51 protein-coding genes (2 of these 51 cut by a window edge) are annotated in these 57,038 nt (G+C 73.7%); 21 read left to right on the plus strand and 30 right to left on the minus strand.

Annotation, left to right across the window (positions count from 1 at the left end):
- Positions 1-357: the 5' portion of an SRPBCC family protein gene (locus CP968_RS06880; RefSeq protein WP_150517147.1), read on the minus strand. 87 nt of this gene lie to the left of the window's left edge; only the first 357 of its 444 coding nucleotides appear in the window; it begins with the start codon at positions 355-357; the stop codon falls past the left edge of the window.
- 188 nt (positions 358-545) lie between these two features.
- Between CP968_RS06880 and CP968_RS06885 the strand changes: the two genes are divergently transcribed.
- Positions 546-1,607, plus strand: a complete 1,062-nt coding sequence (locus CP968_RS06885; protein WP_150517148.1) for an Rv2578c family radical SAM protein — start codon at positions 546-548, stop codon at positions 1,605-1,607.
- Positions 1,608-1,731: 124 nt separating this feature from the next.
- Complete coding sequence (locus tag CP968_RS06890; protein WP_150517149.1) at positions 1,732-3,309, plus strand: alpha/beta hydrolase; 1,578 nt, start codon at positions 1,732-1,734, stop codon at positions 3,307-3,309.
- Positions 3,310-3,368: 59 nt separating this feature from the next.
- Here CP968_RS06890 and CP968_RS06895 read toward each other — a convergent pair whose 3' ends face one another.
- Entirely contained in the window at positions 3,369-3,782 is a 414-nt protein-coding gene (locus CP968_RS06895) for a RidA family protein (protein ID WP_150517150.1), read from the minus strand.
- Positions 3,783-3,795: 13 nt separating this feature from the next.
- Positions 3,796-4,374, minus strand: coding sequence for a HEAT repeat domain-containing protein (locus CP968_RS06900; protein WP_373304018.1), 579 nt, complete (start codon positions 4,372-4,374; stop codon positions 3,796-3,798).
- Between the two features lie 453 nt (positions 4,375-4,827).
- Between CP968_RS06900 and CP968_RS06905 the strand changes: the two genes are divergently transcribed.
- The 11 genes from CP968_RS06905 to CP968_RS06955 all read left to right on the plus strand — a co-directional run bounded on the left by CP968_RS06905 (position 4,828) and on the right by CP968_RS06955 (position 18,185).
- Positions 4,828-6,624 (plus strand): 3-hydroxyacyl-CoA dehydrogenase family protein, encoded by a 1,797-nt coding sequence (locus CP968_RS06905; RefSeq protein WP_150517151.1) that lies wholly within the window; start codon positions 4,828-4,830, stop codon positions 6,622-6,624.
- Between the two features lie 148 nt (positions 6,625-6,772).
- Positions 6,773-7,603, plus strand: a complete 831-nt coding sequence (locus CP968_RS06910) for a TetR family transcriptional regulator (RefSeq protein ID WP_150517152.1) — start codon at positions 6,773-6,775, stop codon at positions 7,601-7,603.
- A gap of 403 nt (positions 7,604-8,006) precedes the next feature.
- Positions 8,007-9,344 carry a crotonyl-CoA carboxylase/reductase gene (ccrA, locus tag CP968_RS06915; RefSeq protein WP_150517153.1) on the plus strand — a complete coding sequence of 446 codons (1,338 nt, stop codon included), beginning with the start codon at positions 8,007-8,009 and terminating at the stop codon, positions 9,342-9,344.
- A gap of 32 nt (positions 9,345-9,376) precedes the next feature.
- The gene (locus CP968_RS06920; RefSeq protein WP_150517154.1) at positions 9,377-11,428 is read left to right on the plus strand and encodes a protein meaA; all 2,052 of its coding nucleotides are present in this window, start codon (positions 9,377-9,379) and stop codon (positions 11,426-11,428) included.
- A 74-nt stretch (positions 11,429-11,502) separates the two neighbouring features.
- Positions 11,503-12,456 carry an HpcH/HpaI aldolase/citrate lyase family protein gene (locus CP968_RS06925; RefSeq protein WP_150521776.1) on the plus strand — a complete coding sequence of 318 codons (954 nt, stop codon included), beginning with the start codon at positions 11,503-11,505 and terminating at the stop codon, positions 12,454-12,456.
- A 4-nt stretch (positions 12,457-12,460) separates the two neighbouring features.
- Complete coding sequence (locus CP968_RS06930) at positions 12,461-12,973, plus strand: MaoC family dehydratase (protein WP_150517155.1); 513 nt, start codon at positions 12,461-12,463, stop codon at positions 12,971-12,973.
- A gap of 2 nt (positions 12,974-12,975) precedes the next feature.
- The gene (locus CP968_RS06935; RefSeq protein WP_150517156.1) at positions 12,976-14,181 is read left to right on the plus strand and encodes an acyl-CoA dehydrogenase family protein; all 1,206 of its coding nucleotides are present in this window, start codon (positions 12,976-12,978) and stop codon (positions 14,179-14,181) included.
- A 186-nt stretch (positions 14,182-14,367) separates the two neighbouring features.
- The gene (locus CP968_RS06940; protein ID WP_150517157.1) at positions 14,368-15,024 is read left to right on the plus strand and encodes a phosphatidylserine decarboxylase; all 657 of its coding nucleotides are present in this window, start codon (positions 14,368-14,370) and stop codon (positions 15,022-15,024) included.
- Positions 15,011-15,868, plus strand: a complete 858-nt coding sequence (pssA, locus tag CP968_RS06945) for a CDP-diacylglycerol--serine O-phosphatidyltransferase (protein WP_373304017.1) — start codon at positions 15,011-15,013, stop codon at positions 15,866-15,868. Before CP968_RS06940 ends, pssA begins: the two co-directional genes overlap by 14 nt.
- Positions 15,869-16,178: 310 nt before the next feature.
- Positions 16,179-17,663, plus strand: a complete 1,485-nt coding sequence (locus CP968_RS06950; RefSeq protein WP_150517159.1) for an AlkA N-terminal domain-containing protein — start codon at positions 16,179-16,181, stop codon at positions 17,661-17,663.
- 15 nt (positions 17,664-17,678) lie between these two features.
- Positions 17,679-18,185, plus strand: coding sequence for a methylated-DNA--[protein]-cysteine S-methyltransferase (locus CP968_RS06955; RefSeq protein WP_150517160.1), 507 nt, complete (start codon positions 17,679-17,681; stop codon positions 18,183-18,185).
- A gap of 6 nt (positions 18,186-18,191) precedes the next feature.
- On the opposite strand, the gene CP968_RS34035 is transcribed toward CP968_RS06955, so the two are convergent.
- Genes CP968_RS34035 through CP968_RS06970 form a run of 3 tightly spaced genes read right to left on the minus strand, consistent with a single transcriptional unit; the run spans position 18,192 to position 20,946 of the window.
- Positions 18,192-18,620 (minus strand): hypothetical protein, encoded by a 429-nt coding sequence (locus CP968_RS34035; RefSeq protein WP_167536771.1) that lies wholly within the window; start codon positions 18,618-18,620, stop codon positions 18,192-18,194.
- 36 nt (positions 18,621-18,656) lie between these two features.
- On the minus strand, positions 18,657-19,169 hold the full coding sequence (locus CP968_RS06965; protein ID WP_150517161.1) for an NUDIX domain-containing protein: 513 nt from the start codon (positions 19,167-19,169) through the stop codon (positions 18,657-18,659).
- Positions 19,170-19,200: 31 nt separating this feature from the next.
- The gene (locus CP968_RS06970) at positions 19,201-20,946 is read right to left on the minus strand and encodes a BCCT family transporter (RefSeq protein WP_150517162.1); all 1,746 of its coding nucleotides are present in this window, start codon (positions 20,944-20,946) and stop codon (positions 19,201-19,203) included.
- 143 nt (positions 20,947-21,089) lie between these two features.
- Here CP968_RS06970 and CP968_RS06975 point away from each other — a divergent pair, with 143 nt between their 5' ends.
- On the plus strand, positions 21,090-22,238 hold the full coding sequence (locus CP968_RS06975; RefSeq protein WP_150517163.1) for a glycerate kinase: 1,149 nt from the start codon (positions 21,090-21,092) through the stop codon (positions 22,236-22,238).
- Positions 22,239-22,362: 124 nt separating this feature from the next.
- Complete coding sequence (locus CP968_RS06980) at positions 22,363-25,236, plus strand: SpoIIE family protein phosphatase (protein WP_150517164.1); 2,874 nt, start codon at positions 22,363-22,365, stop codon at positions 25,234-25,236.
- 43 nt (positions 25,237-25,279) lie between these two features.
- Here CP968_RS06980 and CP968_RS06985 read toward each other — a convergent pair whose 3' ends face one another.
- Genes CP968_RS06985 through CP968_RS06995 form a run of 3 tightly spaced genes read right to left on the minus strand, consistent with a single transcriptional unit; the run spans position 25,280 to position 29,693 of the window.
- Positions 25,280-27,337 carry a SpoIIE family protein phosphatase gene (locus CP968_RS06985; protein ID WP_150517165.1) on the minus strand — a complete coding sequence of 686 codons (2,058 nt, stop codon included), beginning with the start codon at positions 27,335-27,337 and terminating at the stop codon, positions 25,280-25,282.
- Between the two features lie 39 nt (positions 27,338-27,376).
- Positions 27,377-28,684 carry an aromatic amino acid transaminase gene (locus CP968_RS06990; RefSeq protein WP_150517166.1) on the minus strand — a complete coding sequence of 436 codons (1,308 nt, stop codon included), beginning with the start codon at positions 28,682-28,684 and terminating at the stop codon, positions 27,377-27,379.
- Entirely contained in the window at positions 28,677-29,693 is a 1,017-nt protein-coding gene (locus CP968_RS06995) for a DMT family transporter (protein ID WP_229886072.1), read from the minus strand. The genes CP968_RS06990 and CP968_RS06995 overlap by 8 nt, the downstream gene beginning before the upstream one ends.
- Positions 29,694-29,825: 132 nt before the next feature.
- On the opposite strand from CP968_RS06995, the gene CP968_RS07000 reads away from it, so the two are divergent.
- A complete protein-coding gene (locus CP968_RS07000) occupies positions 29,826-30,323 on the plus strand; it encodes an Lrp/AsnC family transcriptional regulator (protein ID WP_150517167.1) in 498 nt (165 codons plus the stop codon).
- On the opposite strand, the gene CP968_RS07005 is transcribed toward CP968_RS07000, so the two are convergent.
- The 10 genes from CP968_RS07005 to CP968_RS07050 form a co-directional block, all read right to left on the minus strand.
- Positions 30,320-30,850, minus strand: coding sequence for an O-acetyl-ADP-ribose deacetylase (locus CP968_RS07005; protein ID WP_150517168.1), 531 nt, complete (start codon positions 30,848-30,850; stop codon positions 30,320-30,322). The two genes, CP968_RS07000 and CP968_RS07005, sit on opposite strands and share 4 nt — an antisense overlap.
- The gene (locus tag CP968_RS07010; protein WP_150517169.1) at positions 30,847-32,268 is read right to left on the minus strand and encodes a phytoene desaturase family protein; all 1,422 of its coding nucleotides are present in this window, start codon (positions 32,266-32,268) and stop codon (positions 30,847-30,849) included. The genes CP968_RS07005 and CP968_RS07010 overlap by 4 nt, the downstream gene beginning before the upstream one ends.
- Positions 32,269-32,370: 102 nt before the next feature.
- Positions 32,371-33,228, minus strand: coding sequence for an inositol monophosphatase family protein (locus CP968_RS07015; RefSeq protein ID WP_150517170.1), 858 nt, complete (start codon positions 33,226-33,228; stop codon positions 32,371-32,373).
- A 121-nt stretch (positions 33,229-33,349) separates the two neighbouring features.
- The gene (locus tag CP968_RS07020) at positions 33,350-34,351 is read right to left on the minus strand and encodes a TIGR03842 family LLM class F420-dependent oxidoreductase (RefSeq protein WP_150517171.1); all 1,002 of its coding nucleotides are present in this window, start codon (positions 34,349-34,351) and stop codon (positions 33,350-33,352) included.
- 21 nt (positions 34,352-34,372) lie between these two features.
- Positions 34,373-35,773: a dihydropyrimidinase gene (gene hydA, locus CP968_RS07025; RefSeq protein ID WP_150517172.1), complete on the minus strand. Its 1,401-nt coding sequence runs from the start codon at positions 35,771-35,773 to the stop codon at positions 34,373-34,375.
- Between the two features lie 9 nt (positions 35,774-35,782).
- Positions 35,783-37,036 (minus strand): aspartate aminotransferase family protein, encoded by a 1,254-nt coding sequence (locus CP968_RS07030; RefSeq protein ID WP_150521778.1) that lies wholly within the window; start codon positions 37,034-37,036, stop codon positions 35,783-35,785.
- A gap of 38 nt (positions 37,037-37,074) precedes the next feature.
- On the minus strand, positions 37,075-37,917 hold the full coding sequence (locus tag CP968_RS07035) for a nitrilase-related carbon-nitrogen hydrolase (protein ID WP_150517173.1): 843 nt from the start codon (positions 37,915-37,917) through the stop codon (positions 37,075-37,077).
- A 178-nt stretch (positions 37,918-38,095) separates the two neighbouring features.
- The gene (locus tag CP968_RS07040; protein ID WP_150517174.1) at positions 38,096-39,448 is read right to left on the minus strand and encodes a hypothetical protein; all 1,353 of its coding nucleotides are present in this window, start codon (positions 39,446-39,448) and stop codon (positions 38,096-38,098) included.
- A gap of 45 nt (positions 39,449-39,493) precedes the next feature.
- On the minus strand, positions 39,494-39,874 hold the full coding sequence (locus CP968_RS07045; protein WP_150517175.1) for a PPOX class F420-dependent oxidoreductase: 381 nt from the start codon (positions 39,872-39,874) through the stop codon (positions 39,494-39,496).
- A 9-nt stretch (positions 39,875-39,883) separates the two neighbouring features.
- Positions 39,884-40,141, minus strand: coding sequence for a hypothetical protein (locus CP968_RS07050; RefSeq protein ID WP_150517176.1), 258 nt, complete (start codon positions 40,139-40,141; stop codon positions 39,884-39,886).
- Between the two features lie 205 nt (positions 40,142-40,346).
- On the opposite strand from CP968_RS07050, the gene proP reads away from it, so the two are divergent.
- On the plus strand, positions 40,347-41,843 hold the full coding sequence (proP, locus tag CP968_RS07055; protein ID WP_150517177.1) for a glycine betaine/L-proline transporter ProP: 1,497 nt from the start codon (positions 40,347-40,349) through the stop codon (positions 41,841-41,843).
- A 43-nt stretch (positions 41,844-41,886) separates the two neighbouring features.
- Here proP and CP968_RS07060 read toward each other — a convergent pair whose 3' ends face one another.
- Positions 41,887-42,138 carry a helix-turn-helix domain-containing protein gene (locus CP968_RS07060; RefSeq protein ID WP_150517178.1) on the minus strand — a complete coding sequence of 84 codons (252 nt, stop codon included), beginning with the start codon at positions 42,136-42,138 and terminating at the stop codon, positions 41,887-41,889.
- Positions 42,139-42,202: 64 nt separating this feature from the next.
- Here CP968_RS07060 and map point away from each other — a divergent pair, with 64 nt between their 5' ends.
- Complete coding sequence (map, locus tag CP968_RS07065) at positions 42,203-42,970, plus strand: type I methionyl aminopeptidase (RefSeq protein WP_150517179.1); 768 nt, start codon at positions 42,203-42,205, stop codon at positions 42,968-42,970.
- Between the two features lie 43 nt (positions 42,971-43,013).
- On the opposite strand, the gene ggt is transcribed toward map, so the two are convergent.
- Positions 43,014-44,819: a gamma-glutamyltransferase gene (ggt, locus tag CP968_RS07070; protein WP_150517180.1), complete on the minus strand. Its 1,806-nt coding sequence runs from the start codon at positions 44,817-44,819 to the stop codon at positions 43,014-43,016.
- Positions 44,820-44,920: 101 nt separating this feature from the next.
- Between ggt and CP968_RS07075 the strand changes: the two genes are divergently transcribed.
- Positions 44,921-45,646, plus strand: coding sequence for a triosephosphate isomerase (locus CP968_RS07075; RefSeq protein ID WP_150517181.1), 726 nt, complete (start codon positions 44,921-44,923; stop codon positions 45,644-45,646).
- On the opposite strand, the gene CP968_RS07080 is transcribed toward CP968_RS07075, so the two are convergent.
- Genes CP968_RS07080 through CP968_RS07105 form a run of 6 tightly spaced genes read right to left on the minus strand, consistent with a single transcriptional unit; the run spans position 45,606 to position 52,456 of the window.
- Entirely contained in the window at positions 45,606-46,868 is a 1,263-nt protein-coding gene (locus tag CP968_RS07080) for a cytochrome P450 (RefSeq protein WP_150517182.1), read from the minus strand. The two genes, CP968_RS07075 and CP968_RS07080, sit on opposite strands and share 41 nt — an antisense overlap.
- 57 nt (positions 46,869-46,925) lie before the next feature.
- Positions 46,926-47,447, minus strand: a complete 522-nt coding sequence (locus tag CP968_RS07085) for a hypothetical protein (RefSeq protein WP_150517183.1) — start codon at positions 47,445-47,447, stop codon at positions 46,926-46,928.
- A complete protein-coding gene (locus CP968_RS07090) occupies positions 47,444-48,886 on the minus strand; it encodes an ATP-binding protein (protein WP_150517184.1) in 1,443 nt (480 codons plus the stop codon). Before CP968_RS07090 ends, CP968_RS07085 begins: the two co-directional genes overlap by 4 nt.
- Positions 48,887-48,895: 9 nt before the next feature.
- Entirely contained in the window at positions 48,896-49,579 is a 684-nt protein-coding gene (locus tag CP968_RS07095) for a response regulator transcription factor (RefSeq protein WP_150517185.1), read from the minus strand.
- A 4-nt stretch (positions 49,580-49,583) separates the two neighbouring features.
- Complete coding sequence (gene murJ / locus CP968_RS07100; protein WP_373304015.1) at positions 49,584-51,347, minus strand: murein biosynthesis integral membrane protein MurJ; 1,764 nt, start codon at positions 51,345-51,347, stop codon at positions 49,584-49,586.
- Complete coding sequence (locus CP968_RS07105; protein WP_150521779.1) at positions 51,344-52,456, minus strand: lipid II:glycine glycyltransferase FemX; 1,113 nt, start codon at positions 52,454-52,456, stop codon at positions 51,344-51,346. The genes murJ and CP968_RS07105 overlap by 4 nt, the downstream gene beginning before the upstream one ends.
- Positions 52,457-52,768: 312 nt before the next feature.
- Here CP968_RS07105 and CP968_RS07110 point away from each other — a divergent pair, with 312 nt between their 5' ends.
- Complete coding sequence (locus CP968_RS07110; RefSeq protein WP_189828856.1) at positions 52,769-53,989, plus strand: L,D-transpeptidase; 1,221 nt, start codon at positions 52,769-52,771, stop codon at positions 53,987-53,989.
- A 107-nt stretch (positions 53,990-54,096) separates the two neighbouring features.
- On the opposite strand, the gene CP968_RS07115 is transcribed toward CP968_RS07110, so the two are convergent.
- Both CP968_RS07115 and CP968_RS07120 read right to left on the minus strand, forming a co-directional pair.
- Positions 54,097-54,444 (minus strand): nuclear transport factor 2 family protein, encoded by a 348-nt coding sequence (locus CP968_RS07115; protein ID WP_150517187.1) that lies wholly within the window; start codon positions 54,442-54,444, stop codon positions 54,097-54,099.
- Complete coding sequence (locus CP968_RS07120; protein WP_150517188.1) at positions 54,441-55,079, minus strand: TetR/AcrR family transcriptional regulator; 639 nt, start codon at positions 55,077-55,079, stop codon at positions 54,441-54,443. Before CP968_RS07120 ends, CP968_RS07115 begins: the two co-directional genes overlap by 4 nt.
- A 241-nt stretch (positions 55,080-55,320) precedes the next feature.
- Here CP968_RS07120 and CP968_RS07125 point away from each other — a divergent pair, with 241 nt between their 5' ends.
- On the plus strand, positions 55,321-56,925 hold the full coding sequence (locus CP968_RS07125) for a CocE/NonD family hydrolase (protein ID WP_150517189.1): 1,605 nt from the start codon (positions 55,321-55,323) through the stop codon (positions 56,923-56,925).
- Positions 56,926-56,966: 41 nt separating this feature from the next.
- Here the strand turns inward: CP968_RS07125 and CP968_RS07130 are convergent, their stop codons facing one another.
- Positions 56,967-57,038: the 3' portion of an amino acid ABC transporter permease gene (locus CP968_RS07130; RefSeq protein WP_150517190.1), read on the minus strand. The gene runs 810 nt beyond the window's last position; 72 of the gene's 882 nt are visible here — the last part of the coding sequence; its start codon lies beyond the right edge, outside the window; the stop codon is at positions 56,967-56,969.

The raw sequence follows: 57,038 nt of genomic DNA on the forward strand, positions 1-57,038 counted from the left end.
GCCGCCGATCCCGCCGGCGCCGTTCCACACGGTGGCGGCGACGACCCGGGACCGGCCCTCGCCGGCCGGGGTCACGGTCCAGGTGGTGACCATGGAGGAGTTGCGGTCCTTCTCGACCAGCTGCCCGTCGGTGGGCTCGGAGACCTCCAGCAGGCAGTCGCGCACGCGCTTGCTGGTGGCCTGGAGCTTCCAGTGCACGAGGGTGCCCTCGCCGTCGCCGCCCTCGCGCACCTCGTACTCGCTGAAGTGCTCGGGAAGCAGCTTGCCCCGGGTCCCGGCGTAGTCCGCCAGCGCGTCGAACACCGTCTCCGCGTCGGCCGCGATGATCCGCTCCGTGGTGGCCTCGACCTGCGCCATGGCTGTTCCTCCAGCAGTTGTGATCGCTCGTCACGGCGAAGCCAACCACCTCCGGCCCGACGGCCCAAATCCGGGGTCGCCGGGAAGGCCCGGCGGCGGCCGGGCGCCCTCGGCCGCCCGGCCGGGCCGCACGATCATGGGAACGTTTGTTCTATTGTCGGGAGGAAGAACCACCAAGGGAGGCACCCATGCGCTGGGACCATCTGACCGACGGGTCCGCGGACGGGCAGCGGGCGACCGGACCGGCCGCGCTCTTCGGGGTGGACGGCGTCGTCACCCGCACCGTCGACACCCCCGAATTCCGCGGGATCACCTTCCACGAGGTGCGGGCCCGCTCGATCGTGAACCGGGTGCCCGGGGCCTCGCGGATGCCGTTCGAGTGGACGGTCAACCCCTACCGGGGCTGCAGCCACGCCTGCGTGTACTGCTTCGCCCGCAAGACCCACGGCTACCTCGACCTCGACACCGGCATCGGCTTCGACTCGCAGATCGTCGTCAAGACGAACGCCCCCGACCTGCTGCGCCGCGAGCTCGCCGCACCCCGCTGGACGGGCGCGCACATCGCCATGGGGACCAACGTGGACTGCTACCAGCGCGCCGAGGGCCGCTACCGGCTGATGCCCGGGATCATCGGCGCGCTGCGCGACCGCGCCAACCCCTTCTCCGTCCTCACCAAGGGCACGCTGATCCTGCGCGACCTCCCCCTGCTGCGCGAGGCCGCCGAGGTCGCCGACGTCGGCGTCAGCGTCTCGGTGGGCTTCACCGACACCGCCCTGTGGCGCACCGTCGAGCCCGGCACCCCCTCGCCCGCCGCCCGGCTGAACGCCGTACGGACCCTCACCGACGCCGGCATCGAGTGCGGGGTGCTGATGGCCCCCGTCATCCCCTTCCTCGGGGACGCCCCCGGGCAGCTGCGCGAGACCGTCCGGGCCGTCGCCGCGTCCGGCGCCACCTCCGTGACACCCCTGGTACTCCATCTGCGGCCGGGCGCGCGCGAGTGGTTCACCGCCTGGCTGCGCGCGCACCACCCGCACCTGGTCGAGCGGTACGCACGGATGTACGCGGGCGGGGCGTACGCGCCGACCTGGTACCAGCGGCAGATCACCCGCCAAGTCCACGAACTGGCGGCCGAATTCGGCATCGGCCCCGCCGGGCCGGGCGCGGCCCGGCGCGTGGTGACCCCCGAGCGGCCCGCCGACGGGCCGGCCGGGGCGGCGCCCGCCGGGGCCACCCAGCTGACCCTGCTGTGAACCCTCCCTGACACCGGCCGCCCCGCCGAGGGGTCATCACATCGGGCCAATCGGGGTCCCAATCCCGGCTTCCCGCCGCGGTTTCCGGGACGATTCCGCCCAGAACCCTCGGCTGGGAGGCCCCATGCTCCACCCCGTGACCGCGCGCACCCCCGTGAAGAAGCGCGCCGCCGTCCTGCTGTCGATCTCCACCGTCGTCGCCGCCCTCGCGAGCCCGGTCACCGCCGCCCCGGTCCCCGCCCCGGCGCCGGCGGCCCTGCGCTGGGCCGACTGCGCGACCCCCCGCTACCCCACCCTGCAGTGCGCCTCCCTCACGGTCCCCCTCGACCACGACGACCCCGCCGGGCGGCGGATCGCCCTCGCGCTGACCCGCGTCCCGCACACCGCGGCCGCCTCCCAGGGCCCGCTGCTGGTGAACCCCGGCGGTCCGGGCGGCAGCGGCCGGACCCTGGCCGGGTACGTCGCGTCGGCCCTGCCCAAGGACGTGGCCGCGCAGTACGACGTGATCGGCTTCGACCCCCGCGGGGTGGGCCGCAGCGAGCCGGTCCTGGACTGCGGGCCGGGCCACTTCAACCCCGTCCGCCCCGACTCCGTACCGCGCGACGCCCGCACCGAGCGCGCCAACCTGGAACGGGTCCGCTCCTTCGCCGAGTCCTGCCAGGCCCGGCACGCCGACGTCCTGCCGTACATCGGGACGGTCGCGGCCGCCCGCGACATCGAGGCCGTGCGGACCGCCCTCGGGGCAGCGCGGATCAGCTACTTCGGCTACTCGTACGGGACGTACCTCGGCGCGGTGTACGCCAAGCTGCACCCGGACCGCGTCCACCGGCTGGTCCTCGACTCCGTGGTGGACCCGAACGGGGTCTGGTACGAGGACAACCTGGCCCAGGACCGGGCCTTCGACGCCCGCCACAAGGCGTTCCTGGCCTGGGTGGCGAAGCACGACGCCACCTACCGCCTCGGCACCGGCGCGGCGGAGGTCGAGGAGCGCTGGTACGCGATGCGCGAGGCGGTGCGGGCGACCCCGGCGGGCGGCAAGGTGGGCCCGGCCGAGCTGGAGGACACCTACATGCCGGGCGGCTACTACGACGGCTACTGGCCCGCCCTGGCCGAGGCCTTCGCGGCGTACGCGGTGGCCGGGGACCCCAAGCCGCTGGTGTCGGCGTACGAGCGGTTCGGGGCGGTGGAGCCCTCGGCGGGCAACAGCTACAGCGTGTACACGGCGGTGCAGTGCCGGGACTCGGCGTGGCCCCGGGACTGGAACCGGTGGCGCGCGGACACCTGGCGCACGCACGCCGTCGCACCGTTCATGACGTGGAACAACGCCTGGTACAACGCCCCGTGCGCCTTCTGGCCGACGGAGTCGCTGCGGGCCCCCGACGTGACCAACACCGGGCTGCCGCCCGCCCTGCTCCTCGCGGCCACGGAGGACGCCGCGACCCCGTTCTCGGGCGCGCTGAGCATGCGGGACAAGCTGAAGGGCTCCGCCCTGGTGGTGGAGGAGGGCGGCGGCAACCACGGCGTCGCCCTGAGCGGCAACACCTGCCTGGACGAGAAGGTGGCGGCGTACCTGCGGACGGGGAAGGCCGCGGACGCCGCCTGCCCCGCGCAGCCCGCCCCGAAGCCGGCCGCCGCGACCCGGGCCGCCGCACCCTCCGCGGGCGGCGCGGCCCTGCACGGCATGCTCGGCTTCCGCGGCTGACCGGCGGGCGGGCACCCACCGGCCGGCCCGCCGGGGCCGGCCGGCAGCGGCCCGTCGGCTCAGGACGGCAGGACCGCGAACGCCTCGACCTCCAGCAGCAGTTCGGGGCGGAACAGGGCCGCGACCTGGACGGCCGTGGACGCCGGCAGCCGGTCGGCGGGGATGACGGCGTCGCGTGCCTCCCGTACCGCGGGGAGGTGGGCGACGTCGGTGACGAAGTAGGTCAGCTTGACCACGTCGTCGAAGGTCGCCCCGGCCGCGGCCAGGCAGCGGCGCAGGTTCTCGAAGACCTGGCGGGCCTGCGCCGCCGGGTCGCCCTCGCCGACGACGGCGCCCTTCTCGTCGAAGGCGCACTGCCCGGACACGGCGACGAAGCGGCCGGTGCCCCAGACGACGTGGTGGTAGCCGGTGCCGGGGCTGACGCCCTCCGGTGCTGAAATGCGGGTGAGGTGGCCCTCGTTGTGATCGCTCATGGCCCCGATCCTGTCAGCCGAGCCCGCGCAGCGCAGCCGTTGCCGCCACCGCGAGACGGGGGTGGGACTGCGCCCGCGTCAGCACGTCCCGGGCGCGCGGGTCGCCGAGGGTGCCGAGGCCCTCGACGCAGGCCAGCGCCACCCGCCAGTACGGGTCGTGCGGCGCGAGCAGCCGGGACAGCGTGGCCGTCAGCGCCGGTACGGACTCCGGGGCGCGCAGGGCGGTGAGCAGCCGGACCGGGTGCAGGGCGTAGGCGGTGCGCAGCCCGTTCGTGGCGAGGGCGGCCGCGGCGCGGGCGGTGCGCGGGTCGGCGAGCACGGCCAGGGCGGTGGCGGCCGCCGCGCAGCGGGGCGGGTCGCGGTGGTTCAGCAGCAGGACCAGCGGTTCGAAGGCGCGCCGGTCGCCCGCCAGTCCCAGCCGGTACGCGGCGAGTTCGCGGGCCCACAGGGGCAGTCCCGCCGAGGTGAGGGAGGCGGCCAGCTCCTCCGGTCCGGCGGCGAGCAGCGCCTCGTAGCGGGCGGGTCCGGCGGAGCCGGTGGATGGCGCTTCCGCTTCCGCTTCCGCGCGCAGGCGGTCCAGCACGTCGTTCACCCGGCCACCCTAGGGGTGCGGGGCGGCCGGCACGCGGGGTTCGGCCCATCCCGGTGATCGATGATCGATGATCGGTACATTTCGGCGGTACAGGTCACATCTGCGCACTCTGGCGGAGCAGTTGGCGACGGGCTACTGTCCTGGGAACACGTACGGGGACGGCCTGGTGACGCAGCCGCCCCGTGCCAGTCGGTTCTGCACGACCTCACGGCGCGGCCCCGGGACAGGGCGTCGCCGGTCCTCCCCCCGGGGCTCCACGCCTCCGGACCCATCGGCTCCGGGGCCGGCCCCGCGGGCCCCTCGCGCACGGCACCCCGGACGCCCTTACGGCTCGCAGCAGTACGGCCGTCTCCGCGACCGCGCACCGCACCGCGTGCCGCCGTCCGCACACGGCAGCCGCGGGCCCCGCGCGCGTCCCCCTCAGTCGTCACCCTCTTCCACTGGAGTCCCTCGATGGACCGTCCGTCCAGTCAGTCCTCCCTCCAGACCATCGCCGTCGTCGGCCTCGGCACGATGGGCTCGGGCATCGCCGAGCTCCTCGCGCGGGCCGGCCACGAGGTCGTCGGCATCGACGTCAGCGAGTCCGCCGCCCGGCGGGCGTCGGACTCCCTCGGCGCGGCCACCGCCCGCTCCGTGACCCGCGGCCTGCTCACCGAGCAGGAGCGGGCGGGCGTCCTGGCCCGCCTGCGCACCTTCGGCGACCTGGCCGCCGCGGCCGACGCCGACCTCGTCATCGAGGTGGTGCCGGAGTCCTACGAGCTCAAGCAGCGGGTCCTGCGCGAACTCGACGCGGTCGTGCGGCCCGACGCCATCCTGGCCACCGGCACCAACGCCCTGTCCGTGACCCGGCTCGCCGCCGAGTCCCGGCACCCCGAGCGCGTGCTGGGCCTGCACTTCTTCAACCCGGCCCCGGCGATGAGGCTGGTCGAGGTCGTCTCCTCGGTGCTGACCGCCCCGCCGGCCGTCGAGGCGGTCACCGCGCTGGCCCGCGCGCTGGGCAAGGAGCCGGTCGCGGTCGGCGACCGCCCCGGTTTCGTCGCCGACGGGCTGCTCTTCGGCTACCTCAACCAGGCCGCCGCCATGTACGAGTCGAAGTACGCCTCCCGCGAGGACATCGACGCGGCGATGCGGCTCGGCTGCGGGCTGCCCATGGGCCCGCTGGCACTGCTGGACCTGATCGGCGTGGACACGGCCCGCACGGTCCTGGAGGCCATGTACGCCTCCTCCGGCGACCGGCTGCACGCCCCCGCCCCGGTCCTGGGCCACCTCGCCGAGGCCGGCCTGACCGGCCAGAAGGCAGGGCGCGGCTTCTACACGTACGAGGCGCCGGGGAGCTCCGCGGTCGTCCGCGACGCGCAGACCCCGGCGGACGGGGACGCGGCGGGTGCGGGCCGTCCCGTGGCCTCGGTCGGCGTGGCCGGCTCGGGCACGATGGCGAGCGGGATCGCGCAGGTCTTCGCCCAGTCCGGCTTCGACGTGGTGCTGGCCGCCCGCAGCCGGGAGAAGGCCGACGCCGCCAAGGCCGCGATCGCCACGTCCCTGGGGCGGGCCGTGGCCAAGGGCCGGCTGACGCAGGAGGCGGCCGGGCAGACCCTGGAGCGGATCACCCCGGCCGGCTCGCTGGACGCCTTCGCCGGCGTGGACCTGGCCGTGGAGGCGGTCGCCGAGGACCTGGCGGTCAAGCAGGAGCTGTTCGCGGCCCTGGACAAGGCCTGCAAGCCGGGGGCGGTGCTGGCCACGACCACCTCCTCGCTGCCGGTGATCGCGGTGGCCCGGGCGACCTCGCGCCCCCAGGACGTGGTCGGGATGCACTTCTTCAACCCGGCCCCGGCGATGAAGCTGGTCGAGGTGGTGCGCACGGTGCTGACCGCCGACGACGTGCACGCGACGGTGCGCGGGATCTGCGGCCGGGTGCGCAAGCACCCGGTGGACTGCGGGGACCGGGCCGGGTTCATCGTGAACGCGCTGCTGTTCCCGTACCTGAACAACGCCGTCAAGATGGTCGAGCAGCACTACGCCACCCTCGATCAGATCGACGCCGCGATGAAGCTGGGCGGCGGCTACCCGATGGGGCCCTTCGAGCTCCTCGACGTGGTCGGCTTGGACGTCTCGCTGGCCATCGAGAAGGTCCTCCACCAGGAGTTCCGCGATCCGGGGCTGGCCCCGTCCCCGCTGCTGGAGCACCTGGTGGCGGCGGGCTGCCTGGGCCGGAAGACCGGCCGCGGTTTCCGTGAGCACGCCCGCCGGTAACCCCCGGCCGGGCCCTGAGCCGGATGCGTGGGGAGGGCTGCTCGGGTCCGCCGGACCCTCACGGCGGACACACCCTCCCGAGCCCGCTGCGGGCTCTCCCCCGCATCCCTCCCCGTCCCGCCCCCCGCAGGCGCGCTCTCCTGCGCGGATGAAGTACGTTCGCTCTATGTCCCAGCCCGCCAAGACCTCTCCCCGCGCCTCCTCGGCCTCCGACGCCCCCGAAGGCGCGGCCGGCGGCAAGGCGGCCGCCCAGCGCCTGAAGATGCGCCGCGAGCTCGCCGCGGCGGCGATGGAGCTGTTCGCGACCAAGGGGTACGAGGCGACGACGGTCGACGAGATCGCCGCGACCGCGGGGGTGGCGCGGCGGACCTTCTTCCGCCACTTCCGGTCCAAGGAGGAGGCGATCTTCCCGGACCACGACGACACCCTGACCCGCGCCGAGGCCGTCCTCGACGTGGCCCCGGCGCACGAGCACCCGCTCGACACGGTGTGCCGGGGGATCAAGGAGGTCATGAAGATGTACGCCGCCTCCCCCGCGGTGTCGGTGGAGCGCTACCGGCTGACCCGGGAGGTGCCGGCGCTGCGGGAGCGGGAGATCGCCTCGGTCGCGCGGTACGAGCGGCTGTTCACCCGCTACCTGCTGGCCCACTTCGACGAGCACGAGCAGCACGACGGGAACGACGACCCGCTGCTGGCCGAGGTGGCGGCCTCGGCGGTGGTGACCGCCCACAACCACGTGCTGCGGCGCTGGCTGCGGGCCGGCGGCCAGGGGGACGTGGAGGGCCAGCTCGACCACGCCTTCTCGATCGTCCGCAAGACCTTCGGGTCGGGCATCGGCGCGGGCCGCACCCAGGCCCCGGCCGCCGCTCCGGCGGCGGTCCGCACGCGGGGCGAGGTGCTCGTGGCGGTGGCCCGGACGGACGCGCCGCTGGACGAGGTCATGCGGACCATCGAAGAGGCCCTCAGAAGCAGGTCCTGACCCGGCGCGCGTCCGCGCGCCCGTCGCTCGCGCCACCGTGGCCGCTCCCGTTCCGGGGGCGGCCACGCGCGTTTGTCCGGCTTGCCCCTACTCGCGGGTAACTCTGATCGATCATCGCTCATCTACGCAGGTCAAATGACAAATGAGGGAAACTTTTGGCACGCGGTGCCTTGTCGAGTGACACCGCGTGCCATACGTTGAATCTCGTCCGGACGTCCCCGCGGTCCTCGCCCACTCGGCACGTACCGCGCCCCGGATGCCTGCGTCACCAGGCCCCGGCACGCCTCACCACGGGCACCGCCGCACCACCGCACCGCCGGACCGACGGCACACACCACACCCGTTCCACGCACCCGCGTATCCCTCAGCGCACCCTCATTCAGCGCTCGCCGGAGGCAATACCGTGAAGGACATCCTGGACGCGATCCAGTCGCAGGCCGCAACGGCCGCCGACTTCGCGGCCCTGCCGCTCCCCGACTCGTACCGCGCGGTCACCGTGCACAAGGACGAGGCGGAGATGTTCGCCGGGCTCACCACACGCGAGAAGGACCCCCGCAAGTCCCTGCACCTGGACCGGGTCCCGGTGCCGGAACTCGGCCCGGGCGAGGCCCTGGTGGCCGTCATGGCCTCCTCCGTGAACTACAACTCCGTGTGGACCTCGATCTTCGAGCCGGTGTCCACCTTCAGCTTCCTGGAGCGCTACGGGCGCCTGTCGGAGCTCACCCGGCGCCACGACCTCCCGTACCACGTCATCGGCTCCGACCTGGCCGGCGTCGTCCTGCGCACCGGCCCCGGCGTGAACGCCTGGCGGCCCGGCGACGAGGTCGTCGCGCACTGCCTGTCGGTCGAGCTGGAGTCCTCCGACGGCCACAACGACACGATGCTCGACCCCGAGCAGCGCATCTGGGGCTTCGAGACCAACTTCGGCGGGCTCGCCGAGATCGCCCTCGTCAAGTCCAACCAGCTGATGCCCAAGCCCGACCACCTCAGCTGGGAGGAGGCCGCCTCGCCCGGCCTGGTCAACTCCACCGCCTACCGCCAGCTCGTCTCCCGCAACGGCGCCGGCATGAAGCAGGGCGACAACGTCCTGATCTGGGGCGCGAGCGGCGGCCTGGGCTCGTACGCGACCCAGTTCGCGCTGGCCGGCGGCGCCAACCCGATCTGCGTCGTCTCCAGCGCCCAGAAGGCGGACATCTGCCGTGCGATGGGCGCGACCGCGATCATCGACCGCAGTGCCGAGGGCTACCGCTTCTGGAAGGACGAGCACACCCAGGACCCGAAGGAGTGGAAGCGCTTCGGCAAGCGCATCCGCGAGCTGACCGGCGGCGAGGACATCGACATCGTCTTCGAGCACCCGGGCCGCGAGACCTTCGGCGCCTCCGTGTACGTCACCCGCAAGGGCGGCACCATCACCACCTGCGCCTCGACCTCGGGCTACATGCACGAGTACGACAACCGGTACCTGTGGATGTCGCTCAAGCGGATCATCGGCTCGCACTTCGCCAACTACCGCGAGGCGTGGGAGGCCAACCGGCTGGTCTCGAAGGGCAGGATCCACCCCACCCTGTCGAAGGTCTACTCCCTGGAGGAGACCGGCCAGGCCGCCTACGACGTCCACCGCAACCTCCACCAGGGCAAGGTCGGCGTCCTCGCGCTGGCCCCCGAGGAGGGCCTGGGCGTGCGCGACCACGAACTGCGCGCGACGCACCTCGAAGCCATCAACCGCTTCCGAAACGTCTGAGACAGCCTCAAAGGCCAAAGGGACAGCCTGAGATGACAGAGCGCCAGAAGGACCGTCCATGGCTCATGCGGACGTACGCCGGCCACTCCACGGCCGAGGCGTCCAACGAGCTGTACCGCCGCAACCTCGCCAAGGGCCAGACCGGCCTGTCGGTCGCGTTCGACCTGCCGACGCAGACCGGCTACGACCCCGACCACGTCCTCGCCCGCGGCGAGGTGGGCCGGGTCGGCGTCCCGGTCTCCCACCTGGGCGACATGCGGCGGCTGTTCCAGGACATCCCCCTGGAGCAGATGAACACCTCGATGACGATCAACGCCACCGCCATGTGGCTGCTGGCGCTCTACCAGGTGGCCGCCGAGGAGCAGGGGGCGGACGTCTCCCTGCTCCAGGGCACCACCCAGAACGACATCGTCAAGGAGTACCTCTCGCGCGGGACGCACGTCTTCCCGCCCGGGCCGTCCCTCCGCCTGACGACCGACATGATCGCGTACACGGTCAACCACATGCCGAAGTGGAACCCGATCAACATCTGCAGCTACCACCTGCAGGAGGCGGGCGCCACCCCGGTCCAGGAGATCTCGTACGCCATGTCCACGGCCATCGCCGTACTGGACTCGGTCCGCGACTCGGGCCAGGTCCCCGAGGAGCGGTTCGGCGAGGTCGTCGCCCGGATCTCGTTCTTCGTGAACGCGGGCGTGCGCTTCATCGAGGAGATGTGCAAGATGCGCGCCTTCGGCCGCATCTGGGACCGGGTCACCCGCGAGCGCTACGGCATCGAGAACGAGAAGCAGCGCCGCTTCCGGTACGGCGTCCAGGTCAACTCCCTCGGCCTGACCGAGGCCCAGCCGGAGAACAACGTCCAGCGCATCGTCCTGGAGATGCTGGCCGTCACCCTCTCCAAGGACGCCCGCGCCCGCGCCGTGCAGCTGCCCGCCTGGAACGAGGCGCTGGGCCTGCCCCGGCCCTGGGACCAGCAGTGGTCGCTGCGCATCCAGCAGGTCCTGGCGCACGAGAGCGACCTGCTGGAGTACGAGGACATCTTCGCGGGCTCGCACGTCGTCGAGGCCAAGGTGGACTCGCTGGTCGCGGAGTGCCTGGCCGAGATCGACCGGATCGAGGAGATGGGCGGCGCGATGGCGGCCGTCGAGTCCGGCTACCTCAAGTCCCGGCTGGTCTCCTCGCACGCCGAGCGGCGCGCCCGGATCGAGGCCGGCGAGGACAAGATCGTCGGGGTCAACTGCTTCGAGCAGACGGAGGACAACCCGCTCACCGCCGACCTCGACGGGGCGATCATGACGGTGGACGGGGCGGTGGAGGCGCGGATCGTCGAGCGCATCACCGCCTGGCGGGCCGAACGGCAGGAGTCCTCGGACCGGCAGGGCGGCGGCGACCCCTTCGTCTTCCCCACCGTCGGGCAGGCGCTGGACCGCCTCAAGGAGGCCGCCGCCGGCACCGAGAACCTGATGGAGGCCACCCTGGAGTGCGCCCGGGCCGGCGTCACCACCGGCGAGTGGTCGACGGCGCTGCGCGAGGTGTTCGGCGAGTTCCGCGCCCCGACCGGGGTCTCCTCGGCCCCGGTCGCGGTGACCGCCGAGGCGGGCACCCCGATGGCCCTGGTCCGCGCCAAGGTCTCCCGTACGGCCGAGGACCTCGGCGCGGGCCGGCTGCGGCTGCTGGTCGGCAAGCCCGGCCTGGACGGGCACTCCAACGGCGCCGAACAGATCGCCGTCCGGGCCCGTGACGCGGGCTTCGAGGTGGTCTACCAGGGCATCCGGCTGACCCCCGAGGAGATCTCGTCGGCGGCGCTGGCCGAGGACGTGCACTGCGTGGGACTGTCCATCCTGTCCGGCTCGCACAGCGCGCTCGTGCCCGACGTGCTGGAGCGCCTGCGCGCGGCGGGGGCGGGCGACGTCCCCGTCATCGTCGGCGGCATCATTCCGAACGCGGACGCCGTGACGCTCAAGGCGGCCGGAGTCGCCGCCGTCTTCACCCCGAAGGACTTCGGCATCACGGAGATCATCGGCCGTATCGTCGACGAGATCCGGAAAGCGAACAAGCTCGACCCTCTGGAGGTCCCCGCATGACCACGCCCGCCCACCCGTCGCCCGCCGCCGCCCTGCCGGACCTCCGTTCCGCGTCGGGCGCCCCCGCTCCCGCCGTGAACCGGCTGCGCCCGCGCCGCTCCTGCCTCGCCGTCCCGGGCTCGAACCCGCGCTTCCTGGAGAAGGCCCAGGGCCTGCCGGCCGACCAGGTCTTCCTGGACCTGGAGGACGCCTGCGCGCCGCTCGCCAAGGAGGGCGCCCGCCACACGATCGTGGACGCGCTGAACAAGGGCGACTGGACGGGCAAGACCCGGGTCGTGCGCGTCAACGACTGGACCACCCACTGGACCTACCGCGACGTGATCACGGTCGTGGAGGGCGCCGGCCAGAACCTCGACTGCATCATGCTGCCGAAGGTCCAGGACGCCCGGCAGGTCGTGGCGCTCGACCTGCTGCTGACCCAGATCGAGAAGACCATGGGCTTCGAGGTCGGCAGGATCGGCATCGAGGCGCAGATCGAGAACGCCAAGGGCCTGGTGAACGTCGACGAGATCGCCGGCGCGTCGCCCCGGCTGGAGACGATCATCTTCGGGCCGGCCGACTTCATGGCCTCGATCAACATGAAGACGCTGGTCGTGGGCATGCAGCCGCCCGGCTACGGCGCGGACGCCTACCACTACATCCTGATGCGCATCCTGATGGCGGCCCGCACCCACGACCTCCAGGCCATCGACGGCCCCTTCCTGCAGATCCGCGACGTGGACGCCTACCGCGAGGTCGCGGGCCGCGCGGCGGCGCTGGGCTTCGACGGCAAGTGGGTGCTGCACCCCGGCCAGGTCGACGCGGCGAACGAGGTCTTCTCCCCGTCCCAGGAGGACTACGACCACGCCGAGCTGATCCTCGACGCGTACGACTGGTGCACGTCCGAGGCCGGCGGCAAGAAGGGCTCGGCGATGCTCGGCGACGAGATGATCGACGAGGCCAGCCGCAAGATGGCCCTGGTCATCGCCGGCAAGGGACGCGCCGCGGGCATGCGGCGCACCACCACGTTCGAGATCCCGGAGGCGTAGGACCATGCAGTTCGGACGTACGTACGAGGAATTCGAGGTCGGTGCGGTCTACAAGCACTGGCCCGGGAAGACGGTCACGGAGTACGACGACCACCTCTTCTGCCTGCTGACCATGAACCACCACCCGCTGCACCTGGACGGCAACTACGCCGAGAACACCACCGACTTCGGCAGGAACGTCGTCGTGGGCAACTACGTCTACTCGCTGCTGCTGGGCATGTCCGTCCCGGACGTCTCCGGCAAGGCGATCGCCAACCTGGAGATCGAGTCGCTGCGGCACGTGGCACCGACCTTCCACGGCGACACGCTGTACGGCGAGACCACCGTCCTCGACAAGACCCCGTCGAAGTCGAAGAACGACCGCGGGATCGTGTACGTGGAGACCAGGGGCCACAAGCAGGACGGCACCCTCGTCTGCGTCTTCCGGCGCAAGGTGATGGTCCCGACCGAGACGTACGTCAAGGAGCGCGGCGGCGAGCAGCCCGGCCGGCCCACGCCGAAGGAACAGGGGAAGTAGCCATGGCCCGACTCGCCCAGACCGCCGGGCTCGACGACGTCCAGCGGGAGATCCTCAAGACCGTCCGGGAGTTCGTCGACAAGGAGATCATCCCGGTCGCCACCCGGCTGGAGCACCTCGACGAGTACCCGCAGGACATCGTCGACGGGCTCAAGGAGCTCGGCCTCTTCGGCCTGATGATCCCGGAGGAGTACGGCGGCCTGGGCCAGTCGCTCCTCACGTACGCGCTGTGCGTCGAGGAGATAGCGCGCGGCTGGATGTCCGTCTCCGGCATCATCAACACCCACTTCATCGTGGCGTACATGCTCAAGCAGCACGGCACGCAGGAGCAGAAGGACCACTTCCTGCCGCGCATGGCGCTCGGCGAGGTGCGCGGCGCGTTCTCGATGTCGGAGCCGGGGCTGGGCTCGGACGTGTCGGCCATCACGTCGAAGGCGGTGCGGGACGGCGACGAGTACGTCCTGAACGGCCAGAAGATGTGGCTGACGAACGGCGGCACGTCGACCCTGGTGGCCGTCCTGGTCCGCAGTGACGAAGGCCACCCGGAGGGCACCGCCCCGCACAAGTCGATGACGACCTTCCTGGTCGAGAAGGAGCCCGGCTTCGGCGAGGTCCGGCCGGGCCTCACCATCCCGGGCAAGATCGACAAAATGGGCTACAAGGGCGTCGACACGACCGAGCTCATCATGGACGGACTGCGCATTCCGGCCAATCGCGTGCTGGGCGGACGGACGGGCCGAGGGTTTTACCAAATGATGGACGGGGTCGAGGTCGGCCGGGTCAACGTGGCGGCCCGTGGCTGCGGCGTCGCTCAGCGTGCCTTCGAGCTGGGCGTCTCGTATGCCCAGCAACGTCACACTTTCGGCAAGGCCATCGCGGAACACCAGGCCATCCAGTTCAAGCTCGCCGAGATGGCTACCAAGGTCGAAGCCGCCCATGCGATGATGGTCAATGCGGCACGCAAAAAGGACTCCGGGGAACGAAACGACCTCGAAGCGGGGATGGCGAAGTACCTCGCCTCCGAGTACTGCAAGGAGGTGGTGGAGGACGCCTTCCGCATCCACGGTGGATACGGGTTCTCGAAGGAGTACGAGATCGAGCGCCTCTACCGGGAGGCGCCGATGCTGCTGATCGGTGAAGGTACCGCCGAGATCCAGAAAATGATCATCGGGCGACGCCTGCTTGAGGAGTACCGACTCCAGGGCTGAAAGTACCTTTTGCGACGAATCGTCCATGGGTTCTTCGCGGAAGAGTCACTACCAGTGACTGGCCGACGGCCATCGACTCGGCTTCTGGCTTGCCCAGTTGTTGCGTGCAACCGATAGCATTCCAGTAAAGCCGCCGTCCCGTCCCCCTGTTTGCGGCGCGGCAATCACCCGCTACGAAGGTCATCCATGCCCCACAGCCAAACCTCTGCACCTCGCGTCGGCATCCTCGGTGGACGTCTCGCACGCGGAGCATCGCCGTGGCTCCTGCCGACCGTCGCCACCGCGGCGCTCAGCCTCACCCGGGCGCGCAAGTCCGGGCGCTGGGCCGCGGCGGCCGTGCCCGCCACCGCGCTCGCCGCGGGCATGCTGTGGTTCTTCCGGGACCCCGAGCGCGAGATCGCCCAGGGCCGGGTCATCTCCCCCGCCGACGGCGTGGTGCAGAGCATCATGCCGTGGAAGGACGGACGGACCCGGGTCGCGATCTTCATGAGCCCGCTGAACGTCCACGTCAACCGCGCTCCCCTCGCGGGAACGGTCACGTCGGTGGAGCACGTGCCCGGCGGGTTCGTGCCGGCGTTCAACAAGGAGAGCGAGAACAACGAGCGCGTCGTCTGGCACTTCGACACCGAGCTCGGCGACATCGAGATGGTGCAGATCGCCGGCGCCGTCGCCCGTCGCATCGTCCCGTACCTGCCGGCCGGCACCAAGGTGGAGCAGGGCGAACGCATCGGTCTGATCCGTTTCGGCTCCCGTGTCGACATCTACCTCCCCGAGGGCGTCGAGGTCGCGGTCGAGGTCGGTCAGGCCACTACCGCGGGGGTGACACGAATTGACCGTGACTGACCCTGAGACTCCTGCCACGGGCTGGGTGCCCGAGCAGGCCGACGAGGATTCCGCCGAAGACGACATGCCGCTCTCGCTGCGGCTGTCGATAGCGGACACCCTCACCCTCGGCAACGCCACGTGCGGGTTCATGGCGGTGTACTTCACCACCACCGGGATCCTCATCCCGCACCTCACCGGCAGCGGCGAGACGGGCATGGCCCGCAACAGCGCGGCGACGGCGGTGATACTGATGCTGCTCGCGGCGGTCTTCGACCTCTTCGACGGGATCGTGGCCCGCAAGCTGCGCAGCTCGCCCATGGGCGCGGAGCTGGACAACCTGTCGGACCTGATCAGCTTCGGGCTGGCTCCGGCCTACTTCGTGCTCGTCTACGGCATGGTCGCCGTGGACGCGGACCAGAAGATGTCGGCGCTGGCGGCGATCGTGGTGCTGCTCGCGGTGGTGCTCCGCCTCGCGAGATTCAGCTGCGTGACGATGAAGGACGGCGTGTTCCAGGGCATGCCGAGCCCCTTCGGCGCGCTGACGGTCGTCTCGATCGTGCTGCTGGAGCTGCCGTTCATCCCGACGCTGCTGGCGATCATCGGTGTCGCCTGGCTGATGGTGAGCCGGGTCGAGTACCCCAAGCCGCGGGGTGTCCTCGCGGTGGCGATGCTGAGCTGGATCGTCGGGGCGATGGGCCTGCTGGCGGCCTGGGCCTTCGACGCGCCCGGCGGTCAGCTGCTGCTCCAGACGGGCTGCGCGCTGCAGATCGCCCTGGCGGCGACCATCCCGCTGTTCGCCACGACCCGCAAGGCCAACACCTTCCGGCACAACCGCCGCGAGGCGCGGGCCTCGCTCCGCTAGACCCGGCACGTCGTACGAGAGGGCCCCGGCCGCCGCAAGGCGGCCGGGGCCCTCCGTGCGTTGCCCGAGGCCCTGCCGGCCGTGCCCGGGTGGCCGCGTGCGGGAGCGGGGGCACGCACGCGGCCACCCGGACCCGCCGGGGCCGGCGGGGGCCCGTACGGCCCGCGCGGACGGCGCGAGGGCGCTTCGTCGTGGTCCGACGCGCCCGGGGGCGCGACGGGCCACCCGATCGGGTGCGGAGCGGGCGGGGCGTAGCCTTGATGTCGGAAAACCGCCAGCCGTCGACCGGCCCGGACCGGATCCTGGAGCCATGCACACCGACACCGAGCGTTGCGTCAGAGCCGTGCGGTCGAAGGACGCCCGCTTCGACGGCTGGTTCTTCACCGCCGTCCTGACCACCCGGATCTACTGTCGTCCGAGCTGCCCCGCCGTGCCGCCGAAGGTCGAGAACATGACCTTCCTGCCCAGCGCGGCCGCCTGTCAGCAGGCCGGCTTCCGCGCCTGCAAGCGCTGCCGGCCCGACTCCAGCCCCGGCTCTCCCGAGTGGAACGCCCGTGCCGACGCCGTGGCCCGCGCGATGCGGCTCATCCAGGACGGCGTGGTCGACCGCGAGGGCGTGCCCGGACTCGCCACCCGGCTGGGCTACTCCGCCCGCCAGGTGGAGCGGCAGCTGAACGCCGAGCTCGGCGCCGGGCCGCTGGCCCTGGCCCGGGCGCAGCGGGCCCAGACCGCCCGGCTGCTCATCGAGACCTCCGAACTCCCCATGGGCGACGTGGCCTTCGCGGCCGGCTTCTCCTCGATCCGCACCTTCAACGACACCGTCCGCGAGGTCTTCGCCCTCTCCCCCAGCGAGCTGCGGGAGCGTTCGGCCAAGGCCGGCCGGCGCCCGCACACCCCGCCCCGGGTGCCCGGGACGATCAGCCTGCGGCTGCCCTTCCGGACCCCCCTCAACCCGACCAACCTCTTCGGCCACCTCGCCGCCACCGCCGTCCCGGGGGTCGAGGAGTGGCGCGACGGCGCCTACCGCCGCACCCTGCGGCTGCCCTACGGCACCGGTGTGGTGGCCCTGACCCCGCAGCCCGACCACATCGGCTGCCGGCTGGCCCTGACGGACCTGCGCGACCTCACCCTCGCGATCAGCCGCTGCCGCTGGATGCTCGACCTCGACGCCGACCCGGAGGCCGTCGACGGCCAGCTGCGCGCCGACCCCCTGCTGGCCCCGCTCGTCGACAAGGCCCCCGGCCGCCGGGTTCCCCGTACGGTCGACGCGGCCGAGTTCGCCGTGCGGGCGGTCCTCGGCCAGCAGGTGTCCACCGCCGCGGCGCGGACCCACGCGGCCCGGCTGGTGGCGGCGCACGGCGAGCCGGTCGAGGACCCGCACGGCGGGCTGACCCACCTGTTCCCGTCCCCGCGGGCCCTGGCCGGGCTGGACCCGCAGACGCTGGCCCTGCCGCGCAGCCGCCGCGCCACGCTCACCACGCTGGTCGCGGCGCTGGCCGACGGTTCGCTGCCGCTCGGCATCGACAGCGACTGGGAGGCGGCCCGCGCACAGCTCTGCGCCCTGCCCGGTTTCGGCCCGTGGACCACCGAGGTGATCGCGATGCGGGCGCTGGGCGACCCGGACGCCTTCCTCCCCTCGGACCTCGGCATCCGGCGCGCGGCCCGGAGCCTGGGACTGCCGTCCACCCCGTCGGCGCTGACCGCCAGGGCGGCCGGCTGGCGGCCCTGGCGCGCCTACGCGGTGCAGTACCTGTGGGCCACCGACGACCACGCCATCAACCACCTGCCCGTCTGAAAGGCACGTACGACCATGAATGCCAGCAGCAAGCAGCACACCGTCGTCGACAGCCCCTGCGGGCCGCTGACCCTGGTGGCCACCGACGGCACCCTGAGCGGCCTGTACATGGTCGGGCAGCGCCACCGCCCCGCCGAGGAGGCCTTCGGGGAGCGCGTGGACGCCGCCGAGGAGCCGTTCCCCGAGGTGGTGCGCCAGCTCGCCGCGTACTTCGACGGGGAGCTCACCGCCTTCGACCTGCCGCTGCGGCTGGAGGGCACCGAATTCCAGCGCAGCGTGTGGGACCAGCTCGTCCGCATCCCCTACGGCGAGACCTGGTCGTACGGGAAGCTCGCCGACCGGCTCGGCAAGCCGAACGCCTCGCGGGCCGTGGGCCTGGCGAACGGGAAGAACCCGATCGGGATCATCGTGCCGTGCCACCGGGTGATCGGCGCCTCGGGCGGCATGACCGGCTACGGCGGCGGCCTGGACCGCAAGGTGCGGCTGCTGGCGCTGGAGTCGGGGGTGGAACAGCTCGTCTAGGGCGGTTCAGACGACCATGAGCGGGACGAGCAGGGCGAAGGCCGCGCCCGCCTCCACGGCGTACGCGTAGAGCGAGGGGTGCTGGACGGGCGCGGCGAGCAGGACCACGCCCTGCTGGGCGGCGGCGGCCTCCACCCAGGCGGGGTCGGCGCCGAGGTTCCCCTGGTACCAGCCCTCGCAGGAGCCGGGGCCGGTGACGGCGAGGAGGTCGTCCTCGCGGCGGTAGAGGGCCTGCCAGCCGGAGGCGGGGACGGACCAGCCCTCGAAGTCGGTGAACTGGGCCCAGCCGCCGTCGCGTATCGCGGTGTCGAACATCCAGACCGCGGTGCCGTCCGGGGCCACCTCGTCACCGGCCTGCTCGTCGGTGGTGAAGTGGACCATGGGGAGCGCGTCGGGCCCGTCGGCCGTGCTGGGCCAGGCGTACATGGTGATCATCTGCTGAATCGTGTCCTGGTCGGGGTAGGGGCGGTGTTACGGCGTCGGAACCGGGCCGGCCGCCGGGCGGCCGTTCTCCAGCTCCGCGGTGCCCTCGCCCGACTGGAGCACCCGGTAGGCCTCCTGGGTGCGCAGGCCGAGCGATCCGGGGAGGTACGCGGTCAGTTCGGCGGGCTCCACCAGCCGCCAGGAGAGCAGTTCCTCCTCCTGGAGCGTGAGGGAGGCGAGTTGGGCGGCGTCCAGCACGCCGCCGTCGTAGAGGTAGGCGACGAGCGGCGGACGGCCGGCGCCCAGGGTCCAGTCGACGGCGAGCAGCCGGCCGAGCGGGACGTCGACGCCGATCTCCTCGGCGCTCTCCCGTCGGGCGGCGGTGCGCGGCGACTCGCCCCGGTCGGACTCGATGGTGCCGCCCGGGAGGGCCCATCCCTCACGGTAGTTGGGCTCGACGAGCAGCACCCGGCCCTCGACGTCACGGTAGAGGGCGGCGGCGCCGGCCAGCACCCGGGGCAGGCTCGCGATGTACGTGGCGTAGTCATCCGTGGTGGTCACCGGGCCACCCTACCCACGCCCCGGGCGGGAGCTAAGCCGGTCCGCGGCCCCCGGCGTCCGGGTTCCCGTCCCCGCCGCCGTCCTCGCGGTCGCGGCCCCGGGACTCCGCGACGCGGCGCAGCCGGGGGTGGCGGGCGGCGCCCTGTTCGGTGAGGGCGTCGCCGACCACCGCCCGGACCGCGTCGCGCATGCCGTGCAGCGCGTGGTGCCGGGCGGGGCCGGCGCCGGGGTCCTCGCGGAGCTCCTTCACCAGGGCCCAGCACAGCACCAGCATGACGACGACGAACGGCAGCGCGACCAGGATGGTCGCGGTCTGCAGGGACTTCAGTCCGCCGGCGACGAGCAGCACGGCGGCGACGGCGGCCATCAGGATGCCCCAGGTGACGACGAGCCAGGTGGGCGGGTTGAGCGCTCCCCGGCTGGTGAGCGAGCCCATGACCAGCGAGGCGGAGTCGGCGCTGGTCACGAAGTAGGTCATGACCAGGATCATCGCGACCCAGGAGGTGACCGTGCCCAGCGGCAGCGCGTCCAGCATGGCGAACAGCGAGGCTTCCGTGCCGTCCTTGAGCGCGGCGGCGAAGTCGACGGCGCCGGTGGAGTCGAGGCGGATGGCGGTGCCGCCCATGACGCAGAACCAGATGACGGTGGCGCCGCTGGGGACGAGCAGGACGCCGACGAGGAACTCGCGGATGGTGCGGCCGCGCGAGATGCGGGCGATGAAGGTGCCGACGAACGGCGCCCAGGAGAGCCACCAGGCCCAGTAGAAGATCGTCCACGCGCCGAGCCACTTGGCGTCGGTGAAGGCGCCGGTGCGGCTGGCCATGGGGAGCAGTTCGTGGAGGTAGCCGCCGAGGCTGGACGGGATCACGTCCAGGATGTAGACGGTGGGGCCCAGGACGAAGACGAAGAGCATCAGGGTGGCGGCGAGCACGATGTTGGCGGTGCTCAGCCACTTCACGCCCTTGTGCAGGCCGGAGAAGGCGGAGAGCACGAAGGCGGCCGACAGGGAGCCGATGATGATCAGCTCGACGGTGGTGGAGTCCTCGACGCCGGCGGTGAGGTTGAGCCCCTTGGACACCTGGAGGGCGCCCAGTCCCAGGCTGGTCGCGGTGCCGAAGACGGTGGCGAAGACGGCCAGCAGGTCGATGGCGCGGCCGGGCCAGCCGTCGGCCCGTTCGCGGCCCATCAGCGGGACGAAGGCTGAGCTGAGGCGGTTGCCGCGGCCCTTGCGGAAGGTGGCGTAGGCGAGGGCGAGGCCGGCGATGCCGTAGATCGCCCACGGGGTGAGGGTCCAGTGGAAGAAGGAGTACTCCATGGCGGCGAGGGCCGCGCCGCCGGTGCCGGGCGCGGTTCCGGAGGCCGGGGGCGGGTCGAGGTAGTGGGTGAGCGGCTCCCCGACCCCGTAGAACATCAGGCCGATGCCCATGCCCGCGCTGAACATCATGGCGATCCACGCCAGGTTGGTGAACTCCGGCTCGGAGTCGTCGGCGCCGAGCCGGATGCGGCCGAAGCGGCTGACGGCCAGCACGACGCACATGACCAGGAAGACGTCGGCGGCGATCACGAAGAGCCAGGCGAAGTTCTCCAGCACCCAGGCGAGGGCGGTGGTGGAGGCCCGGTCGAAGGAGTCCTTGCCCAGGGCGGCCCAGGCGACGGCGGCCAGGACGGCGAGGACGCCGATGGTGACGAGGGCGCGGTCGGGTGCTCCGCCCCCGGGGGCGCCCGGGCTCCCGTCGGGTGCGTCCGGACGGGGCCGTTCCTGCGATTCCGCGCTCATGCGGCCACCCTATGCAGCCGTATATCCGTATTTAGTGACACGGCGCGCCGGGTGTGTCCCAGGCCACCCATGGGCATAGGAGGATCCTCCGGATAGGCTCATGGGGGCGCGACTGCACTGTTCGATAGCAAGGGATTAGCAAGGTGACGGACGGAGCAGTAACTGAGACCGCGCGCGTGCTCATCGCCGCGGACAAATTCAAGGGCTCGCTCACGGCCGTTCAGGTCGCGGAGCGGGTGACGGCCGGCCTCCGCCGGGCCGTGCCGGACGTGGAGGTCGAGACCCTCCCCGTCGCGGACGGCGGCGACGGTACGGTCGCGGCCGCCGTGGCGGCCGGTTTCGAGCGCCGGGAGGTACGGGTCACCGGACCCCTCGGCGACCAGGTCACGGCCGCCTTCGCGCTGCGCGACGGCACCGCAGTGGTCGAGATGGCGGAGGCCTCCGGGCTCCAGCTGCTGCCGGCGGGCACCTTCGCCCCGCTGACGGCCACCACGTACGGCTCGGGCGAGCTGCTGAAGGCCGCGCTGGACGCGGGCGCGCGCACCCTGGTGTTCGGCGTCGGCGGCAGCGCCACCACCGACGGCGGCGCCGGCATGCTGGCGGCGCTGGGCGCGGTGTTCCTGGACGCGGACGGCGCACCGGTCGGTCCGGGCGGCGGCGCGCTGGCCGAGCTGGCCTCCGCGGACCTGTCGGGGATCGACCCGCGCTTCGCGGACGTGGAGTTCGTCCTCGCCAGCGACGTGGACAACCCGCTGACGGGGCCGAAGGGCGCGCCGGCGGTCTACGGCCCGCAGAAGGGCGCCTCCCCCGAGGACGTGGCGGCCCTGGACGCCGCCCTCGCGCACTTCGCGGTGGTGCTGGAGAAGGCGATCGGCGCCAAGGCCGCCACGTGTGCGGCGCTGCCGGGTGCGGGCGGCGCGGGCGGCATCGGCTACGGCGCGCTGCTGCTCGGCGCGACGTTCCGGCCGGGCATCGAGCTGATGCTGGAGGTGCTGGGCTTCGCCCCGGCGCTGGAGCGCGCCACCGTGGTCATCACGGGCGAGGGTTCGCTGGACGAGCAGACCCTGCACGGCAAGGCCCCGGCGGGCGTGGCGGCCGCCGCGCGCGCGGCGGGCAAGCCGGTGGTGGCGGTCTGCGGCCGGCTGCTGCTGTCCCAGGAGGCCCTGGAGGCGGCCGGCATCCGCCGGGCGTACCCCCTGACGGACCTGGAGCCCGACCCGGCGAAGTCCATCCCGAACGCCGGCCCCCTGCTGGAGCGGGTCGCGGCGAACATCGCCGCCGACATCCTCTGACCGGCGCCGTCACGGTCCGCGAGGCCCGGCTCCCCCGAGGGGGCCGGGCCTCCGTGCGTCCCCCGCCGCATCCGGTGTCCCCTCGGCCACTCCCAAACCACCGGGACAGTGTTAGAAAGGGCTCATGACCGGACGTAAGGGTCGCCAGCCGACCGGGTGGGCCGCGCGGCTGTCCGCGCGCCCGTCCCTGGGGTCGCGCAGCGTCGCCGGTCAGGTCTTCGCCCTCCAGGCGGTGATCGTGCTGCTGCTGATCACGGCCGCGGCGGCGGCCCTGGTGGCGCAGGCCCGGTACGACAGCCAGCGCGACGCACGCCACCGCTCGCTGGCCGCCGCCGAGGCCTTCGCGCACGCGCCGGGACTGCCGGCCGCGCTCGCCCGGCCCGATCCGACCACCGAGCTCCAGCCGCTGGCCGACGCCGCCCGGCGCGGCTCCGGCGTGGACTTCGTGTCCGTACTGAGCCCCGGCGGGGTGCGGTACACCGACTCGCGGCCCGACCTGATCGGCAAGCGGGCCCCGGGCGACCTGTCGCGCGCGCTGGCCGGGCAGGCGTTCACCGAGTCCTTCGAGGGCGCGCCCAGCGACGCCGTCCGGGCCGTGGTCCCGGTCCGGGACGCGCGCGGGGCGGTCGTGGGCCTGGTCGCCACCGGCATCGAGGTGGAGAACGTCTCGGGGGCCGTCAGCGACCAGCTCCCGCTGCTGCTCGGCGCGGCCGCCGGCGCCCTGCTGCTCGGCACGGGCGGGGCCGCGCTCGTCAGCCGCCGGCTGCGCCGCCAGACCCACGGCCTGGGCGCGGCGGACATGGACCGGATGAACGAGCACCACGAGGCCGTCCTGCACGCCGTCCGCGAAGGCGTCCTGATCATCGGCGCCGACGGCCGGCTGGCCCTCGCCAACGACGAGGCCCGCCGCCTCCTCGGCCTGCCCCTCGACGCCGAGCACCGGCACGTCACCGACCTCGGCCTCGACCCGGGCACGACGGAGCTGCTGCTCTCCGGCCGGGTCGTCACGGACGAGGTCCACCTGGCGGGCGACCGGCTGCTGGCCGTCAACGTACGGCCGACCAAGCCGTACGCGGGCCAGCCCGCAGGCAGCGTCATGACGCTGCGCGACTCCACCGAGCTCGCCGCGCTCTCCGGCCGCGCCGAGGTGGCCCGCGGCCGCCTCCAGCTGCTCTACGACGCAGGAGTGCGCATCGGCACCACCCTGGACGTGGTGCGCACCGCCGAGGAGCTGTCGGAGGTGGCCGTACCGCGCTTCGCCGACTTCGTGACCGTGGAGCTGCTGGAGCCGGTGCTGCGCGGGGAGGAGCCGCCGCGGTCCACCGGCGGGTACACGGAGATGCGCCGGGCGGCCATGACCGGGGTGCGCACCGACCAGCCGCTCCAGCCGGTCGGCGACGTCATCCGGTTCATCGTGTCGACGGCGCCGATGGCCTCGGCCCTGAAGGCCGGGCGCGCGGTGCTGGCGCCCGACCTGAACAGGGCGATGGGCTGGCGGGCGCAGGACCCGGCCGGGACCCGGGTGGCGCTGGACTACGGCCTGCACTCGCTGATCTCCGTACCGCTCCAGGCCCGGGGCGTGGTCCTGGGCATGGCCAACTTCTGGCGGGCCGCCGACACCCCCGACCCCTTCGACGAGGAGGACCTGTCCTTCGCGGAGGAGCTGGCCGCGCGGGCCGCGGTCTCCATCGACAACGCCCGGCGCTACACCCGCGAGCACGCCACGGCCGTGACCCTCCAGCGCAGCCTGCTGCCCCGGGTGCTGCCGGACCTGAGCGCGGTGGACGTGGCGTTCCGGTACCTGCCGGCGGAGGCGGGGGTGGGCGGGGACTGGTTCGACGTGATCCCGCTGCCCGGGGCCCGGGTGGCGCTGGTCGTCGGGGACGTGGTGGGGCACGGGGTGCACGCCGCGGCCACGATGGGCCGGCTGCGGACCGCCGTGCACAACTTCTCCACCCTGGACCTGCCGCCGGACGAGCTGCTCGGGCACCTGGACGAGCTGATCAACCGGATCGACCAGAGCGAGGCCGGCGCGGGCCCGGACGAGGGCGTCCCGGTCGGCCCGGACGGCGGCGCGGGCGGGGGTGCGGGCGGCGGTGCGGGCGGTCCCGGGCGGGACCCGGCGAGCGCACCCGGGATGGGCGGGGAGGCCGACGAGTCCGCGCCGGTCACCGGCGCCACCTGCCTGTACGCCGTCTACGACCCGGTCTCGGGTCGGTGCGTCATGGCCAGCGCCGGGCACCCGGGGCCGGTCCTCGTTCATCCGGACGGACGCGTGGAGTACGTGGAACTGCCGACCGGGCTGCCGCTGGGCGTGGGCGGCATGCCCTTCGAGGCGGCCGAGCTGACGCTGCCCGAGGCGAGCCGGCTGGTGCTGTTCACCGACGGGCTGGTGGAGGACCGCCACCTGGACTTCGACACCGGCCTCGGCCTGCTCACCGCGGCCCTGTCGCGGCCGGGCCGCAGTCCCGAGGAGTCCTGCGCGGACGTGCTCGACGCGCTCCTGTCGCCGACGCCGAGCGACGACATCGCGCTGCTGGTCGCCGACACCCGGCGGCTGGAGCCCGACCGGATCGCCGAGTGGGAGGTGCCCGGGGAGCCCTCGGCGGTGTCGCGGGTGCGCAACGCCGGCTCCGCGCAGCTGGCCGCGTGGGGTCTGGACGACATCGCCTTCACCACCGAGCTGATCCTGAGCGAGCTGGTCACCAACGCGATCCGGTACGGGAGCGCGCCCGTACGGGTGCGCCTGCTGCGCGACCGGGGCCTGATCTGCGAGGTCTCGGACGGCAGCAGCACCTCCCCGCACCTGCGCTACGCGGCCACCACCGACGAGGGCGGCCGCGGGCTGTTCCTCGTCGCGCAGTACGCCGAGCGCTGGGGCGTGCGCTACACCGACCGCGGCAAGGTGATCTGGGCCGAGCTGCCGCTGACCGGCGGCGCGGAACCGCCGGCGCCGGCGCCGCCGGACCTGGACGCGCTGGAGGACCTGGCCTGGTGACGCCGGGGCGGCCCACGGTCCGCGCGGCGGGGTCCGGGCGGTCTCACACGGGCAGGGTGCGGGCGAGCAGGACCGCCACGTCGTCCTGCGGGGCGTTGGGCAGCAGCTCGCGCAGGACCCCGTCGCAGAGCTCCTCCAGCGGGCGGCCCGCCCCGCGCAGGGCGAGCGCGAGCCGGTCCAGGCCCTCGTCGAGGTCGCGGTCGCGGGACTCGACGAGGCCGTCGGTGTAGAGCGCGAGGAGGCTGCCGGCGGGCAGCGGCACCTGCTCGGTGCGGAAGTCCCGGCCGCCCGCGCCCAGCGGCGTGCCGGGCGGGCCGTCGAGGAAGTCGACGGTGCCGCCCGCGGTGACCACGGCCGGCGGCGGGTGCCCGGCGCGGGCGATGGCGCACACGGCCGTCACCGGGTCGTGGACGGCGTACACGCAGGTCGCCATCTCGTCCTCGCCCAGGTCGGCCACGACGGCGTCGAGGGAGCGGAGCAGCTCGGCCGGGGGCACGTCGTGGCGGGCGAGGGTCCGTACGGCCGTGCGCAGCTGCCCCATCACGGCGGCCGCGTGGATGCCGTGGCCCATGACGTCCCCGATGACCAGTCCGGTCCGGCCGCCGGGCAGCCGGATGACGTCGAACCAGTCGCCGCCGACGTCGTGGTCGCTGGCGGGCAGGTAGCGTCCGGTGAGTTCGAGGCCGGTGACCCGGGGCAGCGCGCTGTTGGTGAGGCTGCGCCGCAGGGTGAGGGCCGCCTGGCGCTGGCCGGTGTACATCCGGGCGTTGTCGATGTTGAGGGCGGCCCGGGCGACCACCTCGTCGAGCAGGACGCGGTCCTCCTCGTCGAAGGGCTCGCGGCCGCGGACCCGGGTCACGATGACCGCCCCGAGCACCGTGCCCCGGGCGACCAGGGGGATCAGTCGGGCGGAGCCGAGGGTCGCGAGGTGGGCGCGCAGCGACGCGGCGCGCGGGTCGGGGACGAGCGCGGGGATGTCGGACACGGAGAGGTCCATGGCCTGCCCGCCCGCGATGACCCGTTCGTAGACGCTGCCCGGGGGGATCTGGACGGTCTGGCCGGGGACCAGCCGCGCGGTGGGGGCGGCCGGATCGGGGAAGCGGACGGCGAGGCGGCGCAGCAGCCCGCGGGTGGAGCCGGCGGCCTCGTCCGGTTCGATCATCGCCTCCAGGATCTGCACGTCGGCCGAGTCGGCGAGCCGCGGGACCAGGACCTCGACGATCTCCTCGGCGGTCTGCTTCAGGTCGAGGGTGGTGCCGATCCGGGCGCCGGCCTCCGCGAGCAGGGCGAAGCGGCTGCGGGCCCGCTCGGCCTCGGCCTGGGCGCGCTGGCCCTCGGTGATGTCGATGAGCGAGGCGATCACGCCGAGCGGCCGTCCGGCGCCGTCCAGCAGCGGGGCGTACGAGCACGACCAGGTCCGCTCGTGGTCGGGGTCGGCCGCGGTCCGCCCGGTCCTGCGGACGTCGACCACGGCGGTGCCGCGCTCCAGCACCTGGCGCATGGTCGCCTCCAGGGCGAGGGCGTTGACCCCGGGCACGACCTCGGTGAGGCGCTTGCCCAGGTGCTCGGCGGGCGAGGCGCCGTTCATCCGGGCCAGGGCGTCGTTGACCCGCAGGAAGCGCAGGTCCGTGCCGAGGGTGGCCAGGCCGATCGGCGACTGCGTGAACAGGCTCTGGAGGGCGGCGAGCGAGTCGCGCATGTGGAGGACCTGGGAGGTCTCCACGGCGATCAGCATGGCTCCGGTGCGCCCCTGCGGGTCGGCGGCGGGGACGATCCACATCTCCATCACCACGCGGTGCCCGTCGCGGTGGCGCACGGGCAGGGTGCCGACCACGGTCTCCCCGGCCTGGACGCGGCGGGTCAGGTCGTCGGCGAGCCCGCGGTTGGCGTCCGGCACCAGGACGGAGGTGCCGAGGCGGCCGAGGATGTCCTCGGGGCGGTGGCCGAGCAGGTCCTGTGCGGCCAGCGACCACTCGACGACGCGCCCGTCGGCGTCCTCCCGCCAGAGCGCGATGGGGAGCAGGTCGCGGAGCACGCCCGCGTACCCGACAGCCGCGACCGGCTGGTCCGGTACCTCGCTCGTCGACTGGTAAGAGTCCACCGCACCGACCTCACCCCGGGGGGCCCGATTCCTTCCGATTCACCCTATCCGAGGCATCGGCGCGGGGCTCTGCGTCACGTCCGGGCCGGGCGCGGCTCGGGGCGCGGTCGGGCGCGGGCCGGCGGGCGGCCGTCGGGACCCGGTGGGGTGCGGGGCGCGTCCCGGGCGCCCGAGGACCGCCGCCACCGCCCGGGCGAGCCGGGGGGCGTGGTGCGGGGCGAGACCGGCGATGTTGATGCGGCCGGCCGCGGTGCCGTAGACGGCGTGCTCGCGGCGCAGCCGGAGCATGGCGTGCGCGGGGAGCGGGAGCATCGAGAACATGCCCCGCTGCCGGGCGAGCTCCCGGGCCGTCGCCGGGTGGCCCAGGGCGTCCAGGCGGGCGGCGAGCTCGGCGCGGTTGGCCGTGATCCGCTCCCGCATCCCGTCCAGCTCCGCCCGCCAGAGCCGCCGCAGCCCCTCGTCCTCCAGGATCGTCGCGACCACGGCGGCCCCGTGCTCGGGCGGCATGGAGTAGAGGGTGCGGGCGGCGTTCTGCAGGGCGGTCTCCACGTTGCGCAGGGCCGCGCGGGAGGTGCCGAGGACGAGGGCGCAGCCGGTGCGGTCGTTGTAGAGCCCGAAGTTCTTCGAGCAGCTGACGGCGACGAGCACCTCCGGCACCCGCGCGGCCAGCAGGCGCGTCCCCAGCAGGTCGTCCTCCAGCGTGCCGCCCAGCCCGTGGTAGGCGAGGTCGACGAACGGGACCCAGCCGTCGCGGACCGCCCGGCCGGCCAGCACTTCCCAGTCGGCCGCCGCGGGGTCGACGCCCGTCGGGTTGTGGCAGCAGCCCTGGAGCAGCACGACGTCGCCGCGCCGCGCGGCGCCGAGCTCGCGGAGCACGCCCTGCGCGTCGAAGCCGCCCTCGGCGTCCCGCCAGCCGAAGGGGCGCACCGTCAGGCCGGCCGCCTCCAGGATGGGGCGGTGGTTGACGTAGGCCGGGTCGCTGACCCACACCGTGGCGCCCGGGCGGGTGCGGGCGACGAGGTCGGCCAGCAGCCGCAGCGCGCCCGACCCGGCGACGGTCTGTACGGCCACGGCCCGGTCGGCCGGCGCCGCGGAGCCCAGGACCAGCTCGGGCAGGAGGCGGTTGAAGGCGGCGTTCCCGGACAGGCCGCGGTACTCCTTGGACGCGGAGCGCTCGGCCAGCCGGATCTCGGCCTCGCGCACGGCGGCCATCACGGGCGTACGGCCGGAGGAGTCGCGGTAGACGCCGAGGACGAGGTCGAGCCGCTCGGGCCGCTCGTCGGCGGCGAACGCGGCGGTCAGCTCCCACAGCGGGTCGGAGGGCGGCGGGGGCAGGAGCTCAAGCATGTGCGGAGACCTCGGGGGCGGGAGAGGGAGCGGGGTCGGGGGCCGGGGGGCGGCCGCCCGCGCGGCGGTGGGCGAGGACGACGCCCGCGGTGATCAGCGGGACCCCGGCGAGCACGGCCGGGGTGGGCGCCTCCCCGAGCAGCGGTACGGCGAGCAGGACCACCAGCACGGGGCTGAGGCTGCCGACGGCGGCGCTGCGCTCGGCGCCCAGCCGGCGGATGGCGACGGCGTACAGCAGGCCGGCGCACAGGCCGACGCCGAGGCCCTGCACGACCAGGAACAGGGCGATGTCGGAGCCCGCCGCGTGGGCGAGGCCGGTGGGCAGCAGGCCGGTCAGGACCAGCAGGCCGATCACGGCGAAGGACGGCAGGCAGAGCAGTCCGATGGACCCGACGGGGTCGAGGTCCGCCTCCCGCAGCCCGACCGTGTAGAGGGCCCACAGCCCGCTGGCCGCCAGGAGGGTGCCCGTACCCGCGAGGACATCGGTGTCCACCGGGACGAGGTGGCGCCAGACGAGGGCGGTCACCCCGGCCGCGATCAGGGCGAGCCCGGCGCGCTGCGTCCCGCGGGGCAGGCCGTGCCCGCGGGCGGCCATCAGCGCGGAGACGAACAGCGGGACCATCCCGGGCACGATCGAGCCGACGAAGGCGGCGGAGGTCAGGGCGCCGCCGTGCATCGCGGCGAGGAAGAACGGCACGCCCGCCCCGCAGACGATCTTCACCGCGGGTCCGGGCCGGACCGACGCGATGCGCTGACGGCGGCGCCACAGCGCGGGGAGCAGGACCAGCAGCGGGACGCCGAAGCGCAGCAGGGCCGCGTCGGCGGGCAGCAGGGTGGAGGCGCTCAGGGCCCGGGCGCTGAGCGCGAAGGCGGCCCAGATCGACACGGTCACGAGCAGGGCGAGCAGGCCCTCGGTGTGCGGGGAGGGGCGGCGCCGGCCGGGGTCACCGGCCGGCGGGCCCGGCGCGTCGGGAGGCGCGGTCGCGCCGTCGGGGTGCGTAGCGACCACGGAGAGTGCTCCAGCCTCGGGGAGGGACCGGTCCGGTCCGTTCCCGGCAACGCTAGGGCCTGGGCCGGGGCAGCCGATTGCCAGTTCTGCCGCTCGCACGTACGTTTGGGGCAGGATCTGCCAAGGAGGACCGTGGACGCAGTCGATCTGCAGATCGTCCGGGAGTTGCAGGCGGACGGCCGCCTCACCAACCAGGAGCTGGCCGACCGCGTCCGCCTGTCCCCCTCCCCCTGTCTGCGCCGGGTCCGGCGGTTGGAGGAGGCGGGCCTGATCCGCGGCTACACCGCCATGGTCGACCAGGTCGCCTTCGGCCTCCCGGTCACCGTGTTCGTCCGGATCCGGCTGGAGCGCCACACGGCGGAGGCGGTCGCGCTGTTCGAGGAGCACGTCGCGGTCATCGGGCACATCCAGGACTGCTACCTGATGGCGGGCAGCAGCGACTACCTGCTGCGGGTGGTCATCGAGGACCTGGAGGCGTACGAGGCCCTGGTCCGCCACCGCATCCACGCCATCCCCGGCATCGCCGCGATCGAGTCGAGCTTCGCCTACGGCAGCGTGAAGCAGACCCGCGTGTACCCGGCCCCGCGCACCCCGGCCCGGGCCCGGCACGATCCGAAGGGCACGGTCTAGGCCGAGCCGTCCGGCCCCTGCGCGACCGCCGCCGCGAAGGCCGCGTGGGCCCGCTCGTCGAAGAGGACGAAGCGGACCTCCTCCACCGCCGTGCGGGTCGCCCGTACGGTCTCCACCGCGATCCGGGCGCCGTCGTCCAGCGGCCAGCCGTAGACGCCGGTCGAGACGGCCGGAAAGGCGACCGTGCGGGCCCCCAGTCCGTCCGCGATCCGCAGGGACTCGCGGTAGCAGGAGGCGAGCAGCCGCGACCGGTCCTCCTCGCGGGACCAGACCGGCCCGACCGTGTGCACCACGTGCCCGGCCTGGAGCCGGCCTGCGGTGGTGGCCACCGCCCCGCCCGTCGCCAGGCCCTTGCCGTGGTGCGAGCGGCGCAGGTCCTCGCAGGCCGCCAGGATCTCCGGCCCGCCGCGCCGGTGGATGGCCCCGTCGACCCCGCCCCCGCCGAGCAGCGAGGAGTTGGCGGCGTTGACGATCACGTCGGCCCGCTCCGCCGTGATGTCGCCGAGGACCAGGGTGATGCGCGTCATCGCGGGGCCTTCCGAAGGTGGCGCCAGACCGCCTTGGCCGCGTTGTGCCCGGACATGCCGTGCACGCCGGGGCCGGGCGGGGTGGCCGAGGAGCAGAGGAACACCGCGGGGTGCGCGGTGGCGTACGGAAAGAGGCTGACCTTCGGGCGCAGCAGCAGCTGGAGCCCCGAGGCGGCCCCGCAGGCGATGTCCCCGCCGACGTAGTTGGGGTTGCGGGCGGCCAGTTGTGGCGGTCCGGCGGTGGCGCGGGCCAGTACGAGGTCGCGGAAGCCGGGGGCGAAGCGCTCCAGTTGGCGCTCGACCGCGTCGGTGAGGTCGCCGTCCCAGCCGGCCGGCACGTGCCCGTACGCCCAGAACACGTGCCGGCCCGCGGGCGCCCGGCCGGGGTCGACCAGGCTGGGCTGCGCGGTGATCAGGAAGGGGTAGCGCGGGGCCCGGCCGGTGGAGGCCAGGTGCAGGGAGGCGTCGATGTCGCGGGTGCGCGGGCCGATCTGCACGGTGCCGGCCCGGCGCGGCTCCTCGGCCGTCCACGGGACCGGGCCGTCCAGCGCGTAGTCGAGCTTGAAGACGGAGGCCCCGTACCGGTAGCCGTCGTAGGCCCGTCCGAGGCCGGCGATGCGGGCGAGGGCGGTGGGCGAGGTGTCGAAGACGTACGCGCGGGCCGGCGGGAGGTCGTCGAGCCGCTTGACCTCGAAGTCGGTGTGGACACTCCCGCCGAGGTCGCGCAGGTACCCGGCGAGGGCGTCGGAGATCGACTGCGAGCCGCCGCGCGGCAGGGGCCAGCCGTTCGCGTGGGCGGCGAGCGCGAACACCAGGCCGACGGCGCCGGTGCCGATGCCGCCGAGCGGGGCGATGACGTGGGCGACGAGCCCGGCGAACAGCGCCCGCGCCCGCTCGTCGCGGAAGCGGCGCAGCAGCCAGGTGGAGGGCGGCAGTCCGGCGAGGCCGAAGCGGGCGAGGGTGAGGGGGTCGCGGGGCAGCGCGGTGCTCGGCAGCGACATGAAGTCCCGGGCCAGGGTCGGCCACTTGCCGAGGAACGGATCGACGAGGCGGCGGTAGGCGCCCGCGTCGCGGGGGCCGAAGGAGGCGGCCGTCTCGGCGACGGAACGGGACAGGACGGCGGCCGTGCCGTCGTCGAAGGGATGGGCCATGGGCAGCGCCGGGTGCAGCCACTCCAGCCCGTACCGGTCGAGCGGCATGGTGGAGAAGACGGGCGAGCCGACACCGAGGGGGTGCACGGCCGAGCAGGGGTCGTGCCGGAAGCCGGGGAGGGTGAGCTCCTCGGTGCGCGCTCCCCCGCCGATCGACCCCGCGGCCTCGAAGACGGCCACGGAGAGGCCGCGCCGGGCGAGTTCGACGGCGGCGGTGAGCCCGTTGGGCCCCGCCCCCACCACGACCGCATCGAGGATCGACGGCACTTGCTCCTCCTTCGTCCGGCGGCGCCTGTGCCCCCAGGATATGGCGCCCGCCCGGGCGGACGGGCCCGCCGGGCCCGCCCCCGCGCCGCGGCCGGAGTCCCGCTACCGGGCCCGGCGCTCCCGTGCGGCCCCGTCCGGGTCCCCGCGCAGCAGCTCGCGGACGCGGAGCGCGGTGGCCTCGTCTCGGCCGACGGCGAAGGGCAGCGCGTTGTCCCGGTCCACCCGGAAGGGGACGCCGGCGACCGTGCTCTGGTGGCCGCCGGCCTCGGCGACGAGCAGCAGCCCGGCCGCGTGGTCCCAGGCCGAGGGCCAGGTGAAGGCCAGGGCGTCCATCTCGCCGCGGGCGACGCGCAGGTACTCCAGGCCGGCGGACCCGCACGGGCGGGCCGCGACCCCGGGCACGTCCAGCCGTGCCAGGGCCCGCTTGTCCTCCTCGGAGGTGTAGAACGGGTGGGCCATCGCGACCCGCAGCTCGGCTCGGGGCTCGGGCGAACCGCTGCGTATGCGCGCGCCGTTGACGTACGCGCCCTGGCCGCGGACGGCGGTGGACAGTTCCTCCAGCGCCGGGGCGTAGGTCCAGGAGGCGAGGAGCTCGCCGCGGTGGGCGAGCGCGACCAGCGTGCAGAAGGCCGGATCACCGGAGACGAACTGGCGGGTGCCGTCGACCGGGTCGACGATCCACACCGGCGCGTCCTCGCGCAGCGCCCCGTAGGCGGCCGGGTCGGCGTGGACGGCCTCCTCGCCCACCACGGCGGAGCCGGGCAGCAGCCGCTTCAGGGCGGCGGTGAGGTACTCCTCGGCCTGCCGGTCCGCGACGGTCACCAGGTCGTGGGGGCCGCTCTTCTGGTCGACCTCGTGCTCGGCGAGCTGCCGGAACCGGGGCATGATCTCGATCGCCGCCGCCTTGCGGACGGCCTCTTCCACGTCGGACAGGCCATGGGCCAGAAAATCATCGATCATGCCTCCAGCAAAGCACGCCCGGCCGACAAACCCCACTGCCCCGGCCCGCGCCCGCACGGCCGCCGCGTGAGCGGCGGGTGAACCGGCCGGGGCCGCGGCGGCCCCGGCGGCCGGGCGGGCGTCAGCCGCCGAGGGCCGGGATGACGTGGCTGCCGTAGGTGTCGATCACGGCCTCGCGCGCGTCGTGCATGGCGTACACGGCGAACTGGTCGACGCCCAGGTCGCGCAGGGTCCGCAACTTCTCGACGTGGGCTTCGGCCGGTCCCAGCAGGCAGAACCGGTCGACGATCTCGTCGGGGACGAAGTCGGCCGACGGGTTCCCGGCGCGGCCGTGGTGGCTGTAGTCGTAGCCCTGGCGGGCCTTGACGTACGCGGTGAGCTCGTCGGGGACCATCGAGGAGTGCTCGCCGTAGCGGCCGACGAGGTCCGCGACGTGGTTGCCGACCATGCCTCCGAACCACCGGCACTGGTCGCGGGCGTGCCCGAGGTCCTCGCCCACGTAGGCCGGGGCGGCGACGCAGATGGTGATGGCGGCCGGGTCGCGGCCGGCGGCCGCGGCCGCCTCGCGCACCGACGTGACCATCCACTCGGTGAGGTAGGGGTCGGCGAGCTGGAGGATGAACCCGTCCGCCTTCCGTCCGGCCAGGGCCAGCGCCTTCGGCCCGTACGCCGCCATCCACACCGGCAGCCTCCCGTCGCGGATCCACGGGATGCGCAGCGCCGTGCCGTCGACCACCGCCTCACGGCCCTCGGCGAGGTCGCGGATGGCGTCGATGGCCTCGCCGAGCCGGGCGAGGGTGTTGGGGGCGCGGCCCGCGACCCGCATCGCCGAGTCCCCGCGCCCGATGCCGCACACCGTGCGGTTGCCGAACATGTCGTTGAGGGTGGCGAAGGCGGAGGCCGTCACCTCCCAGGTGCGGGTGCCCGGGTTGGTCACCATCGGTCCGACGCGCAGCGTGCGGGTGTGCTCCAGGATCTGGCTGTAGACGACGAAGGGCTCCTGCCACAGCACGGCGGAGTCGAAGGTCCAGCCGTAGCGGAAGCCGTTGCGCTCGGCGCGGCGCATCAGGCTGACCACCTGGGAGGCGGGCGGGTCGGTTTGCAGGACGAGGCCGAAGTCCATCGGGCGGCTCCTTACACGTGCTTACAGGTACTGGCAGGTGGAGCGGGGGACGAAGGCCCCGTGGCCGGCCCGGCCGGTGTACTCGCGCCGGTCGATGACGAGTTCGCCGCGCGAGAGCACGGTGTCGACGCGTCCGGTGATCCGCCTGCCCTCGTACGCCGAGTAGTCCACGTTCATGTGGTGGGTCTCGGCGGAGATGACCTGCTCGGCGTGCGGATCGTAGAGGACGATGTCGGCGTCGGAACCGGGCGCGATGGTGCCCTTCCGGGGGTAGAGGCCGAACATGCGGGCCGGGGTCGCGCAGGCGATCTCGATCCAGCGCCGTCGGCTGATGTGCCCGTCCAGGACGGCCTGGTGCAGGAGGTCCATGCGGTTCTCCACGCCCGGCAGCCCGTTGGGGATCTTGGAGAAGTCGCCGCGGCCCAGCTCCTTCTGGCCGCGGAAGCAGAACGGGCAGTGGTCGGTGGAGACGACCTGGAGGTCGTTGGTCCGCAGGCCCCGCCAGAGCGCCGCCTGGTGCTCGCGGGGGCGCAGCGGCGTGGAGCAGACGTACTTGGCGCCCTGGAAGTCGGGCTCTTCGAGGTTGTCGGTGGACAGGAAGAGGTACTGGGGACAGGTCTCGCCGAAGACGGGCAGTCCCTTGTCGCGGGCGGCGGCCAGCTCGGCCAGCGCCTCCTCCGCCGAGACGTGCACCACGTACAGCGGGGAGCCGGCGACCCGGGCCAGCTGGATCGCGCGGTGGGTTGCCTCGGCTTCGAGGAGCACCCTGCGGACCTCGCCGTGGTGGCGGGGGTCGGTCTCGCCGCGGGCGAGGGCCTGCTCGACGAGGACGTCGATGGCGATGCCGTTCTCGGCGTGCATCATGATCAGCCCGCCGTTGGCGGCGCCGCGCTGCATGGCGCGCAGGATCTGTCCGTCGTCGCTGTAGAAGACGCCGGGGTAGGCCATGAACAGCTTGAAGGAGGTGACGCCCTCGCCGACGAGGTGGTCCATCTCCTTGAGGGTGCTCTCGTTGACGTCCGAGAGGATCATGTGGAAGGCGTAGTCGACGGAGCAGGTGCCGTCCGCCTTCGCGTACCAGGTGTCGAGGCCCTCGCGCAGGGCGCGGCCCGGGCTCTGCACGGCGAAGTCCACGATGGTGGTGGTGCCGCCCCAGGCCGCGGCCCGGGTGCCGGTCTCGAAGGTGTCCGAGGCGGCGGTGCCGCCGAAGGGCAGCTCCATGTGGGTGTGGGCGTCGACGCCGCCCGGGATGACGTACTTCCCGGTCGCGTCGAGCGTGCGGTCGGCGGTCCAGGCCGCGGCGGCCGCCGAGCCGTGCGCGGCCAGGGCCGCCACCCGGCCGTCCTCGATGAGGACGTCGGCGTGGAGTTCGTCGGCGGCCGTGACGACCAGGCCGCCGTGGATCAGGGTGCGGGTGCTCATCGGGTCCCCCTACGGGATGCTGCGCAAGGCCTGTTCGAGGATCTCGGCGCCCTCTTCCGCCTCGGCGACGGTGAGGGAGAGCGGCGGGGCGATGCGCAGCACGCTCGTGTCGTGCCCGCCGCCCCTGCCGAGGAGCAGGCCGCCTTCGCGGGCGGCTTCCAGGACGGCCGCGGCCGCGGCCGGGTGGGCCCGGTCGGTGCCCGGTTCGGTCAGCTCCAGCCCGGCCATCAGGCCGCGGCCGCGGACCTCCCGTACGGCGGGGACTCCGGCGCAGACGGCCCGCAGGCGGTTGAGCAGCAGGCCGCCGACGCGGCGGGCGTTGCCCTGGAGGTCGTGTTCCTGGAGGTACGCGAGGTTGGCGACGCCCGCCGCCATGGTGACCGGGGAGCCGCCGAAGGTGGAGATGGAGCTGGCGTCGAGGCAGTTCATCACCTCGGAGCGGGCCACGACCCCGCCGATGGACATGCCGTTGCCGATGCCCTTGGCGAAGGTGAGGATGTCGGGCGGGCCGTTCTGGGCGTGGGCCTGCCAGCCCCAGAAGTGGTCGCCGGTGCGCCCCCAGCCGGTCTGCACCTCGTCGCTGATCCACAGGATGCCGTGCCGGTCGAGCACCTCGCGGAAGGCCCCGTACAGGCCGTCGGGGGGTGCGGTGAACCCGCCGACTCCCTGGACCGGTTCGGCGATGAGGGCGGCCACTCCCCCGCGCGCCTGGCCGAGGACGTCTTCGAGGTCGGCGACGGCGGCGGCGGTGAACTCGGCGTCGGGCAGGGCGGCGAAGGGGCCGCGGGTGCGGACCGCGCCGTGGACGTAGTAGGTCTGGAGGGGCGAGAGGCTGGTGGTGGACCAGCCGCGGTTGCCGGTCACCGAGACGGTGGAGAAGGACCGCCCGTGGTAGCTGTTGCGCATCGCCAGGATCTGGTTCGAGCGGCGGTACGTGGTCGCGAGCAGCAGGGCGGTGTCGTTGGCCTCGGTGCCGGAGGTGGTGAAGAAGACCCGGGCGTCGGGGATGCCGGAGAGCGCGGCGACGCGTTCGGCGAGCTCGATCATCGGGCGGTTGAGGTAGAGGGTGGAGGAGTGGATGATCCGCCCGGCCTGGTCGGCGACGGCCTTGGTGACCTCGGGCAGGGCGTGGGCGGTCATCGTGGTGAGGATGCCCCCGAAGAAGTCGAGGTACCGGTTGCCGTCGGCGTCCCAGACGTGGCGGCCCTCGCCGTGGGTGAGCTCGATGGGGCGGTCGTAGTAGAGCGCGAGCCAGTCGGGCATGACGGTCCGGTGGCGGCTGTGCAGCGGGATCGGGTTGGTCACGGCTGTACGAGCCCTCCGTAGGCGTCGGGACGGCGGTCGCGGTAGAAGGCCCACTGGTCGCGGACCTCCTTGATCAGGTCGAAGTCGAGGTCCCGGACGAGGAGTTCCTCCTCCTTGTCGGAGGCCACCTCGCCGACGAACTGCCCGCGGGGGTCGACGAAGTAGCTGGTGCCGTAGAAGTCGTCGTCGCCGTACTCCTCCCGCCCGACGCGGTTGATCGCGGCGACGAAGTACTCGTTGGCGACGGCGGAGGCGGGCTGTTCGAGCTGCCACAGGTGGGCCGACAGGCCGCGGGAGGTCGCGGAGGGGTTGAAGACCAGCTGGGCTCCGGCCAGGCCCAGTTGGCGCCAGCCCTCGGGGAAGTGGCGGTCGTAGCAGATGGTGACGCCGATCCGGCCGACCGCGGTGTCGAACACGGGCCAGCCGAGGTTGCCCGGACGGAAGTAGTACTTCTCCCAGAACCCCTTGACCTGCGGGATGTGGTGCTTGCGGTACTTGCCGAGGTAGCTTCCGTCGGCGTCGATGACGGCGGCGGTGTTGTAGTAGAAGCCCTCGGACTCCTGCTCGAAGACGGGGACCACGATCACCATGCCGGTCTCGCGGGCGAGGTCCTGCATGCGGCGGACGGTGGGGCCGTCGGGGACCGCCTCGGCCCACCGGTAGTGCTCCGGTTCCTGGACCTGGCAGAAGTAGGGGGCGTTGAAGACCTCCTGGAAGCCGATGACCTTCGCACCCTCGGCGGCGGCCCGGCGGGCGTGCGCCTCGTGCTTGGCGATCATCGATTCGGTGTCTCCGGTCCAGGTGGCCTGGACCAGCGCGGCGCGGACGACTTGGGCCATGAGCTGCTCCTCGCGACGGAGAACGTCGACTTTCCACGGCTCTACGCACGTAGACGGAGTGCGTAGGGAGTAGAACGTAGGCCGCGTCACAGCCTGGGGCAAGACCGCCGTGCGCGGTTGGAGTAGTCGATCATGTTAGGTCGATTCACGGTCGTTTGTGATCACCCGGTGGGTTGTTTCAGGCCGTTTGGGCAGTACTGATACCGGCCACGCGGAGGGCGTGGACCAGGTCGCGGCTGTGGCTCGCGGACAGCGCGGCGGCGGCCCGGAGCAGCTGGGGCGCGAACCACTGCGGGGCCCGCCGGGCCAGCGCGGCGGACTCCTCGGCGGTGCGCACCCGGACGAACGCGTCGAGCAGGGCCCCGGCCTCGCGGGTGCGGCCGGCCGCGCCGAGGGCGAGGGCCGCGTCGGCGATCTCGCCGGTGGGCCGGGCCACCCCCTGGCGCAGCAGCCGGTCGCAGTCGGCGGCCCGCCCGGCCTCGCCGAGCGCCCCGGCCGCCGCGGCCAGTCGCTCGGGCGGCAGCGAGGCCGCCTCCCACAGCAGGGTCTCCCAGTCCGCCGCGAGCCCCGCCCGGCCCAGCTCGGCGGCGAGTACGGGCAGGCGCTCGGCGGGCCAGGCCGCGGCCTCGCACAACAGCGCGTGCGCCTCACCGGTCCGCCCCTGGCCGCGCAGCGCGAGCAGTTCCCCGACGAACGCCCCCAGGGTGCGCACCCGCGCGGTGGCAGCGGGGCCGGCGGGACGGCCGGGCCCGTCCGCGGACGGGCCGTCGGCTCCGCCGGCCGCGTCGGCAGGGGGGCCGGGGCGGCCGAAGCGCGCCCCGCGCGGCGCGGGCAGCCCGCCCTCGGGGGCGGGGCCGGCCGCCGGGGCGGGGGCGTCCGGGTGGCCCGGCGGCGCGGTGACGGCGGTACGCGGCTCCGCCGGGCCCGCGTACCGGGCCCCGCCGGACCGGCGAGGGGCGCCGCGCAGCCAGCGCCCCTCGGCCCTGCCGACCGGTTCGGCGACGGCCGCCGACGCGTGCGGCGCGGGCCCGGCGGGCAGTGCGCCCAGGCGGGCCACCAGGTCCTCGTGCCGGGAGGAGGCGCGGGCCGCGTCGTCGCGGGTCCACGAGAGCTCCCGGGCCAGCGCGTCGGCCTCCGCGGGGTCGGTGGCGCCGCCGAGCCGGGCGGTCAGCTCCCGCAACGCCGCCTGGGCATGGCCGCGTTGCTCGTCCGAGGCCGCGAGCAGGGCGCGCAGCTCCTCGGCCCCGCCGGGCATCCGGTCCCAGGCCGCGACGGCCGCGGCCCGCAGCCCGCCCGCGTACGCGGCCTCCCGCTGCGCGACCTCCGGGCCGAGCACCCCGGCGAGGTCCCGGAGCAGCGACTCCACCACGTCCCAGGGCGGGATGGCGGCCCCGTCCAGGCAGGCCCGCACCCCGTCGGGATCGCGCCGCAGGAACTCCCCGTACCAGCCGGTCCGGGCGTCCAGCCTCTGTGTCAACTCACGCATGTACCCGGTGAGTCGACCGATCGCCAGCGAGGATGCGGTCTCCATGGCCGCATTGCACCCCACCCGTGTTACGGGCGGGCTACGGGCGCCTCAAAGCTTGACCGCGATCGCGGTGTGCGGCCGCTTCCCGCGCCGCCACAGCGTGGCGGGCACGTCCACCACCCAGTACTGCCAGGTGTACTTGCGCGACATCAGCCTGCGCACCCGGTTCAGCCCCGCCTCGTCGAGCAGCCGGGCCTCGCCGTCCAGGACCGCGGCCCCGTCCTCGATGCGTCCGCGCACGTCGCACGCGGCGACCCGGACGCGACCGTCGTTGCGGATCCGCTTGACCTTCCAGGTCTCGGTGCGCGTCCACACGTACAGCTCGCCGCCGTCGGCCACCGCCCACACGGGGGTGGCGACGGGGGTGCCGTCCTTGCGGAACGTGGTGAGGCTGATGTAGCGGGCCCGGCCGAGCTCGTCGAGATTCATACCGAGACCTTAGGCCGCCCGCGGTGCCCGCGCCCCGGTCGGGATCTTTCCGTGACCCGCCGCCTCCCGGCCCGCGGGCCGCCGCGGGGGCCCGGGCTCCCGGGCGCACGGGAGTTCCGCGGCGGGGCAGGGCGGCGCCGTCCCACCCGGGTCCTGGGCGCGCGAGGGGCCCTCGGGCGCGGCGCAGGCGGCGACCAGCAGGCCGCCCGCGAGCACCGCCCCGAGGAGTCCGAAGCCGAGCCGCTTGGGTGCGTTGAGGTCCGACACCCCTTGACGTTGCCCCGCACCGCGGCGCCCCCACCTCCGATTGGGCCGTTCGGCGGCCGTCCCCGCCCGAACGGCAGGGCCGGCGGCCCGGGCGGCGGGGCCCGCCGGATGTGACACACCTCGCATTCGACCGGCGGGACCGTTTGCAGCCGCCATGATCGCGCAGACGCCTTCCCTGGAGCACCCACCGAGGAAAGGACCGGCCATGGCCGCCCCCGACCCCCAGCAGGTGGCCGATCCGGAAGCGGTGAAGCGCCACCCCGTACTCTTCCGCGCCATCAGGCAGCGCCGGAATCCGAGACTGCGCAGGACCGACATCACGGTCACCGACGACCGGGCGGTCCGGCGCGCGGTCAAGGCGGCGTCGCTCGGCAACGCCATGGAGTGGTTCGACTTCGGCATCTACTCCTACTTGGCCGTCACCCTCGGGCGCGTCTTCTTCCCGACCGGGAACGACACCACGCAGTTGCTGTCCTCGTTCGCCACCTTCGCGGTGGCCTTCCTGGTCAGGCCGCTGGGCGGGATGTTCTTCGGCCCGATGGGCGACCGGCTGGGGCGCAAGAAGGTCCTGGCGCTCACCATGATCATGATGGCGGTCGGCACCTTCGCCATCGGGCTGATCCCCTCGCACGGCACGATCGGCCTGTGGGCCCCCGCGCTGCTGATCTTCTTCCGGATGCTCCAGGGCTTCTCGACCGGCGGCGAGTACGGCGGCGCGTCCACCTTCATCGCCGAGTACGCCCCCGACAAGCGCCGCGGCTTCTTCGGCAGCTTCCTCGAATTCGGCACCCTGGCCGGATACGTCGGCGCGGCCGGGCTGGTCACCGCGCTGTACGCCCTGCTCGACGGCGCCCAGATGGAGGCGTGGGGCTGGCGCATCCCGTTCCTGGTCGCCGGGCCCCTCGGCCTCGTCGGCCTCTACCTGCGGATGCGCCTGGACGAAACCCCGGCCTTCCAGAAGCTGGAGGGCGGCAGGGCCCGCGCCACCGAGGCCGCCGACGGCGCGGAGACGACGTCCAAGGGCGACCTGGCCACGATCTTCCGCGACCACTGGCCGACGCTGATCCTCTGCGTCTGCCTGGTCGGCGCGTACAACATCACCGACTACATGCTGCTGTCGTACATGCCGACCTACCTGTCGGACGAGCTCGGCTACAGCGAGACGCACGGCCTGCTGATCCTGCTCGCCGTGATGGTCTTCCTGATGCTCCTCATCAGCCGGGTCGGCGCGCTCTCCGACCGCTACGGCCGCAAGCCGCTGCTGATGGCCGGCATGGGGGGATTCCTCGCGCTCTCGCTCCCCGCGTTCCTGCTGATCGGGCAGGGGGGCGTCCTCGCCGTCACGGCCGGCATGCTGATGCTGGGCCTCTCGCTCGTGTGCATGCTGGGCACGATGTCCGCCGCCCTTCCGGCCCTCTTCCCGACGCGGGTGCGCTACGGCTCGCTGTCCGTCGGGTACAACCTGTCGGCGTCGGTCTTCGGCGGGACGACCCCGCTGGTGATCACGGCCCTGATCGGCTGGACCGGCTCCGAGCTGATGCCGGCCTACTACGCGATGGCGGCGGCCCTGGTCGGCATCATCGCCGTGGCCTGTATGAAGGAGACCGCGCGGCAGCCGCTGGCCGGGTCCCCGCCCTCCGTCGAGACGCACGAGGAGGCCGCGGAGCTGTGCGCGGCCCGGTCGCCCGAGCCCCGTTTCTGAACCGCGCGGCCCCGCGCACCGGGACCGGGTCCGGGCGCGGGAATCAGACGGGCACGAGGGCGCAGCGGCGCACGACCTCGTCGAGGGAGAGGCCGAGGACGGAGGCGAGCGCGGCGACCGTGAAGAAGGCGGGGGTCGGGGCGCGGCCGGTCTCGATCTTGCGGAGCGTCTCGGACGAGAGTCCGGCGCCGGCCGCGATCTCGACCATGCTGCGCGCGCCGCGCGCCTCGCGCAGCAGCGTGCCGAGGCGCTCGCCTCGCTCGCGCTCTTCCGGGGTGAGGGGGGTGCGGACCATGGGCCCATCCTACCCGGCCACCCCATAATCATCCCGGTACAGTTATACCGGTATAGTTATTGGCATGGTGGAACTGAAGACAGACCGATCGATCGACAAGATGCGCGCGGCGGGCCGCGTCGTCGCCCACGCCCTCGCGGCCGCACGGGAGACGGCGCGGGTCGGCGTCAGCCTGCGGGAGCTGGACGCGGTGGCCCGTGAGGTGCTCCGCGAGGCGGGGGCGGACTCGCCCTTCCTCGGCTACCGCCCGCACTTCGCGCCCGTCCCCTTCCCCGGGGTGATCTGCGCCTCCGTCAACGACGCGATCGTGCACGGCATCCCCGGCGACTACCGGCTGCGGGACGGGGACCTGGTCAGCGTCGACTGCGGCGCCCGGCTCGACGGCTGGACGGGCGACGCGGCGGTCAGCTTCACCGTGGGCCGACCCCGCCCGGCCGACCTGCGGCTGATCGCGACCGCCGAGGAGGCGCTCGCCGCGGGCATCGCCGCGGCCGTACCGGGCAACCGGATCGGCGACATCGCCCATGCGGTGGGCACCGTCTGCCGCGCCGCCGGGTACGGCGTCCCGGACGGCTTCGGCGGCCACGGCATCGGCCGCAGCATGCACGAGGACCCGGGCGTGCCCAACGAGGGCCCGCCGGGACGCGGCATGAAGCTGCGCCCCGGCCTGGTGATCGCCATCGAGCCGATGCTGACCGCGGGCGGCACGGACGACTACACCTGCGACGGCGACGGCTGGACCCTGCGGACCGTCGACGGCAGCCGCGCCGCGCACGCGGAGCACACGGTGGCCGTCACCGCCGACGGCCCGCGCATCCTCACGGCCCTGTAGCGGGGCGCGGCCGGGGCCGCCGTATCCGCTACGGCCGTATCCGCTACGGCCTGCCGTACGGGTGGACCACCATCGCCGAGCCCCCGCCCCGGCGGACCGGCTCCGCGGCCGCCAGCCAGCGCCCGTCGGGCAGCCGCTGCACACCGGTCGCCGCGCCGATCTCCGGGTTCGGCCGGAACCCCTGGCCGATCGCCTCCAGTTCGGCGCGGACCGGACTGTCCCACAGGGCCGGCTCGACCTCGGTCGTGGCCTGGTTGCGCTGGCTGGCCCGCGGCGCCGCGATGGCGTCGACCAGCGGCAGCCCGCGGTCCAGGTGGCCGAGCAGGACCTGCAGCACGGTGGTGATGATGGTGGCGCCGCCCGGAGAGCCCACCGCGAGCACCGGACGTCCGTCCTCCAGCACGATGGTGGGGGCCATGGACGAGCGCGGCCGCTTGCCCGGGCCGGGCAGGTTCGGGTCCGGGACGCCGGGGGCGGCCGGGGCGAAGGAGAAGTCGGTCAGCTCGTTGTTCAACAGGAAGCCGCGGCCCGGGACGGTGATGGCGCTGCCGCCCGTGGACTCGATGGTCAGGGTGTAGGACACCACGTTGCCCCAGCGGTCGGCGACCGTCAGGTGCGTGGTGTTCTCCCCCTCGTAGGTGGTGGGGGCGGCCTGTCCGGCGCCGCCGCAGGCCGCCGGGTTGCGCGGGTCCCCGGGGGCGAGCGGGCTGGTCAGGGTCCGGTCGGACCGGATCAGGCAGCCGCGCGAGTCGGCGAACCGCTGGCCCAGGAGCTGACGGGTGGGCACGTCCACGGCGGCCGGGTCGCCGACCCAGCGCCCGCGGTCGGCGAAGGAGATCCGCGAGGCCTCGATGAAGCGGTGCAGGTACTGGGCCGGCGGGAGCGCGGACAGGTCGGTCCGCTCCAGGATGTTCAGCGCCTCGCCGACCGTGGTCCCGCCGGACGAGGAGGGAGCCATGCTGTACACGTCCAGGCCGCGGTAGCTCACCTGGGTGGGGGCCTGGCGCTTCGTCTCGTACGCCCGCAGGTCGCGGCCGGTCAGGTCGCCGGGGCGCACCGTGCGGGTGGCGGCCGGGTCCACGGGGGGTGTCCGTACGGCCCGGACGATGTCGTCGGCGATCGGGCCCCGGTAGACCGCGCCGGTGCCCTTGCGGCCGAGTTCTGCGTAGGTGGCCGCGAGGTCCGGGTTCTTGAAGGAGGAGCCGACGACGGGCAGGGCGCCGCCCGGCAGGAAGAGCTTCGCGGTGGCCGGGAAGTCCTTGAAGCGGTCCTGGTTGGCCTCGGTCTGGGAGCGGAAGGTGGCGTCCACGGTGAAGCCGTCGCGGGCCAGTTTCTCGGCCGGCCGCAGCAGTTCGCGCAGCGGGCGGGTGCCCCAGGCGTCGAGGGCGCTCTTCCAGGTCGCGGGCGTGCCGGGGACGCCGACGCCCAGGCCGCTGGTCTGGCCCTCGGCGAAGGGGATGGGGACGCCGTTCTCCTGGAACAGCGTCGCGGTGGCCGTCGCCGGGGCGGTCTCGCGGCCGTCGACGGTCTGTACGCGGCGGGTCTTGGCGTCGTAGTACACGAAGTAGCCGCCGCCGCCGATCCCCGCCGAGTAGGGCTCGGTGACGCCGAGGGCGGCTGCGGTGGCGACCGCCGCGTCCACGGCGTTGCCGCCGGAGCGCAGCACGGCGATGCCCGCGGCCGAGGCGTCGGCGTCGACGCTGGCGACGGCGCCGCCGTAGCCGGCCGCCACGGGGGTCTTGGCCGGGCTCCCGCCGGGCGGGGCGGACGGCGGGGCTGCGGCCCCGGTGGAGACCAGTGCCCCGGCGAGGGCGACGAGCGCTAGGTGGCGTGCGGCGGGACGACGCATCCGTTTCCTCCAGTCGACGGCCGTTCAGAACCGGCTGCGGCACTGTAACTTCGGCGCACCCCCCACGTCAGGAGGACCTCCCGGCCGCTACCATCCGCCGCATGAACGACGACGTGCGCAACATCGTGCTCGGGGTGATAGCCACGGCCGTCAGCGGCGGGTTCGGCTGGTTCTCCCGGACCTACCTGTGGCGCCGCGCCCTGCGCCGCAAACAGGCCTTCTTCGGCCTGCCGACCGGTTCGGACTGCCTGTTCGTGGTCAACCGCCAGATGGGCGGCACCGATTCGTCCCTGCACCGCAGCGACGCGTTCGCGCTGCTGGAGATCTCGGCCCTGATCAAGGACTGCGGGGCGAACGTGCAGATCGTCACCCACGACGAGTCCCGGCAGGGCTTCGGCGAGCGGGCCGAGTTCTGCGTGGGCGGGCCCGTCTCGAACGTCCGCACCGCGGCGCACCTGATGTCCATGCTGCCGGGGGTGCGGGTGGACCTCACCAGTGCGCGGGGCCCGGAGCGGGGTTCGATCAGCGTCGGCGGGGAGGCGTACCTCTGGGACAAGGGCCTGGTCGAGCACGTCCTGCTGGCACGCCTGACGAACGGTCGGGGCGCCCGCCCGGTCTTCCTGCTGTCCGGTCAGACCGCCAACAGCAACCAGGCCGCCGCCCGCTACCTGGCCCGGCACCACCAGCGGCTCGCCCGCACCTACGGCGCGGACTCCTTCTGCCTGCTGCTGAAGGTCGTCAACTCGGACGCCTACGGTCCGGACGTGACGGAGCTGGTCGCGGACGTCACCGCGCCGGCCCGGACACCCGCAGCGGCAGCCGCGTGATCCCGTTGATGAAGTTGGAGACCAGCCGGCGCGGCCGGCCGGCCTGTTCGGGCGCGGGCATGGCGGCGCACCACTCCTCGTACAGGACGCGCAACTGGAGCCGGGCGAAGTGCGCGCCGAGGCAGACGTGCGGACCGTCCCCGAAGGAGACGTGCGGGTTGGACGGGCGGCCGAGGTCGAGGCGGTCGGGGGCGGTGAACACCCGCTCGTCGTGGTTGGCGGAGGCGTGGAAGACGACCACCTTGTCCCCGGCCCGGATCGGCTGCCCGGCCAGTTCGGTGTCGGCGGCGGCCGTGCGGCGGAAGCTGAGCACGGGCGGGTGGACGCGCAGGAGCTCCTCGACGGCCCGCTCCACCGCGACCTCGCCGGCCGCGAGCCGCCGGTAGGCGTCGGGATCGCGGGCCAGGGCGAGCAGGCCGCCGGGGGCGGCGGCGCGCACGGTGTCGTTGCCGGCGACGGTGAGCAGGAAGAAGAACATCTCCAGCTCGGCGTCGTCGAGCCCGGCCTGGGCGAGCGAGGTCAGCACGTCGTCGCCCGGGTGGCGGCGCTTGTGGGCGGCCAGTTCGCGGGCGTACGCGAACATCTCGCCGAGCAGCGCCGGGGAGCGCGGGTCGAGCGGCCGGCCGTCCGGGCCGAGCCGGGGTGCGGGCGCGTCCTCGGGGTCCTGGTAGCCGATGATCCGTACGGTCCAGTCCAGGAGCAGCGCCCGGTCGCCGGCCGGGACGCCCAGCAGGTCGGTGAGGTTGAGCAGCGCGTACTCGTCGGTGACGGTGCGCACCACGTCGGCGGCCCCGCCCTCGGCCCGCTCCCGGGCGCCGGCCAGCAGCCCGCGGGCGCGCTCGCGCACCCGGCCGGCGAAGGCGTCGACGCGGGCGGGCGTGAAGGCCCGGGACACCACCCGGCGCAGCCGGCCGTGGTCGCCGCCGGGGTCCTGGTTGAGCATGGTGCGGCGCAGGAACGGCAGGTCGGCCGGGTCCGGGTCGCGGATCTGGGTGGCCCCCAGCCAGGAGGAGTACGTGCGGTGGTCGCGCAGCACCGCCACGACGTCGGCGTGCCGGGTGACGGCCCAGAAGCCCGGGCCGGCGGGCCAGCCCAGCACCTCCGGCTCGGCCTGCCGGGCGACCGGTCGGGCGTCGCGCAGCAGCCGGTAGCGGTCGAGGGGGACGGCCTCGGCGTACAGGCGCGGGTCGAAGACGTCGGGGGCGTCCGCGGCGTGGTCCATGGGGCCACCGTGGCAAGGGCCGTCGGCGCCCGCAAGAGCGCGGCCGGCCCGGCCGCGTCAGCGCCGGAGGTCGCAGCGGTCGGCGGGCAGGGCGGTGTCGGTACCGATCAGGGCGACCCGGCTGAGGGTGTCCGGCTCACCGGCGAAGGCGAGCGTGCACACCAGCTGGCCGCGGCCCAGCGCGGAGAGGCCGCCCACCGCGATGGGCAGCCGGGCCGTGACCGTGGGCACCCCGTCGGGCGCCGCCCACGACACCGCCGTCGCGTCGAGCGCTTTGATCTGCATCCGGGGCAGCTCCGTGCCGAGGTCCGACGACCGCCCCGAGCTCCCCGGCCCGGCGAGCAGTTGCGCGACCAGGCCTCCCGGCGGGAGCCGGTAGCCGTCCGCCATCAGCGGGTACGGGACCAGCCGGTCGCCCTCCGGCGCGATGAAGTAGAGGACCGGACCGGCGGAGCCGGGGACCACCACCCGGGCGGCGCTGCCGGCCTCGATCACACCGGTGGGTGCGATGCCGCAGCCGGCGAGCAGCAGCGTGCCCAGCGCTCCCGCCGCGGCGGCGAGCGCCCTGGTGCCGTTCACGCGTGGGCCTCCAGGGGCATGTCGAGGGTGAACACGGCTCCTCCGAAGGGTCCGTTGGCGGCCCGGAGCGTGCCGCCGTGCAGGCGTACGTTCTCCAGGGTGATGGCCAGGCCCAGGCCGCTGCCGGCGGAGCGGGTGCGGGCCGCGTCGGCCTTGAAGAAGCGGTCGAAGATGTGCGGCAGCACCTCGGGGGCGATCCCCGGTCCGCTGTCGGCGACCTCGACGAGCAGCCGTTCGCCGTCCTCCCCCGGCCCGGTCCGCACGGTGATCAGCACCGGGGCGCCGCCGTGCCGCAGGGCGTTGCCGACGAGGTTGGCGAGGACCACGTCGAAGCGGCGCGGGTCCAGCCGGGCCCGGACGCCGGGCGGCAGGTCGGTGCGGACCCGGCCGTCGTCCCAGTGGCGGCGCTCCAGGGTCTTGCCCACCGCCACGGCGAGGTCCACGTCGTCCAGGTTGAGCTCGGCGGCGCGGGCGTCGAAGCGGGAGATCTCCATGAGGTCCTCGACCAGGACGGCGAGCTTCCCGGTCTCGGCGCTGACCAGCCGCAGCGCCTTGGCGGTGTCCGGGTCGAGCTGCTCGGCGTCCTCGTCGAGCACCTCGGTGACGGCCAGCATCCCGGCGAGCGGGGTGCGCAGTTCGTGCGAGACGTCGGAGGCGAAGCGCCGGGCCCGGACCTCGGCCTCCCGCAGCTCGGCCACCGAGTGCTCCAGGGCGCGGGCGGTCTCGTTGAAGGTGCGGGCGAGGCCGGCGAGTTCGTCGGCGCCGCGCACCTCGATCCGGGTGTCGAGGCGGCCGAGACCCAGCCGCTGGGCGGCCCGGCGCATGTCGCGGACGGGCCGCAGCACGCTGCGGGCGGCCAGCAGGGCGGGGATGACGGCGAGGGCGATGGCCGGGACGGCGCCCTGCTTGGCTGCGTCGACCATCGCCTGGACGGTCCGGCTCTCGTCGGTCAGGGGCACGCTGGCGAAGTAGACGGCGCCGGTGGGCTCGGCGACCCCGCCGTGCGGGAAGACCGCTGCGATGCCGATGGTGAGGTAGGGATCGCCGGAGCCGTTCTCGACCCGCTGGAAGGCTCCGTACCGGTTCTCCCGGACCTTCCGGCGCAGGGTGTCGGTGACCGGGCCGAAGGGGGCCGCGGAGGAACTGGATGCGCGCAGGGACCCGTACTCGCCGAAGACCGTCCAGGGGTGCGGCTTGCCGCGCTTGCCGAGTTCGGTGACGACCGCCTGGAGCTGGTCCTGGGTCATCGGAAGCCTCGTCGTCTGCTGCTCGATCTGCTCCCGCAGGCTGCTCACGGCCGTGTCCTGGGTCTGCTTGAGGATCGCGTTGCGCGCCTTCTGGTAGGTGAGGGCGGCGGTGGTCACCGCGCAGATCGCGGCGACCAGCAGGAAGGCCGCGATCAGCCGGGTGCGCAGGCCCAGCGGGGCGATGCGTCGCACGGCGCCGTCCTACAGCGGACCGAAGCGGTAGCCGAAGCCGCGCACGGTCTGGATGTAGCGGGGGCTGCGGTCGGGGTCCTCGATCTTGTGGCGCAGGCGGCGGACACAGGCGTCCACCAGACGGGCGTCGGCGTGGTAGCTGTGGTCCCACACGTATTCCAGGAGCTGCTGGCGGGAGAAGACCTGCTCGGGCGAGGCCGACAGGTGCAGCAGGAGCTTGAGCTCGCTGGGGGCGAGGGCGAGCCGCTCGCCGTTCTTGGCGACGGTCAGTCCGGAGCGGTCGATGGCCAGTTCGCCGTGGTGGGCCACCTCGGGGCGGCCGCCCGCGGGGTCGCTGAGCCGGCGCAGCACGGCCTTGATGCGGGCCTCGATGACCTCGGTGCGGGCGGGTTTGACGATGTAGTCGTCGGCGCCGGCCTCCAGGCCGACGACTATGTCGAAGTCGTCCCCGCGCGCGGTCAGCATGATGATCGGGACCTCGCTGGTGTCCCGTATGCGGCGGCACACCTGGACGCCGTTGATCCCCGGCAGCATGAGGTCGAGCAGGACGAGCTCGGGGCGGAAGGACCGCATCAGGGCGAGTCCCGCCTCTCCGGTCTCGGCGGCGCTCACCTCGTGGCCGCGGCGGCGCAGGCCGAGGCCCACGCCCTCCCGTACGGACGGGTCGTCCTCGATCAGCAGTACGCGTGGCATCCGCTCAGTATCCCCGGCCGGTCCGGTGCTCTTCCTCCTGCTTACGGCCGGTCTTGCGCCGCAGGGAGTGCAGGAGGTCGGTGATCTCGGTCAGCCGCAGCGGCCCGGCGAGGAGGACGACGACGAGCGCGAGCGCGACGGTTCCCGTGCCGGCCGCGGCGAGGTTGCCCAGGGGGTCCGCGGCGCGGGCTGCCGCGTACCCGGCGGCGCCCGCCGGTACGCAGGCGGCCAGCATCCGCAGGTGGGTCCGCAGGGCGCTCTCCCGGCGCCCGGTGCGGGGGCCGGTGCGCGGGCCGAGCCTGCGGGCGAGGGTGCGTGCGGTCACGGCGGCGCCCGCGACGAAGGCGGCGGAGGAGGCGGCGGCCATGCCGGTGACGGCCCAGCGCGGGGGCAGCAGGACGTAGGCGGCCGCGGAGAGGGCCGCGTTCGAGGCCGCGATCACCAGGTTGAGGAAGAAGGGGGTGCGGGTGTCGGAGAGCGCGTAGAAGCCGCGGGAGAGCACGTACTGCGCGGAGAACGCGATCAGGCCGGGGGCGAAGGCGGCGAGGATGCCCGCCATGACCTCGATGTCGGCGGGGCCGGTGCGGCCGTACTCGAAGACGCTGCCGATCACCCAGGGGGCGAGGGCGGCGAAGAGGGCGGCCGCGGGCACGACGAGGGCGGCACTGGAGCGCAGCGCGTACGAGACGTCCCGGCGGACGGCGGCCAGGTCGCCGTCGGAGGCGGCGGAGCTCATCCGGGGCATCAGGGCGGTGACGAGGGAGACGGTGACGATGCCCTGGGGGACGATCCACAGCTGGTAGGCGTTGCTGTAGGCGGTGTACCCGGCGCCGCCGGCCAGCCCGGCGTCGACGGCGTGCTGTCCGGTGGCGGTGGAGAGCCGGGTGACGACCCAGTACGCGAGCTGGTTGGTCAGGACGAGCAGGACCAGCCAGCCCGCGTTGCGCAGCGGCCGGCCGAGGCCGCTGCCGCGCCAGTCGAAGCGGGGGCGCCAGCGGAAACGGGCGGCGCGCAGGGAGGGGGCCAGGGCGAGCGCCTGCACCACGATGCCGGCGGTGGTGCCCAGGCCCAGCAGCCGGGTGTCGGCCGCGGTGAGGCCGTCCGCGGAGTCGTGGGAGAGGAACAGGAAGAGCCCGAAGACGCCGATGATCACCAGGTTGTTGAGGACGGGGGCCCACATCATCGCGCCGAACCGGCCGCGGGCGTTGAGCACCTGGCCGAGCAGGGTGAACAGTCCGTAGAAGAGGATCTGCGGCAGGCAGTAGCGGGCGAGCGCCACCGTGGTGCTCTCCTGGGCGCCGCTGTAGCCGGTGTAGACGGAGACGATCAGCGGGGCGGCGAGGACGGCCGCGGCGGTGAGCAGCACGAGGGCCGCGGTGCAGGCGGTCAGCAGCCGGTCGGTGTAGGCGGCGCCTCCGTCGCGGTGCTCCTTGGCGGCGCGGACCAGTTCGGGGACGAAGACGGCGTTCAGGGCGCCGCCGACCAGCAGGATGTAGAGGATGTTCGGGACGGTGTTGGCGACGGCGTAGCCGTCGCCGAGCAGTCCGGTGCCCAGGGCCGCCACGACGACCGCGGAGCGGACGAAGCCGGTGGCGCGGGAGACCAGGGACCCGGCCGCCATCAGGGCGCCGCTGCGCAGCACCGATCCCCGGGCCGGCGCGGCGGCGGTCGGCTGCGCGGCCGCGTCCCGGGCGACGGCGCGGGCCGCGGCGGAGGGGGGCGGGGCCGGTGCGGGCGGGGCCGCGGGGGTGTGGGAACCGTGGTTCACCGGCGGGCCAGGTACGCCTGGAAGGCCTTGTAGAGGGCCGTGTTGGCGTATCCGTCCATCGGGGTCTCCCATTCGCCGAGCGTCTCGACGACCTGCCCGCCGGTGCCGAGCTTCCAGCGCAGCAGCCCGAACGCGCGTTCGTCGGGGTCAAGGGTGGAGGGTACCCCGCGCATGTCGTACTCGTCCGCGCCCAGGGCATGGGCGTCGCACAGCATCCGCCACTGCAGGGCGTTGCTGGGGCGGACCTCGCGGCGGTGGTCGGCGGAGGCGCCGGTCTGGTACCAGACCCGGCCGCCGGCGACGACCATGGTGTGGGCGGCGAGCACCTCGCCCCGGTGGACGCCCAGGTAGAGCCGCATCCGGCCGGGCTCCTCCGCGTTGAGGGCCGCGTACTGCCGCTCGTAGTACGCGAGGGAGCGGCCGAGCCGGAAGCCGTCGCGCTCCTCGGTGACGCACAGCAGCCGGTAGAACTCGGGCAGGTCGGCGGCCGTGCCCAGGAAGGTCCGCACCCCGGCCTTCTCGGCCTTGCGGACGTTGCGCCGCCACTCCTGGTTCAGGCCGGCCCACAGGTCGTCGGCGGACCGGCCGGCGAGCGGGACCCGGAAGACGTGGCGGGGCTGGGCGTCGCCGTCGTCCTCGCCGCCGCAGCGCTTCCAGCCGCGGGTGCGCAGCCGGTCGGCGAGGGCGGCGCCGACCGCGTCCACCTCCGTGGCGAGCACGTCGGAGATCTGCCGGCCGGGGCCGGTCGCGGACTTGACGGTGGCCGCGTCCCAGCGCCGGTAGGCGGGGGTGGGGCCGATCCGGACGGCGAAGGCGCCCGCGGAGCGCAGGTGCCGCAGGAGCGGGGTCAGCCAGCGGTCGACGTGCGGGTCGGACCAGTCGGCGACGGGGCCTTCGGGAAGGTAGGCGAAGTATTTGCGGGTACCGGGCAATTGGCGATAGAGAACGAGCCCGGCGCCCGTGGTGACCCCGTCGCCGTCGTGCCATCCGAGGGTCTCCGCGCGCCACAGGTCCTTCACCCGCGCCCACGACGGGTACTGCAGGAAGCTGGCCCCGCGGTGGCGGGAGAGGAACGCCCGGTACTCGGGGGCGGACAGCGGCCGGACCACGGACTCGCGCTCCCGGCGCCCGTCCCGGCCGTGCTCGCCGGATGGGGTGCGGTGCTGTTCCTGGGCCTGCTGGGCGGGGTTCACGAGCAGTGCGCACACGACTGTCGGCCTTCCGTTGCGTCCGGGTGGTGTCGCAGAGGACTCTCACAGCGGACCGTGACCGCGGCGCGCGGCGATTGTGACCGGACGATGACCGTTTCGCTGCGGTCGACGTCACACCGGAAAAGGGGACCTTTTCCGCCGAATGCGCAACCTAAAGTCGTCGTGCTCGCTCTCTATTTGCGAACGATCATTACTTCGGAGGGGTTTTCGTTGAGCCGCAGCAGCCGTACCGCCCTGTCCCGTCGACGGGTCCGCCACGCCGCCCTCGCGGGGACCGCGCTCCTCGCCGCCACCCTGACCGCGTGCGGGGGCGGTTCGGGAGCCGCCGGCGCGGGCGGCGCGGCGGAGATGAAGAAGAAGCCGGACATGGCGGTTTCGGTGAACCTCACGGGTGACCGGGTGAAGGCCGGCGAGCCGGTCACGGTGACCCTCGCCGAGGGGAAGCTGGCGCTGGTGAAGGTGACCGACGCCAAGGGCGGGGAGCTGCCGGGGAAGATATCCGACGACGCCCGCACCTGGACCTCCGAGCGCAATGCCGCTCCCGGCACCGACTACGCGGTCGAGGCGCAGAACACCGACAGCCAGAGCGCCTCGACCCGGTTCGCCACCTCGGCCGCCGACAAGGTGAACAAGCTCAAGATCAACGTACCCAAGGGCAGCACGGTGGGCGTGGGCATGCCGGTCTCCGTCGTCTTCGACAACCCGGTGGCGAACAAGGCCGAGGTGGAGAAGGCCCTGAAGGTCACCACCTCGAACGGCACCGAGGGCTCCTGGGGCTGGTTCAAGGACTACTCGGGCAGCGACCGGATCGACTGGCGGCCCAAGGAGTACTGGAAGTCCGGCACCGACGTGAAGGTGGACATGAACCTGAACGGGGTGGACTCCGGGAAGGGCGGCGGCCTCTTCGCCCGCGACTACACCACCGAGTTCAAGGTGGGCAAGGACCGCCGGATGGAGGTCAGCCTGGACACCCGGAAGATGAAGGTGACCGAGGACGGCCAGGTGGTCGAGACGATCCCCGTGTCGGCCGGCACCCCGGGCGGCCAGAAGGCCTCGTGGTCCGGGAAGATGGTGCTGATGTCGAAGGAGGGCACCATCCGGATGGACTCGCAGACCGTGGGTCTGGGCGACTCCTACGACAAGATGGTCGACTACTCGATGCGGCTGACCTGGTCGGGCATGTACGTGCACGCCGCGCCGTGGAACACCGCCAACTTCGGGCGCGCCAACACCAGTTCCGGCTGTGTGGGCATGAGCACCTCCGACGCCGCCGACTTCTACGCGAAGGTCCAGGTCGGCGACCCCTTCGAGGTGGTCGGTTCGGGATCCAAGGGCAACGCGCCGCTGGGCAACGGCTACGGCGAGTGGAACCTCTCGTGGGACGAGTGGAAGACCAAGAGCGCACTGGCCGCGGGCGCGCAGAACGGCTGACCGGCCGGCGCGGCGGTCGGCCGGATCGCGCCGCCCGGCCCGGCGGCCGGCGCGACGCGACCGGCCGGGCACCGCACGCCCGCGCGGTGCCCGGCCGGTCCGGGCCGTCAGGCGGGGAGGAAGAAGCCGGTCACGTCGGCGAGGAGGCCGTCGCGGTGCACCGCGCTGCTCACGCCCGTCATGAAGGGCTCGCCGTCCGGGCCGACCTGCGTCCAGCGGGCCAGTGACCGGTCGTGGTGGTCGAGCACCTCGTCGATCCGGAACCGGTGCCCGGGGAACGCGCCGGCGAAGCCGCTCATGTACGCGTCCAGTTCCGCCCGGCTGCCGACTTCGGTCCCCGGGTCCCGGTAGGCCACGTCGTCGACCGCGACCGCGCCGAGCGCGGTGGGCCGTATCGAGGGATCGGCCGACCAGCACGCGGCGTAGTCGTCCCAGAGTTTCCGTCGTTCGCTCATCGCTGTTCCTTCTCTTCGGATTGCCCGGTGGTGACCGACCGTCGCGCCGGCGCGGCACCGATCGATGTCAGCGCCCCGTCGGTGACGGCGTGCAGTTTGGCGGTGCCCGTACCGGAGCGGACGAGCACCAGCAGGCCCTGGTAGAGCGCGAGGAGCCGGACGGCCGACTCCTCGACGTCGAGTTCGGCGGGCAGGAGCCGCCGGGCACGGGCGCGCGTCAGCGCGTCGGCGAAGCCGTGCTCGATCGCCTCCAGCCCCCGGCGCACGCCCGGCGCCGCCTGCGGAACCGTGAAGGACTCCACCGCGCTGTTGGTGAGCAGGCACCCGGGGTCCGGTTCGGGCCCCGCGGCGCCCTCGAAGGCCGAGGTGAAGAACGAGCGGATCCCGGCCACGGGGTCCGGCGCGTCCCGCAGGTGGACGCGGACCCTGCTCTCCACCACCCGCTCGTTGTAGGCGTCCAGCGCGGCGCTGAACAGCCCCTCCTTGCTGTGGAACGCCCGGTACAGGCTGCCCGGGTGCATTCCGGTCGCCTCTTCGAGGTCGCGGAGCGAGGCGCCGAGGTACCCGCGGCGCCGGAACAGCCCCATGGCGGAGGCCAGCACCTCGTCCTGGTCCCAGACCTGTCTGCGCCCCATCGCGGCTCCTTGTAGTTGAACGATCGCTCACAAACTAGCACGCGCGACGGCCCGCCACGCACCAACCGCCTGCGGAAACGGCCCACATGACCCGCCCACCGGCCGACCCGGGCCCCTGCGCACCCGACTGACTCTCGTTCAACTGTTACCACCACGTAACTTACCGACGGGTTACTTCCAGTAACCCGCTCCCGTTACCTTCGGGTCACTTCGACACCCCGGCGTACGCGAGGAGCGATCGATGCAACGCACCACCACCGCCGCGGCGGTGGCCGCCCTGCTGGCGGCAGCCGCCCTGGGCCTGGCCCCCCACCAGGCCCAGGCGGCCCCCGCGGCCGCGGCCGCACCCGCCCCGGCCCCGGCGAACGCTCACGCCGCCTCGCCGGAGCTGCGGTTCCACGACATCCCCGGCTCCGGCGGCATCACCCTGAAGGGCAACGTCTTCACCCCGGCCGGCGCCGAACCCGGCCGGACCTACCCCCTGATCGTGCTGCCGACCAGCTGGGGCCTGCCGCAGATCGAATACGTCGTCCAGGCCAGGAAGCTCGCCGACGCCGGCTACGTCGTGGTCAGCTACACCTCCCGCGGCTTCTGGCTCTCGGGCGGACAGATCGAGGTGGCCGGGCCGCCGGACGTCGCCGACGTGTCCGCCGTCATCGACTGGGCCCTCGCCCACACCCCCGCCGACCCCGGACGCATCGGCCTCGGCGGGGTCTCGTACGGCGCGGGCATCAGCCTGATGGCCTCCGCCCACGACAGCCGGATCAAGGCCGTGGTCGCGATGAGCGGCTGGGCCGACCTGATCGAGTCCATCTACTCGGGCCGCACCCAGCACCTCCAGGCCGCGGGAATGCTCGGCGCCGCCGGCTACCTCACCGGCCGCCCCGGAACCGAACTCCAGCGGATCCTCGGCGACTTCCTCGGTTCGAAGCTGGAGAACGAGCAGGCGATGATCGACTGGGGACGTACGCGCTCCCCGGCCGCCCAGCTGGACCGGATCAACGCCAACGGCGCCGCCGTCTTCCTCGGCAACGCGTGGGGCGACACCATCTTCCCGCCCAACCAGTACGCGAAGTTCTACGAGGGGCTGACCGGTCCCAAGCGCCTGGAGTTCCGCCCCGGCGACCACGCGACCGCCGAGGGCACCGGCCTGCTCGGCCTGCCCAACGACACCTGGACGAGCGCCCACCGCTGGTTCGACCGCTACCTCAAGGGCGAGCGCAACGGCATCGACACCGAGGCCCCGGTACAGATCAAGTCGCGCAGCGACGCCGGGTACGAGGGCTACGCCGACTGGCGGGCGGTGGGCGCCGGCGGCTCCGAGCGGCTCGCCCTGGCCGACAGCCAGCGCGTGTACGCCAACGTCGACTCGGGTGCCAACGGCGGGATCCTGCTGCTCACCAACCTCCTCGACCAGTTCCTGAAGACGCCCCCGGCCGTCTCCGTCCCCCTCCTCCCCCGCGCCTTCGCCGCCGTCTGGCAGTCAGAGCGCCACACCGAGGCCCGCCGCGTCCGCGGCACGGTCCGGCTGCACACCACCGTGACTCCGACCAAGGGGGACGGCACCTTCGTCGCCTACCTGTACGACGTGGGCCCGCTCGGTGTCGGCAAGCTCGTCAGCAACGCCCCGTACACCTTCCACGGCAAGACCCCGAACCAGTCCTTCGGAGTGGACCTGGAGCTCTTCTCCACCGCCTACGACGTACCCGCCGGCCACCGGCTCGCCCTCGTCGTCGACACCGTCGACCCGCTCTACATCGAGCACAACCCCTCCGGCGCGCAGCTGACCTTCTCCTCGCCGCGCACCGATCCGTCGTACGTCTCGGTACCGCTGCGCGAGCAGTGATCCACGGCTGCCGCCGGGCGGGGTGGCGGGCTCCTGGGAGCCTAGATCTCGCCCGGCAGCAGCGCCGCCGGATCGGCGGGCACCGCCGCGGCGCCCTCGACCTTGGGGTTGCG

Origin of the sequence: Streptomyces subrutilus, from assembly GCF_008704535.1 — a bacterium.
GTDB lineage: Bacteria > Actinomycetota > Actinomycetes > Streptomycetales > Streptomycetaceae > Streptomyces > Streptomyces subrutilus.

Bases quoted from the DNA above. Each gene is read 5' to 3' on its own strand.
- CP968_RS06885 (WP_150517148.1), top strand. From the start codon at position 546: ATGCGCTGGGACCATCTGACCGACGGGTCCGCGGACGGGCAGCGGGCG.
- CP968_RS06890 (WP_150517149.1), top strand. From the start codon at position 1,732: ATGCTCCACCCCGTGACCGCGCGCACCCCCGTGAAGAAGCGCGCCGCC.
- CP968_RS06895 (WP_150517150.1), bottom strand. From the start codon at position 3,782: ATGAGCGATCACAACGAGGGCCACCTCACCCGCATTTCAGCACCGGAG.
- CP968_RS06905 (WP_150517151.1), top strand. From the start codon at position 4,828: ATGGACCGTCCGTCCAGTCAGTCCTCCCTCCAGACCATCGCCGTCGTC.
- CP968_RS06910 (WP_150517152.1), top strand. From the start codon at position 6,773: ATGAAGTACGTTCGCTCTATGTCCCAGCCCGCCAAGACCTCTCCCCGC.
- CP968_RS06920 (WP_150517154.1), top strand. From the start codon at position 9,377: ATGACAGAGCGCCAGAAGGACCGTCCATGGCTCATGCGGACGTACGCC.
- CP968_RS06930 (WP_150517155.1), top strand. From the start codon at position 12,461: ATGCAGTTCGGACGTACGTACGAGGAATTCGAGGTCGGTGCGGTCTAC.
- CP968_RS06935 (WP_150517156.1), top strand. From the start codon at position 12,976: ATGGCCCGACTCGCCCAGACCGCCGGGCTCGACGACGTCCAGCGGGAG.
- CP968_RS06940 (WP_150517157.1), top strand. From the start codon at position 14,368: ATGCCCCACAGCCAAACCTCTGCACCTCGCGTCGGCATCCTCGGTGGA.
- CP968_RS06950 (WP_150517159.1), top strand. From the start codon at position 16,179: ATGCACACCGACACCGAGCGTTGCGTCAGAGCCGTGCGGTCGAAGGAC.
- CP968_RS06955 (WP_150517160.1), top strand. From the start codon at position 17,679: ATGAATGCCAGCAGCAAGCAGCACACCGTCGTCGACAGCCCCTGCGGG.
- CP968_RS34035 (WP_167536771.1), bottom strand. From the start codon at position 18,620: ATGATCACCATGTACGCCTGGCCCAGCACGGCCGACGGGCCCGACGCG.
- CP968_RS06970 (WP_150517162.1), bottom strand. From the start codon at position 20,946: ATGAGCGCGGAATCGCAGGAACGGCCCCGTCCGGACGCACCCGACGGG.
- CP968_RS06980 (WP_150517164.1), top strand. From the start codon at position 22,363: ATGACCGGACGTAAGGGTCGCCAGCCGACCGGGTGGGCCGCGCGGCTG.
- CP968_RS06990 (WP_150517166.1), bottom strand. From the start codon at position 28,684: ATGCTTGAGCTCCTGCCCCCGCCGCCCTCCGACCCGCTGTGGGAGCTG.
- CP968_RS07005 (WP_150517168.1), bottom strand. From the start codon at position 30,850: ATGACGCGCATCACCCTGGTCCTCGGCGACATCACGGCGGAGCGGGCC.
- CP968_RS07015 (WP_150517170.1), bottom strand. From the start codon at position 33,228: ATGATCGATGATTTTCTGGCCCATGGCCTGTCCGACGTGGAAGAGGCC.
- CP968_RS07020 (WP_150517171.1), bottom strand. From the start codon at position 34,351: ATGGACTTCGGCCTCGTCCTGCAAACCGACCCGCCCGCCTCCCAGGTG.
- hydA (WP_150517172.1), bottom strand. From the start codon at position 35,773: ATGAGCACCCGCACCCTGATCCACGGCGGCCTGGTCGTCACGGCCGCC.
- CP968_RS07030 (WP_150521778.1), bottom strand. From the start codon at position 37,036: ATGCCCGACTGGCTCGCGCTCTACTACGACCGCCCCATCGAGCTCACC.
- CP968_RS07035 (WP_150517173.1), bottom strand. From the start codon at position 37,917: ATGGCCCAAGTCGTCCGCGCCGCGCTGGTCCAGGCCACCTGGACCGGA.
- CP968_RS07040 (WP_150517174.1), bottom strand. From the start codon at position 39,448: ATGGAGACCGCATCCTCGCTGGCGATCGGTCGACTCACCGGGTACATG.
- CP968_RS07045 (WP_150517175.1), bottom strand. From the start codon at position 39,874: ATGAATCTCGACGAGCTCGGCCGGGCCCGCTACATCAGCCTCACCACG.
- proP (WP_150517177.1), top strand. From the start codon at position 40,347: ATGGCCGCCCCCGACCCCCAGCAGGTGGCCGATCCGGAAGCGGTGAAG.
- CP968_RS07060 (WP_150517178.1), bottom strand. From the start codon at position 42,138: ATGGTCCGCACCCCCCTCACCCCGGAAGAGCGCGAGCGAGGCGAGCGC.
- map (WP_150517179.1), top strand. From the start codon at position 42,203: ATGGTGGAACTGAAGACAGACCGATCGATCGACAAGATGCGCGCGGCG.
- ggt (WP_150517180.1), bottom strand. From the start codon at position 44,819: ATGCGTCGTCCCGCCGCACGCCACCTAGCGCTCGTCGCCCTCGCCGGG.
- CP968_RS07075 (WP_150517181.1), top strand. From the start codon at position 44,921: ATGAACGACGACGTGCGCAACATCGTGCTCGGGGTGATAGCCACGGCC.
- CP968_RS07080 (WP_150517182.1), bottom strand. From the start codon at position 46,868: ATGGACCACGCCGCGGACGCCCCCGACGTCTTCGACCCGCGCCTGTAC.
- CP968_RS07095 (WP_150517185.1), bottom strand. From the start codon at position 49,579: ATGCCACGCGTACTGCTGATCGAGGACGACCCGTCCGTACGGGAGGGC.
- CP968_RS07115 (WP_150517187.1), bottom strand. From the start codon at position 54,444: ATGAGCGAACGACGGAAACTCTGGGACGACTACGCCGCGTGCTGGTCG.
- CP968_RS07120 (WP_150517188.1), bottom strand. From the start codon at position 55,079: ATGGGGCGCAGACAGGTCTGGGACCAGGACGAGGTGCTGGCCTCCGCC.
- CP968_RS07125 (WP_150517189.1), top strand. From the start codon at position 55,321: ATGCAACGCACCACCACCGCCGCGGCGGTGGCCGCCCTGCTGGCGGCA.